Origin of the sequence: Streptomyces kaniharaensis (genome assembly GCF_009569385.1) — a bacterium.
Lineage (GTDB): Bacteria > Actinomycetota > Actinomycetes > Streptomycetales > Streptomycetaceae > Kitasatospora > Kitasatospora kaniharaensis.
In genome coordinates this window covers 1-57671 of the sequence record NZ_WBOF01000002.1, presented here as the reverse complement: position 1 = coordinate 57671, position 57671 = coordinate 1, and the positions used below count along the sequence as shown (strand labels likewise).

The following is a 57671-nucleotide window of genomic DNA, read 5'->3' as shown; positions in this document are numbered from 1 at the left end:
GCGGCGCACGACGCCCGGGTGGTCGGCCGGATCACCGAACTGCGCGCCAGCCGCTCGCAGGGCACCGCGCACACCACCACGACCACGGTCGCCCCCGAGGGCGAGGCGGCGGAGGCCGGGGAGGACGAGCAGCAGTCGGCCCCGGTGGAGTCGCCGATCGAGTGGCTGAAGATCAATGCCCGGCACCACGCGGCGCAGATTCTGCAGACCGTGAAGCTGCGGGCGTTCAACCCGCGCGCGGTCGAGTGGCAGCGCATGCACGCCGTCGCGGCGGTCTTCCACCTTCAGCACTGCCACCTCGACCCCACCGACAAGGTGAAGCACGCCGAGCTGATCTCCTGGCTCACCCGCCAGCGCCACCTCCACGGCCAGGGCCTGCTCGATGCCGCCCGCGTCTCGGAGCTGGACGCGCTCGGCATGATCTGGTCGAAGAACGCCAACGCCTGGGAACGCGGCTACGCCTACGCCGCCGCGTTCCACCGCCAGCACGGCCACCTGGCGATCCCGGCGACCGCGAAGCTCGACGACTACGCGGTCGGCGCGTGGATGCGCCGCCAGCGCAAGGCCGCAGGCCTCACCAAGGACCAGGTGGCGAAGCTCGACGGGCTGGACGAGCTGTGGCGCCTCGAGCCGGACTGGAACCGCTCCTACCGCCGCCTGCTCGCCTACCTCGCCGCTGGCGGCACCCTGGACGGCCCGGCCAACCGCACCGGCCTCGGCGACGACCCCACCTTCCGCCCCGGCACCTGGCTGCGCAAACAGGCGGGGGCCCGCACCGCTGGCAAGCTGACCGACCACCAGACCGCGCTCCTGGATGCCCTCCACCGTCACGCCGAGACCGTCTCCGGCTGACCCGCCCCGCACCCGCCATCCGCACCCTGCCGTCCCGGCCCACCACGGGCCGGGACGGCCGCCCGCACCTCGTTCCCGACTCCCGGAGGCACCGCGCGATGACCGACACCACCCGCCCCGACCCGGACCCCGCCGCCGCGCCCCGGCTGGAGCTGGCCCTGTGCAGCAGCCGCCCCGCACCCGCCGACCGGGACCTGGGCCGCCCGGTCCTCGACTCCCCGCCGGTGCGCGGCTCGATGTGGCTGCGCTGGACCCGGCACGACGGCATCCGCACCCTCCACCAGGGCGCCGACCTGGCCCGCGGCTGGACCGAGAAGGACGTCGACGGCTGGTGGCCCTGGTCGACGGCCGGATCGTCCTCAGCGCCCAGCCGGGCACCCTGCCGGAGCCCGTCGTCCACGCCGAGGCGTGGGAGGCCGGCGCGACGCTGCACGCCGCCCTCGCCCAGCACCCCCACCACCCCGAGCACACCCCGGACGAGGACGACGACCAGGAGCACGGGCTGCTCGGCGGCATCCGCAGCCGGGTCCGCCGCCGGGCGGCCGGAGTGACCCGGGAGGACCTCCAACAGGCCCTGCACCGGGCCCGTGAGGACGAGCGCGCCGCCGACCGGTACGCCGACGCCGGGACGAGACCGCCTTCGCCACCGCGGCCGATGTCCGTGCCGAGTGGCAGCGCGTGCGCGACCAAACTGTCGAGACCGGGGCCGAGCGCTACGACCCCGACCACGACCCCGCGCTGCGCCGTGAGTGCCACCGCCAGGACGTCGCCGAACGCGCCCGCGAGGCCGCCCACCAGGCCCGACAGACCACCGACACCGCCCACCGCCGCCTCGCCGGCACCGCCGCCCAGCCCCTCTACACCACCCCCGACCGCGTCGGCCTCCACGCGCTCACCGACGACGACCACCAGGCCGTCCGCGACCTCACCCGCCACCTCGTCCCGCCACGCTGCGCCAGGACATGAGCTGGCTGGAGCGCACCCGCACCGCCGCCTTCGCACTGCGCGGCACCGAGCAGGCCTCGCCCGTCCGTCTCCGGGCGCGTAGCAGCCAATTCTGACCGAGCAGCAGGCCGTGCTCCTGGACACCCAGCGCACCGTCTGACCGGGCGGGACCGACGGCGCTGACCACCACTGGGTGGCCAGCGCCGTCGCCGTGCCGGTCTTCTTCCCTCGGCGGGATCGGTTCCGGGTCGCCTGTGCCGCAGCCGGCTTCGCGGTCGCTGCCGTGTGGGTGCCGCTGATCCTCCTGACCTTCTTCGCGGTCCTGGGGTTCGGCGACTGACTCTGGTTCCTGCCCTGCCTGTTCGTGCCGGTCGCCGCGATCGCACGCTGATCGCCGCGTTCCAGCGCGCCCGTGGGTCCGAGTGTGGCCGTACGGCGGCCGTGTTCGGGTGGGCGGCAGCCGTCTCGCTCGCCGCCTGAATCCTCCTGGTCGCCTGAGCTACGCCGCTGGGAAGAGCCGTTGAACCGCCGCGACGATGCCGCGCCGCCGTGTAGCGGGCGCGCCCGTCCGGCGGTAGTGAGCTGCAGTACACGCCCGCCTGGACCTGACCGGTACGGCTCCCGATGGGCCCGAGGTGAAGTCGCCGTGCGAGCGTGACGAAGAACCGGCCCCACCGCACGGTGCGGTGGGGCCGGTTCGCGGGGCGTACCGCGTCAGCCCTTCTTGGAGATGAAGTTGTACAGGTTGGCGGCTACGTCGTCGAGGTACGGGCCGGAGGAGGTCTTCTTCGGCGCGTCCGGCCAGTAGACGAGAGAGACGTTACTGACCAGGGTGGGCTTGCCGTCCTTGACGACCGTCCATCCGCCGCCACTGGAACCGCCGGTCATGGTGCACCCGATGATGAGCATCGGCGGCTGGGCCGGGTCGATCGTCTGGCGGACCGGCTTGCCGCCCGCGCACTCCTCCATCTCCCGGCCGTCGAACGGCGGGTTGGACGGGTAGCCGTGGGCGGTGACCATCAGCTGGTCGCGAGGGGCGTTGAACCAGACGGGCACCGAGCCACCGACCGCCTCCTCCAGGGACTTCCCGGTGTCGTTCTCGGGCTTGACCCGGACGATCGCGTAGTCAGCCTGGGAGGCCTTGGTGCCCAGGTGGGGGTCGCCCTCGACCTTCCAGATCGGGGAGGTGACGTAGTTCACCGCGTCCCACACGCCGTACGGTGCGACCTGCGACACGTCCGCGTTCTTGCCGTTGCTGAAAGCGCCGCTGGTGTTGAAGCCGGGGAAGAAGGTGATGTTGCCGTAGGTCGTGCCGCCCTTGCCCTGGTGGACGCAGTGGGCGGCGGTCCACACCAGGTTGCTCTTGCCGGGGTGAGCCGGGTCGGCGACCACGGTTCCGGAGCACGAGTGCTTGTACGACTCACCGGGCTTGGGCTTCGGGTCGCCGGGGTCGGAGTAGAGGAACTTGCCGTTGACGGCCATGTTCTTGGCGTACGGGTGCGGCACGGGCTGCGCGTTGATGGTGTTGGGCACCGGGTCGTTGCCGTTGTCGCCAGGGGCCTGGGTGGGCTGCGGGGCCGGCGCCTGGGTGTTCGTCGGCTGGGGCGCCGGAGCCTGGGTGGGCTGGTTCTGGGTGGCCGTGGGCTGCGGAGCGGGCGCCTGGGTCTTGGTTGGCTGCGGGGCCGGCGCCTGGGTGTTCGTCGGCTGGGGCGCCGGAGCCTGGGTGGGCTGGTTCTGGGTGGCCGTGGGCTGCGGAGCGGGCGCCTGGGTGTTCGTCGGCTGCGGGCTCGGCGGTACGACGGGATCCGCCGGCTTGGCCTCAAGGATGTTCTCCAGGGTCCAGTAACCCTTGGTGACGGCCGGGAGGGCGTAGTCGTTGGCCCACTTCTCCCAGTCCTCGAAGCTCCACTTCTTCAGGTCGGCGAGGTTGGCGGGCAACCCGAGGTTGATGCCGTTCTTAGCCGGTCCGGTGGTCGCGGCGTCACTCGCGCTGTTGTCCGGCCCGCAGGCCGAGGTGGCGAGCAGGGTGAGGACGAGCGTGGACGCGCTGATTGCGGCCCGGAGGGTGCGCCGGGCCTTGTGAGTCGATGACATGTACTTTTTCAGTTCCCCCTGTGTGCTGCCCGGTGTCGAGAACGGCGACACCGGGTGGTGCGAGAGACAGACGGCAACGTCTGCCGGCCCCGCCGGCACCGGAAGCCCTCGGCGGGCACTGATTGCGTGCTTGTTGAGCACGGGTTCTTCCGGATGCCGCCGAGTGCGGGAAGCGGACCGCGAACCCCTGGAGCTCGCGCCCCAGGGGCTTCACCGTCCGCGCTGGTGGCTCAGTGCTGCTGGGCGGCCTTCACCTGGTCAAGCTGCTTCTTGACCAGAGCCTGGTCCGGCTGCGGCACGGATGCCTTCGCCAGGTTGCTGATGCCGATCACGACGTCGCCGCTCCGGACGAAGACGTAGGAGTACTCGGCCGACTCCTCGCCGGTGAAGGCCACCTTGAAGGTCAGGGTCGCGTCGCCGAGCGTCGAGTAGCTCAGCTTCGACACGGACATCGTGATCTTCTCGTTGCCGTTCCCGGGGACGGAGCCGGGGATGCTGGAGCACGACCCGAGCGCGGCCGCGGCGGACGAGAAGGCCTTGTCACCCTGGCCGGCACCGAACTGGTCGAGGTGGATCACGACCCCGGCGCCCGAACCGGTCTTGTAGAAGCCCTCCACGCCCGCGGTCGGCTTCGTCGCGGCGTTCATCCCGTCCATCAGGTCGAGCACGGGCTGACAGGCGGCGTTGTCCGCGACCGTCTTGCTGTCACCGCCGGCCGGGCCGGTTTTCGCGTCGGTGGCGCCCGGCACGTCGGCCTTGGAGAGCAGGGCCTTGGTGAGCTCATCGGCCGACAGGCTCTTCGCCGGACCCGGCTTGCCCGTCGGAGCAGCCGTAGCGGTCGGTGCGGCCGTGCCGGTCGGTGCCGGCTTGCCCGTCGGAGCGGCCGTGGCGGTCGGTGCGGCCGTGGCGGTCCCGGTGTCGCTCGGCTCGGGGTTGTTGGGGCCGCACTGGGCGGCCATGGACCCGAGGAGAGCGATCGGCAGAATAGCCGTCACGAGGAAGCGCTTGTGCGAAGCACGCATGGAGAAGTGTCCCCCTTGAGTTGGATCATGGTACAACTGCCGTGCCGGAGCCCGGTCATGATGCTCGCCGAGGCCCCCGCCGCAGTGATCAGCAGCGGTCCCTGCATGAGCCTGCAAGCCTGCAGGAGGGATTCGGGCCGTTCCACGGGGGCGGATGCCGCCCGTGTGGGTGGGCCACCGCGCTGCGGCGCCACAAACTACCGCAAATCTCCAGCTGATGAGTACAGATGATCATCCGACAGTCGGAAGTCATCTCATGCGGAGAGTCTGTGGACTCATAGCGGACTCACCTGGGGGTTGCGGCGATGCTCGCGAAGGCACGGCGCAGCCGCGCCCCACGCGGTCGGCGCGGGGCGGGCTGCGCTGCTGGTGCGATGCGATCAGTAACGCCACCAGACGTTCTCGTTGCTGACCGAGGCGCAGGGGTAGAGACGGGCCTCGTTGCCCCGCTGGTCACCGCCCCACATGTTCACGCAGTTCACCGACGCGGACTTCGGCTGGAGCTGCCAGCCGATGCCCTTGTAGACGAAGTTGAACACGCGGTCGCTGCCGGTGCCGCAGTCGTAGAGGCGGATGTAGTTGCCGGTGACGTCTCCGCCCTCGTAGTTGTTGAGGCAGTACTTGCCCTTCTCGAGGATGCTCTGGATCTGGAAGTGCGTGCTGTCCACGGGGATGATGTTCCAGCGTTGGGCATCGGTGTCGTTGCACCACCACTGCTGGACGATCTGCTGGCCGTACGCATCGGCGTTGGGGACGTCGAGGCAGTAGCCGTTGCTGAAGTGGATGGCGACACCGTAGGCGGGGATGGTGTAGAGGTTCCCGGCGGCCTGGGCGGGAGTCGCGGTGAAGCTGAGGGCGCTGGCCAGCGCTGCCGTTCCGGCGGCTGCGGCGATCTTGCGACGGATGGACATGGGTGTTTTCCCCCTGGTGAGTGCGACGTACGGGTCATCGCGCGTAGATCGGCGGGCAAGAGCGCCTGACGCGATGCCAGGGGGAGCATGTCCGAGGCACCTATCACGGCCCTGTCACGGGCCGAAGATCGACGTTCTCCTCGGGCCCGCCGTAGCAGCCGTGGAGACGCACCTCGGCACCCTGGCAGGGGGCCGCCATTGAGGCAGTTCGCCGAGTCCATGCGCGGCTGGAGCTGGAGCGGCCTTCGACGGAGGCGCCGTCGTCAGCCCGAGATGTACCGATGGAGCGTTCCGTCAGGTGCCGACGGGGCCGTCGGGGAGGCGGTCGGTGAGGTAGGCCGTCAGGTCCGGGGTGTCCGGGGTGAGGAGGTGGCGGACCCAGGCGCGGCGTTCGTGTTCCATGGTCGGCAGTTCCCAGACGCAGCCGGCGTACGGGGTGGTGTTGACGGTCCAGTGGGTGAGGTCGTCGTCCGGGCAGCCGAGGTAGGGTTCGCCGGCCGCGGCAGTACGGGCGTGGACGACGTTGCCCCAGACCCAGGTGTACACGCAGAGGTAGAGGGCGCCCATGCCCTCGTGGAGCACCAACCAGCCGGCGGGCGGCATCTCGTCGTCGGGGTCGGGCAGCATCGTCGCGGCGGTGGCGTAGGCCGCATCGACGAGCGGGGCGGCCAGTGGACGGTCGGCGTCACGGGTGACGTGGTAGGGCTTGAGCTGCCAGGCGCCGATCCCGACGGGCGGCAGTGCCCGGACGTGCTTGTGGTGGAATGCCATGCAGGGAACGTACGAGGGACCGACTGACATCCTGTGTCAGTCGTTGGGGGAACGGGGGCGCTTGCCGTGCGGGCGAGCCGACTGCTGTCGACCGTGCTGCTGTTGCAGAGCCGCGGCCTGATGACCGCGGCCGCGCTGGCCGAGGAGCTGGAGGTGTCCGTCAGGACGGTCTACCGGGACATCGAGGCGCTCTCCGCCTCGGGAGTGCCGGTCTACGGCGAGGGCGGACGAGAAGGCGGCTACCGTCTCCTGGACGGCTACCGCACCCGGCTGACCGGCCTGACCCCGTGCGAGGCCGAGACGCTCTTCCTGCTGGCGCTGCCCGGCCCCGCCGCGGACCTCGGACTGGCCTCCTACGCCGCGTCCGCCCAGCTCAAGATCGCCGCCGCGCTGCCCGCCGCGGTGGGCGACCACGCGGCACGCATCGGCGCCCGATTCCTGATCGCCGACGACTCCTGGCACCCCGCGGCTGCGGACACCGGGCAACTCCCGCTTCTAGCCCAGGCGGTGAAGGACGAGCAGGCGGTCGAAGTCCGCCTCCGTGCACCCGGAGCCGACGCGGACGAGATCCGGTCGCTGTCCCCGTACGGGATGGTCCTCGACGCGGGCGCCTGGCACCTCGTGGCGGCCCCGATCCCGGGCGACGAACCCGGCGTCCTGCCGGCGTCCTGGATCCACGCGGCCGCACCGAGCCTGCACGACTTCCGGCCCCCGACCGCCTTCGACCTGCGCGCCTTCTGGACCGCACGGTCGAGCGCGCCACGGCCGCCTCACCGGTCAGCGTGACCCCGGTCGCCTGCGGCTTGGCGAGGTAGTCGTAGGCGAGTTCCGTGCGGCGTACCGTCGCCCTGGACTCGGGCAGTGCCCCGCCTGGTCCGGGCGCAGGAGCAGGACGGCCGGAGACGATCTTTGCCGGGTGATAGGGCCGTGACAGGCGCTCTTGCGACGCTTGTCCACAGTGCGGCGAGGGGGAATCGTGCAGAAACCCCGGCCTGTCGGTCACACCTGATGGTTGGCCAGCGAACGGACGAGCCGCGCCAACGGAACGTCACATCGGGGGATGAGAAAAATCATGCCGTCTACCACTCGCAGCAGCAGCCGTCGCGGCGCGCGGGCCGCGCTCGGGGTGCCCGTGCTCGCGCTGAGCGTGCTCGCCACGACCTCGGCCTGCGGGCCGGACAACAGCCCGGGCGACACGGTGGCCACGAAGAACGCCGCGAACGCGGGTTTGCCCGCGAACCTCGCGGACCTGAAGAAGTGGAGCTTCGAGGACTGGGAGAAGTGGGCCTCGGACCACGCCCTCCCGGCCGTGGCCAAGGGCTACTGGACGTTGGAGAAGATCGTCAACGCCAACCGCAGCCACTGCCGGCACCAGCGCCGAAGCCGACCGGCCGGCCCACCCAGGCGCCGACCGCGCAGCCGACCCAGGCGCCGACCGTGCAGCCGACCTACGGTGATGACGGCAACGATCCGGAGCCCGCGACCGTCAACGCGCGGGCGGTGCCGCACCCGTACGCGAAGAACATGGCCGTGCACGGCAAGCTCGTCTTCGACGCGCCCGGCACGGCGAGCAAGGGCCCGGACGACCCGACCCGCCACTTCTCGTGTTCGGGAACCGTGGTCGCCGACCCGGCGCACCCCGGCAAGAGCAACCTCGCCTGGACGGCGGGCCACTGCGTCCACGGAGGCAAGGGCAGCACGGCCAACATGAACATCATCTTCATCCCCGGGTTCAACACCAGCGGCGCGGTGAGCGGCCGCAAGGGGGCGGATGGCTCGCAGTGGGCTCCGTACGGTCTGTGGGACGGCGCGGACTACGTCACCTCGCCGCAGTGGAAGGCCGAAGGCGCGGAATTCGAGGCGGAGGCGGCGCAGTACGACTTCGGGATCGTGCGGGTCAAGCCGCAGAACGACACCGGCAAGTCGCTGGAGGAGACGGTCGGTGGAGCGGTTCCGGTCTGGTTCAACGCCCCGCGCGAGCAACTGGACATCACCGAGTACGGCTATCCCAGCGCACCGCCGTTCGACGGTGCGGAACTGGAGCGTTGCGAGAGCGGCAAGCCCGCCCGCCGGTCCTACGACCGCACGCGCCCGCCGATGCTCACCCTTGGCTGCACCATGACGCAGGGGTCGAGCGGCGGCGGCTGGCTGGTCATGAAGGACGGCAAGCCCGCCCTGGTCAGCAACGTCTCTATCGGGCAGCACGACAGGGAGCCCCGGTGGCAGGCCGGGCTGTACCTGGAGGGCGAAGCCGAAGGTCTCTACAACTTCATCGCCAAGAAGGGCTGACCGGTCCAAAGCCATGGGAAGCAGACCGTGACGCCCCAGCCGGGACCGTCGTCCGTCCGAAGCCGATATTGGAGCAGTTGATGTCCCGTTCGTTCCTCTTCCTCCTCGGCAGCGCTCGCGCCGGAGGCAACACCGAGTCGCTCGCGCGGGCGGCTGCCGAGCAACTGCCGGCCGGCACCGGGCAGCGGTGGTTGCACCTGGCCGGCCTGGATCTGCCGGACTTCGTCGACGGGCGCCACGCGCCGGGTCAGCCGGAGGCGTCGGGCGGTGAGAGCCAGTTGCTCGAGGCGACCCTCGCCGCGACGGACATCGTGATCGCGTCTCCGTTGTACTGGTACTCGGTGTCGTCGTACGCCAAGCGCTACCTCGACTACTGGTCGAAGTGGCTGCGCACACCGGACCCGGAGTTCAGGGCCAAGATGGCCGGGCGCACGCTGTGGGGCGTGACGGCGATGGGACACACCGAGGAGGTGGTGGCCCGACCGCTGGAACTCACCCTCCGGCAGACGGCCGCGTACATGGGCATGCGGTTCGGCGGGGTCCTGCTCGGCAGCGCCACCAGGCCGGGGCAGGTACTGGAGGACGAGCAGGCCATGACCTGGGCCAAGACGTTCTTCCAGCGGGACGCGCCCCTCGCCCGTTTCCCGCACGAGGAGGGGTGAGCGACTGGCCGTCACACCGTCCGCCCGGCCGGCACCGATAGCGTGCCTGCGCCGGCGGACGGATGTCAGCCGTGGGCGCGGTCCGTGATGAGGCGCAGGCGGTGGAGCTCGGCGAGGCCTTCGTCGGCCTGGGCGGTCAGTGCGCGCAGGTCGTGCTCGCGGGCGAGGTCGGCGGCCCGCTGGAAGCAGACCGCCGCGTCGTCCCACTCCTCGAAGTGGAGGTGGGTACGGCCGGTGACCACCAGGCAGTCCGCGAGGGTGTCGTAATTCCTGATCCGCTCGTGGATCTCCCGGGCCTCGTCCAGCGCGGCGAGGGCCTCCTCCCGCCGCCCCAGGCCGCGCAGCGTGTCGCCGAGATTGGCCAGGGTGACCGCGGTGTTGTAGAGGTTGCCGTGGTCGCGCCAAATATCAAGACCACGCCGAAAAAGGGGCTCGGCCGCTGCGAAGTCCGCCATGATCAGGTAGGAATGGGCTGTGGTGACCACCATGAACCCGTCTTCCGCGATCGCGGGGTCGTGTTCGAGTGCCTTCTGCAGGTAGGCGAGGCCTGCCGCACCGTCCCGCGCGTCGTTATGAGCGACGGCGAGATTCGTCAGGACTTCGACGAGGATGTCCGTCCGCTGGGCCTTCTCGGCCGCTTCGAGGGCGGCCCGCAGCGCCACGACCGCCTCCCGGGTGCGGTGGGCCATGCCGTGGGTGATGCCGATCCGTAGGAGCATCCGGGCCTGGCCGACCAGGTCACCGTGCTCGCGGGCCGCTCTCAGGCCCAGCTCCCTGAGGTCGTCGGTCTGGCCGGTCCAGAAGCACCGGGTGTCGTACCCGGACACGGCGACGGTGATCCGCCAGGCGAGGTCGGGCCGGGAGGACGCGGCCGCCTGGCGCACCGCCGCCTTGATGCCGGCCAGCTCCCGGGTGCACCACCACGTGGCCTCCTGCGCATCGGCGAACACGGGCAAGGGCGCGACCGGCACGTCCTCCAGAACCGTGGCGAGGGTGTAGCCGGACTGGATGGCCGCTTTGCTCCTCTCCACCGCCCCGAGGTACCAGATCATGAGTCTGACCTGTGCCGCGTCGCGGTCCTCGGGCGTCTCCTCCTGCTCGGCGCGTTCGGCCGCATACTCGCTCAGCAGGTCGTGGAAGCGGTAGCGCCACGGTTCCGGGCTCTGGAGCAGGTGGAAGTCGACGAGCAGCTCCAGCAGGTCGGCCGTGTCCACCATGGGGCGCTGCGCCAGGGCGGAGGCCTGCTCGACGCCGAACACCTGGCCCGGCCACAGGCCCAGCAGCCGGAACAGCCGGGCCGCTTCGCGCTCCGTCGGGTCGCCGCTGTCGCGCAGCGCCAGGTAGCTGGAGGCGAAGGTGTCCCGCACGCTCAGACGGCCCGCCGCCAGTGACCGCAGCCGCCGGCCGTCATCACTCAGGTGCTGCGTCAGGGTGTCCAGGGACCAGGCCGGACGGGCCGCCAGCCGAGCGGCGACGATCCGCAGCGCCAGCGGGAGCCCGCCGCACGCGGCCAGCACCCGCAGGGCACCGTCCGGGTCGGCGCACACTCGGTCGGCGCCGCACACCGTCGAAAGCAATCGACGCTGCTCCTCGACGTCCAGCGGATCCAGCCGGAGCTGGACGGCGCCCGGCAGGTCGGTGAGCGTGCTACGACTGGTGGCCAGCACGGCGCTGCGCCCGTCCCCGGGCAGCAGCGGCAGCAGGTGATCGCTGTCGCGGGCGTTGTCGAGCAGCAGCAGGACCCGGCGGGTGGCGAGGGCGGCGCGCAGTTGGGCGGCCCGGTCGTCGGTGTGCTCGGCGGGCAGGCACCCCTGCTGTTCGGCGCCGAGGTCGGCGAGCAGGCGGGCCAGGACCTCGTGGGCCTCGCGCGGCTCGCCGGTGCCGAAGCCGCGCAGGTCGACGTAGAGCTGCCCGTCCGGGAACAGGTCCTTGGCCTGGTGCGCGGCCCGGACGGCGAGTGCGGTCTTGCCGACGCCGCCCATGCCGGAGACGGTCAGCACGGACGGGCCGCTTCCGGCGGCGGCTACGGCGAGATGATCGCGAAGCTGCCTCAGTTCCTCCTCGCGCCCGGTGAAGTCCGCTGTATCGGCGGGGAGTTGCCCGAGACGGGCGGAGGGTTCCGGGACGGCCGGGGTCGGCGATGTGAGCGGCGCCAGCTCGGGAGCCGGCTCCTGAGCACGCAGGATCTCCTGATGGATCTGCTGGGCGGCGCGTCCCGGTTCGACGCCGAGCTCGTCGCGCAGGGTCCGGTGGAGCCGCTGGTAGGCGGCGAGGGCCTGAGCGCGGCGGCCGGCGCGGTGAAGGGCGAGCATCAGCTGCTGGTGGAAGGTCTCGCGCAGCGGGTGCTCGTCGACGAGCCGGGTGAGCTCGGTGACGAGCCCGGTCGACCGACCGAGCTTCAGGTCCGCGTCGAGACGCCACTCAAGGGCCTGCAGGCGTGCTTCCTGCCACCGTTCGCGCGCCGGGCCGGCATCGGCCAGCTCGGGCAGCTCGGCCAGCGGGACGCCCCGCCACAACGCCAGGGCGGCGGACGTCTCCCGGTGGACGGACTCCCAGTCGTCGTCGAGCACGGCGCCCCGGGCCGCATCGAGGTGCTGCTCGAAGAGCAGGCTGTCGAGTTCCCCATCGGCGATCCTCAGCCGGTAGCCGAGCGGTGTGGCCGCGATCCGGTCGGGATCGTCGGCGGTGGACAGGGCCCGGCGCAGGCGCGCCACCAGGTTGTGCACCGCCGCCGCCCCGGACCCGGGCAGTTCCTCTCCCCACAGGGCGTCCTGGAGCCGATCGGTGCTGACCGCCTGGTTCGGGTGAAGGAGCAGGACGGCAAGGAGCGAGCGCAGCCGCCCGCCGCGGACGGTGCGCTCCCCGGCACCGTCCTCGACTCTCAGCTCGCCGATCACGTAGAACTTCACCCTGCCTCCCCCCGTCGGCCGGAATAAACATCTGGCTGTAAATGATCTTCGCCAGATGATAGGGCCGTGACAGGCGCTCCTGCGACGCTTGTCCACAGTGCGGCGAGGGGGAATCGTGCAGAAACCTCCGCCTGTCGGTCACACCTGATGGTTGGCCAGCGAACGGACGAGCCGCGCCAACGGAACGTCACATCGGGGGATGAGAAAGATCACGCGTCTACCACTCGCAGCAGCAGCCGTCGCGGCGCGCGGGCCGCGCTCGGGGCGTCCGTGCTCGCGCTGAGCGTGCTCGCCACCACCTCGGCCTGCGGGCCGGACAACTGTGAGTTCTCGGTCTGATGGCGTAGGTGCTGCGCGCCTTGGCGTGCTGTCCCGTTGATTGAGTGAGAACTGGATGGCGTGCTGGGCCTGTTTCTGGGCTGCTGGTGTCACGCCTGGGTGCAGGATGCTTTTGGCGATCGATGTGATGACCTGTGGTGCCGGAGGTAGAGCGAGAATCACGGAACCATCGCGAGAATCCTTATGGATTCCCGTGTGTTTCCGCAGGTCGGGGCTTTGCAGTCGAGGCGCGTTGGTAGGGTCGGTCGGCCGCTGTCGGAGGCTGCGGCCGAGTCCCGGGCCGTGCCGGCGCCCGTCACGTCACTGGAGCACCTGGCGAAGGACGGCCCGACGGGCTCCGTCTGGTGGCGTTACGGCCGCGACGCCCTCCACCCGCCGTCCGACGCCCTCGACAACTCCGAGGACCGCTCCCACCACGAGTGGCGTCAGGACGAGTGCCGTGCGGAGGAGGAGCGCCGGTCCCGCGTCAGGCGTCCCGGTTTTCCGCGCCTTGCTCTTTCAGAAGGAGGATCTCGCCGCACACGATGTAGGTGTTCAGCGCGCACAGGTTCGCGGCGCGCAGCGCCATGGAGGCGTGAACGCCCTTGTTCGTCAGCGTGCTGACGGCGGTGTAGCGGTCGTGCAGGCCGGCTGCGAGAGCGACTGTCATCTCCGCTACCCTCCCGCTCTCGTTCGTCCGCTTGATGAACTCGAAGAGCCTGTTGCGGTAGGCGGGCTGGTCGAGTTTGTGCCCGTCGGCGCTGGGCTCCTTCTGCGGGGGCAGCACGTGGTCGACCACAGCTTCCAGGATGCGCCGGCAGGTGGTGACCGCCTGTGCCAGTTCCTCGCTGCCCGGCCTCTTAGGGTCACCGGCGGCGGCCTCGTTCAGGCGCCGGTAGACCGCGGTGAACTGCTCGACCAGCGCGGGCACGCCCTCGGACAGCAGCTTGTCGACCTTCGCCTTGTAGGCACCGAAGATGGACTCATTGATCGACGTGTAGCCGAAGCGCCGTTCCCACTCGCATAGATAGGCGAAGGTGCGGTGACGGGTCCGATCTTCGACCTCTCGCATCTTCAGCGAGGTTGCGAACTCCTTCGGGTCCAGTTCGTTCGCGAGGAGAGGCGACCGTTCCCTCCAGAACTCGATCGCGTCCAGTGAGTGGGCGAGGAACAGCGACTTGTCGGGGTCGAGCGGACCCTTTGGGTCGCCCGACTGAAGTCGGTCGCGGATGTATTCGTCGAAGGGTGCAGATCTGATGAGGGTGCTGTTGATCAGGCCGCGAGTGTGAGGTGGTCGCGGTAGCGGGCTTGGTGGTTGCGGGCGAACTCCTGCTTCTCGTGCCAGGTCCAGTAGGTGTCGAAGTCGCCGTTGGCGCGTAGAGCGCGGAGCTTGAGCACGGCTTCGGCGCCGGCGAGTCCCCAGCGGGCGCCGGTGATGTCGAGTCGGTCTTTGACCAGGTGGCGGCAGGCGCCCTCGATGATGCCCGTCGCGATGGGCCAGCCGTGTTCCAGCGCGGTGTCGTAGCGCAGGTACTGGGCCTTGTTGCGCAGGTAGCCGATGGCGTCGTCGATGCCCTTGCGGCGGTTCTTCTTCAGCCGGGCGGCGCGAGCGGCCTTCTCGAGGGAGGTTGCGACCTGTTCGGCGCCGCCGCCGAGGATGGTGCGGGCGTGGCGGGCGACGAAGGCTTCGGCGGCCTGGTCGCCGGCCTGGTGCAGGCACCAGGCCGCGTCCCAGAGGTACTCGAGCACGTGGATGAGGTCGATGACGATGTGCACCCGCGCGCCTCGGCGTTCGGCCTCCGCGGTGATGAGGTCGAGTTGGTGGCGGGCGCCGTCCACGAGCACGACCCAGGGCCGGCGGTTGGTGGGGTCGCGGTGCTCGGCCTGGTCGAACGCGGCGGCCACGACCTGGGCGGCGGGGTCGTCGACGGAGCCGGTCAGCCACTTGGACCTGGCCTTGGGCCCGGGACGGCGTTCGCGCCCCTCGCCCTGGCCGCCGTCGTCGCTGTCGCCGTCCTCACGGGGGTCGGGGTCGGTGATGATGTCGTCGACGCCGCGCTTGGTGGGCTCGGCGTCGTAGACCGCTGCGAGGGTGGCCATGCGCTTGCGGCCGTGCTTCTCGCCGGCGGCGAGTCGGGACTTCATCTTGTTGCCGCCCTTGACCTGCGCGGCCTTCGCGGTAGCCTCGCGCAGTGCTTCCGGCCTTATCACCACGCCCTTGCCGTCGACCGAGACCACCAGAGTGGTCGTGTCGGTGCACGGGGTCGGCACCAGGGCGTCGTAGAAGTCGTCGATGTCACAGGCGGCGCCGACCGCGAGTTCCTGAACCTGCCGGGGCCCGATCCCGGCGCCGGTGACGGCGTTGATCCGCTCGGTGGCCTCGGCGAACGAGCCGCGGGATGCCTCGATCGCGGCGAGCTTGGCCAGTCCGTGGCTGTGCATCCCCGCGGGCAGGTTCAGCACCGCGTCGGCCGGGTGCAGATCGGCCACCCCGCTGCCGCGGTAGGCGATCCGGGTCACCGTCACCTTCCCAAACACCGTAGCCAGGATCCGGGAGCGGCCCCGCTCGATCCTGGTGCGTTCGACCCCGCTGGCGTCCACCACCTCGGGCAGTCGTTGCTCGGTCAGCTCCCGCAGCCGGACATGGTCCTGGAACAGCTGCCGGGTCACTTCACGCATCCGCGAGCTCAGCAGGTCCTCCAGTTGCGAGTGCGTCAAGGCGGCTGTCTCGGCGGACCCGAGCTCGTCGGTGACCTGGTCGAACAGGTGGCGGGAGGCGGTGAACGCGGTCTCGGCGGCGGCCAGAGCCGCCTGGTCGCTCACCGGGCACCCGACCGCGACGCCAGCGCGAACAGCCCCGAGGCGGCCTCGACGAGGATGCCGCGCTCGACCAGCCGCTTCAGCTTCGAGCGCATGCCCTCAACGTGGTTGGCTTCCGTCCCCAGCCCCACCGCGGTGCACACCTCCTTGCACCGCAACGGGCCCGGCGCCTCGGCGAACGCGACCAGGACCCGCCGGTAGGCCGGCGAGGTCACCGTCGCGTCCCCGGCCGCCTCCGCCGCGAGCAGCACCGGCACGAGTTCCGTCAACGGCACCACCGCGGACTCGACGTCCCCGATCGGCTCCGAAGCAGCCGCACCCGGGCCATCGGCCAGCACCTCGTCCACGGTCTCCCGCGTGATCCGCAGCCGCGACAGCTCGGCCTCCACCTGCGACAACTCCTCGGACAGCTCAGCGATCCGCTCGCGCAGCCCCGCGGCCCGACTCCGGGCCCGATCCTCCCTGGCTTCCAACACGGCCAACAACGACGGCATGACCCCCACCCCTCGCTCGGCACCCGCGCACCACAGCGGGCTCATCACCACCGACGCTAGGAACCCCAACCACCCCACCGCCCACCGAACCCCAGCAAATCACCCCAACGAGGCACCCCTACAAGATCTGCACCCTTCGTCGAATGCGGCCTCCGACTCACCCTCGGCCACCCCCCACGATGACGGATCGGGCATCAGCCGACGCAGAGTGGCGCCGTTGGCCGCAGGATCTCCCCCGGCCGGCCGCAGTTCGTGCCCGAGGCGGGCAGCGGCCCGAGAGTCCCCGACGAGCCCGGCTATTCGGACCGCGCGGCGGACGGAGACCTGGAGGGGACGGTCGTCGAACTCGTCGAGCGCCGTGCGGACAAGGGCGAGGATGTCGTCTGTGGAGGCCATCCGCCGAATGTAGCCCGCACACCGGACGAAGAGCAGAGAGCTCTGGGTGTTGTACTTCTGCCACCGACCGGGGAGTAGCTACCCCGTTCGGCGCTTGAAGCGGTCCGCCCTGACTCTGAACGCGATTGGCGCCTGACAGGTTGCCCTGGATTCGAAGTGTCGGGCGGTTCCGTGAGCGCGGGCCTCGAGTGCCTGGCTTGAAGAGAGCCTGTCCGACTCAACCCAGATCTGCCGACACCACGAGGCCCGCGCTCCCACCGTAGCCGGTTTCTGGGAAAGGCAGTGGAGTTGGAAGCAGGACATGGTGTCGGCGGGATAGACCCGCACAAGCACAGCGCCACCTTGGCGGTGGTCGACAGCCACGGCCACCTGGTCGACGTGGTCTCCGTCCCGGTGACCCCGGCGGGGATCGGCGAGCTCCTGGAGTTCCTCACCGACACGGAGCTGGTCATCGACCGGATCGGGGTCGAAGGATCCGCCGCGCTGGGGCAGCCCGTGGCCGTGGCGCTGTCCGCAGCCGGATACGACGTCCGTGAGGTGCAACCGAACCGCACGGCCGAACGCCGAAGGCGCCGGCGTCGCGCGAAGACCGACATCGAGGATGCCGAGGCGATCGCACGCGAGACCCTGGCCGATCCTCAACTGCCGCCCGCTGGCAAGCACGCGGCCCCTGAGGCGGCCTGGGAGGAGCTCACCGCGGTCCATGACTGGCGGGACTCGCTGATCCTGCAGCGCGTGCGCCAGCTGACCGAGGCAGAAGCGGTCCTGGTCTCGCTGCCGCTGAGCATCCGGTCGCAACTGCCCTCGACCAGCCGCGTACTGCCACAGCTCGAGATGCTGGAGACCTTTGCGGGCCAGTGGGACGGACTCAGCACGGTCGACCGGGTCCGACTGGACCGGCTGCAGGCGGCCCTGGACGACATCCGCCTGCTGACCGGCCGGATCAAGATCCTCGACAAGAGGATCCCGCCGCTGCTGGAACAGCTCGGCTGCACACTCACGGAGATCTGCGGCATCGGCCCGGTGACCGCCATGGACCTGCTCGTCGAGGTCGGCGACCCCTGCCGGTTCACCACCGAGGCCCAGTTCGCCCGCTGGTGCGGGTCGGCTCCCATCGCCTTGTCTTCCGGCGAAGGCCATGGGCCGGCCCGTCGCCATCGGCTCGATGTCGGTGGCAACCGCAACGTGAACTCGATCCTGCACATCGTGCACGTCACCCAGGTCAGATGCCACGAGCCAGCCCGTACTTACGTCGCGAGGAAGATCGCCGAGAACAAGACGAAACGCGAGGCTCGCCGGGCCCACAAGCGACAACTCGCCAACGTCATCATCCGTCACATGTGGAAGGACGAGGCCCTCCGGAAGACCTCGGGAACCGCCTTCCCAGCAGCCGCTTGACAAGAGAGCTTCGAGAGCGTCAACGCCCGCATCCGTAAGGCCGTCCGCGCCCGCGGCCACTTCCCCAACGAGCAGGCCGCGTTGAAGTGCGTCTACATGGCCGTCATGGCGCTGGACCCCACCGGGGCCGGCCGCAAGCGCTGGACCACCCGCTGGAAGGCCGCACTGAACGCCTTCGAGATCGCCTTCGACGGCCGACTCTCCATCGGCCGCCGGTAGTACAAATCAACCTGAGTTACACCGTTGGCTGGGCTCTGTCCCGTAATCGGTGGTAACCAAGGGTGACCGGCATCGTTGGCGTGGTGTGCGAGATGTCAACGAGCTTGTGAGCGTGGTGTTTTCGGGGCTCTCGGCGCTGGTCATCGAGGGTGTGGCGGACGAGGGCGACCTGATCCGGGTGACGGCGCGGACCCGGGATGAGCCGGTGCCGTGCCCCGTGTGCGGGACGCCAACAGGGCAGGTACACGGTTTCCACGGGCGAAGGGTCGCGGACGTGCCGGTGGACGGACGGCGGGTCGTTGTCTCGGTGAGGTTGCGGCGCCTGGTGTGCCCGGTGCTCGACTGCCGGCGGCAGACGTTCCGCGAGCAGGTTCCCGGCGTCGTGGAGCGGTATCAGCGCCGCACCAACCGTCTGGCCGACCAGCTCGGCTCTGTGGTCAAGGAGTTAGCGGGCCGGGCGGGCGCCCGCCTGTCACGCGTGCTGGCCTGCTGGATCTCCCGCTCGACCGCCCTGCGCGTGCTCATGCGCAGGGCACTGCCGCCGCCGCGCGTCCCGCGCGTGCTCGGCGTCGACGACTTCGCCCTCAAGCGCCGACACCGCTACGCGACCGTGATCATCGACGCCGAGACCGGCGAACGGATCGACGTCCTGCCCGATCGCAGCGGCGAGACCCTGGCGGCGTGGCTGCGCGAGCATCCCGGGGCCGAGTACGTCTGCAGGGACGGCTCCGGCTCCTACGGCGAGGCGATCCGCCAGGCCCTGCCCGAAGCGGTCCAGGTCAGTGACAGGTGGCATCTGTGGAGCAACCTGTGCGGCAAGGTCCTGGCCGAGGTCCGCTCCCACGCCGCCTGCTGGGCCACCGCCGTGAACCCCGTCCGGCCCGGGGGCGTGCGCGAGCAGACCACCCGCGAGCGCTGGCAGCGGGTCCACGATCTGCTCGACAAGGGCGTCGGCCTGCTCGAATGCGCCCGCCGCCTCGATGTCGCCCTGAACACCGTCAAGCGGTACGCCCGCATGATGGAGCCCACCGGCGACCGCCGTGCACCCCGCTACAAGCCCACGCTCGTCGACCCCTACCGCGACCACCTGCGTACTCGCCGCGTGGAAGACCCGGCCGTCCCAGTCCTCCAGCTCTTCAGGGAGATCAAGGAGCTGGGCTACACCGGGAGCCTCAACCTGCTCTACCGCTACATCACCCAGGGCCGGGCCGAGGGCGACAAGCCCGTCACCACCCCACAGCGCTTCGCCCGCCTCCTTCTCACCCGCCCCGAGAACCTGCGCGACAAGGACGCCGCACTGCTGCGGGAACTCACCAAGGCCTGCCCCGAGATGACCGAACTCTCCTGTCTGGCAGGTGAGTTCGCAAAGCTTCTGACCCCGGCAAAGGGCAACGACGCCAAGCTCACCGACTGGATCACGGCAGTTCACACCGTCGACCTGCCCCACCTGCATTCCTTCGCGAACGGCCTCGAACTCGACCGTGCCGCCGTCGATGCCGGACTCACCACCCCGTACCACAACGGCCGCACCGAGGGCGTCAACACGCGAACCAAGCGGATCATGAGGCAGATGCACGGCCGAGCCGGGTTCACCCTCCTCCGTCACCGCATCCTCCTCCAGTGATCACTACACAGCGCTACCACCGATTACGGGACAGAGCCGTTGGCTGGACACACCCTCCTGACAGCGTCGGCTGTCCACAGCCTGCCGGAGATGTCCGGGGGCCTGCAGCCCTGCGCGATCCGGACACTGCAGATCAAGAGTGAGGCATATTCACGGCCGCTGTCGGGCTGTGAGCTGGAACACAGTTGAGGTTGACCTTGGGTCAGGGTGGAGGCTGGTCGCAACGGCCCGACGCCGAGCGGGCAGAGCAGACCTGAAGGAGCAACACCATGTCCGTCATCCTTTCCGGCCGGGGCCAGGACCGTCCGGAGCTGCAGAAGGTGATCGAGGAGATCGTCGAGTCCGGTGTTCTCGGGGTGCAGCTGCGGGTGAACGACGAGCGGGGCGAATGGGCCGGCAGCGGCGGGGCGCGTGAGCTGGGCCGAAGCGCGAAGCCGCTGACCGATGGGCACTTCCGCATCGGCAGCAGCACCAAGAACTTCATCGCGACCACGGTGCTCATGCTGGCGGCCGAGGGCAGGATCGGCCTGGACATCCCTGCCGGTGACTACCTGCCCGAGTTCGGGCTGGACCGACGGATCACCGTGCGGATGCTGCTGCAGCACACCAGTGGGATCTTCAGCCACACCGGCGAGCTCTACGAGGACGGGACGGTCGCGTTCGGGGTCCCCTGGCGGGGCAAGGCGTGGGTGGACAAACGGTTCCACACCTATCTACCCGAGGAGCTGGTGCGGCTGTCGCTGTCCAAGGCGGCGCGGTTCGAGCCGGGATCGGGCTGGAGCTACTCCAACACCAACTACGTGCTGGCCCGGCTGGTGATCGAGAGCATCACCGAACGGTCGTTCGCCGACGAGCTGCAGCGGCTGATCCTGGGGCCGCTGGGGATGACCGGCACCGTGGCGCCGGGCGCCTCGCCGGAGGTCCCCGAGCCCCACAACCACGGCTACTACCGCTATGAGGACGCCGGGCAGGAGAAGACGGTCGATGTCACCCGCCACAACCCCACCTGGGTCGCGGCCGGCGGTGACATGATCTCGACCACCAAGGACCTGCACACCTACTTCTCCGCACTGATGGGCGGCAAGCTGCTGCCGGCCGAACTGCTGACCGAGATGCGCACTCCGGAGGCGACGATCGGCTACGGCCTGGGGGTGTTCGCGCAGGACCTGGGGCCGGGCGCCGGCACCGTCTTCCACCACAACGGCGCCACCATTGGCTCGGCTGCGCTGATGTACAGCACCCCCGACGGCAGTACCACCATGACCGCCGGGCTGACCTACGTGGACGACGCCGACATGTCCATAGCAGCGGCATTCCAGACCGCCCAACAGCGGCTCGTCGGCGACGTGTTCGGCAGCGGGCGGGCCGATCCGGCGCGGCCGACGCGCTGAACGCCCGGGCCCCGTACGCTTCGCGGACCGGCCCCTTCCGATCGTGCGTCAGACAGAACGCGCCCGGGGCGGCGCCGGGCCGGGACGGGCTCGGCGTCGCTCCTTCCCCTGCTCGGCCACGCTGTGTGTCGTGGTCGAGCCCGAGTACGAGGCAGGCTGAGCCGGATGACGAGCGGGGTCACGATCGGGCAGGCGGCGGCGTTCGTCGGCGTCACGGTGAAGACGGTGCGGCACTACCACCAGCACGGGCTGGTCGACGAGCCGCAGCGCGACACCTCCGGCTACCGGCGGTACGGATCGGAGGAACTGCTGCGGCTGGTACAGGTCCGGACGCTGGCCGCCGCCGGGGTGCCGCTGGCCGAGATCGGGCTGCTACTCGACGCCGATGCCGGCCAGTTCGCCGACGCCCTCGCCGACGTCGCACGGCAGCTCACCGAACGGATCGCGGAGCTGTCCGCGCGCCTCGACATGCTGCACCGGCTCGCCGAAGGCGACCGGGCCCTGTTGCCCGAGCGCGCCTGCGCGGTCCTCAACCGGATGCCCGGCCTCGGCTTCGGTCCCGACTACGTGGCCGCGCAGCGCGAAGCCCTGGTGCTGGCCAGGGTGCTGGTGCCGGAGGGCTTCGAGGGCTTCCTGGCCCAGCTCGAACACCAGCTGGACGACCCCGAGTACATCGAGCTGGTCAAGCGCGGCCAGGAGGCCGAGTCCTGGGAACCGGACGACCCGAGGATCGCAGAGCTCGCAAACGCCATGGCCGACCGCTACCTCGCCAACCCCGCACTGCTGGGGAGCCCCGCCAGCCAACGGGCCTGGAACAAGGCCGCCACCCAGTACCGGCTGATCAACAACCACCGCGGAGACCAGGCCTCGGTCTCAGCCCGCCTGACCGCACTCACCGAGGCCAGACTCCGCTCCGCAGGCGTACCTATCCCACGCCGATGACGGAGCGCTTGTGGCAAGTCGGTGCCGCTGACACGGATTCCCTTCCTCTATCTGCTGCGCCGGGTCGCCACCGCTGAACCGGTCCAGCACCTTGGTGAGCCGCCAGGCCCCGTGCCCGCTGAACGGCACCAGCGAAGCGCCGACCACCACCCTGGAGGTCGGCGCTCCCTGCGTCAGGCACAGAAGCTCGGCATGAGCAGTGAGCCTCGGAGCTGTGGAACCCGGGCCCACCTGGCGAAACAACCGGGCTATGGCCAGTCGGCCGCCAGCCTGCAGAGATCGAGACGAGCCGCCGGCTAAAAACCGACGAACCGTCAGAAAACTAATGTTGCGTCAATTAAACCCTTTTAATTACCTTTGCTGTGTGATCTCCGGCACATCGATGTAAATATCCCTTTATCTGCTCACTGGTGGTCAGGTATACCTACTGCCGTTTCATTTGCCTTTCTTTGAACGTCTGGTGGGTTTCCGAGTGCTGCGCCGTCCCCTGGCAATCCTGCTGGCCATGACCATGGTCGTCCTCGGAACAGCCGAAGGGTCGGCCGCCGCCGAGACCCTGCTGCGCCGGGCCGGCGCCACCACGCCCGCCGACCCCGGCCCGCGCCCCAAGCAGCCCCAGGGCAGTGCCGAGGGCCGTGGCCACGACGCCACCACCGCCGCGACCAGCGCGAACGACAGCTCAGGCCACCCTGGCGCGGCTCCCGTGCCGGGCGAGCTGCCCGAGGACAAGTCCTCGGCCGCGCCCGCTCAGGCCGTCGTGCCGCCCCAGACCACCAAGCTGCCCGCCACCGAGGCCAAGCCTGCGGAGAAGCCTGTAGCCCTTCCCGGTAGCAAGGTCGATCCTGCCAAGAGCTTCGACCCGGCTAAGAGCAAGGAACTCCCCGAAAAGCGCACGGCGCAGCAACGGACGTTCCAGAACGCCGACGGGACCTTCACTACCCGCAGCTACCCCGAGCCGGTCAACTTCCGCCGCGCCGACGGTTCGTGGGCCGCCATCGACACGACCTTGATACCCGCCGGCACGGCCACCGCCGGCCGCGCCGCCCCGGTCCAGACCGGGTGGACCACGACCTCCACCGAGCAGCAGTTCACGCTCGGCCTGACCGCTGACGCCGACCCGCTGGTCCAGCTCCAGCTCGCCGACGGCATCTTCGTCGGTTACAGCCTGCAGGGCGCCGCCCCCGTCCAGGGCACGGCGCAGGGCAGCACCATCACCTACGCCGAGGCCCGGCCCAAGGCCGACCTGACGATCCTGGCCGGCAACTCCTCCTTCAAGGAGAATCTGGTCCTCAAGGACGCCACCGCGCCCACCGAGTGGGTCTTCCCGCTGCGTCTGCAGGGCGTGACCGCGTCCCTGGACGCCGACGGCTCCGTGCACTTCACGGACGCCGCAGGCGTCCTGCGCGGGCGCATGCCCGCGGGCTGGATGCAGGACTCCGCCTTCGCGCCCCACACCGAGGAAGGCGTGATCTCCGGCGGCGTCTCCTACGAGCTCGTTCAGCTGCCGGCCGGCGGCCAGGCCCTCAAGATGAAGCTGGACGAGGCCTGGCTGCACGCGCCCGAGCGCGTCTACCCGGTCAAGGTCGACCCGTCGCTCTCCTCCGTCCGGGCCCTGGAGACCACCTACGCGTACTCCGGCTACGAGCAGGACTTCTCCGGTGACACCGTCCTCAAGGTCGGCACCAACAACGGCGGAAAGAACCAGGCCACGTCGTTCATCAAGTTCACCGGCATCGAGGACTCCCTCAGCAACGCGACCATCCTCGGCGCCCGCCTGAGCCTGTACAACGGCTGGTCCTACAGCTGCACCCCGCGCACCGTCACCATCCACCAGGTCACCTCCTGGTGGTCTCCGGGTTCCGTGCGCGCTTCGTCCGCGCCCGCCACCGGCCCCGCCCTGGCCGCGCCCTCCTTCGCCCACGGCTGGCGGCCCAGCGCATCCAGTGCCTGGGCCTGCCCGGAAGCCTGGGAGTCGATCGACCTGGGCGCCGACGGCCGTAACCTGGTCAACTCCTGGACCCACCACTGGACCGCGAACTACGGTCTGGCCATCAAGTCCGACGTCTGGGACAACTACTCCTGGAAGCAGTTCGGCAGCGCCAACATGTCCGGCGGCCAGCCGTCCCTGGACGTCACCTGGTCCCGCTACGGTGCCGACTACGAACTCTGGGGCCTCCAGCAGCCGGTGACCGCCACCCAGGAGGGCATCGTCCGCCTGCGCGTGTGGAACCGCGGCATGGACACCTGGACCCCCACCAACAACTACAAGATGTCGTACCTGCTGTACGACCAGTGGAACAACAACATCACCGACTACGGCAGCAACATCGCCTGGACGTCGATGCCGTACGACGTTCCCCCAGGCGGCAGCGCCGTGGTCGACGCGCACATCCGCGCCCTCCCGCAGGGCGCCTACACCGTCTCGTTCACCATGGACCAGTACCAGGTGAGCAACTTCTGGGTCGACGCCTACGTACCGCCGATCAGCATCCAGATCTCCTCGATCAACATTCCCCCGCACATCACCCGTCTCGCCCCGCCCTCCGGAGCGGTCGTCTACCAGCTCCAGCCCACGCTCACCGCGGAGGGCGTCGACCCCGACCGCGCGCCCTACCCCGACCTCGACTACAAGTTCCAGGTCTGCCGGGTCGTCGGCGGCGACGCCCACGTGGACTGCAAGCAGACCGACTACCTCAAGCGCCAGTCCCGCTTCGTCATCCCACCCGGCTGGCTGACCTGGAACGAGCAGTACGCCTGGTACGCCAAGGCGGGCGACGGCGCCGGATCCAGCGACTGGACCGCCGCCTCCTACATCCGCACCGTCCTGCCCCAGCCGAACCAGTACACCACCGCCGCCGATTCAGGCCGCAGCGTCAACACCGCGGCCGGCAACTACACCACCGCCGCCACCGACGCCGCACTGCCCGTCGTCGGCCCCGCCCTGTCGGTGACGCGCAGCTACAACTCCCTCGACCCGCGCACCGACGGCGCGTTCGGCGCCGGCTGGAGCACCGCGTGGGACATGCGCATCCAGGTCGAGACCAGCAGCTGGCTCTCCCTGCCCGGCAACGTGCTGGTCACCGCCGCCAACGGTTCGCGCGCCCGCTTCGGCTGGGACCCGGGCAAGAACACCTACGTGCCCGGCAGCGGCATGGCCGCCGACCTGCGCAAGGTCGACAGCGGCGGCTGGACGCTCACCGACCGCTCCGGCACGATCCACACCTTCGGCGCCGACGGTCACCTCACCCGCATCACCGACACCGCCGGCCACACCCAGGACCTCGTCTACGCCTCCGGCCACCTCGCCCAGGTCAAGGACAGCGCCTCCGGCCGCTACCTGAACCTCGGCTGGACCGGCAACCACGTCACCACCGTGACCGCCGCCGGCTCCACCGGCAGCTGGTCGTACCAGTACAACGGAGACCAGCTCACCAAGGTCTGCCCGCCCGGCGCCGACCCGGCCGCCGCCACCGGCTGCACCGCCTACGAGTACGGCGCCGGCTCGCGCTACCGCACCGCCGTACGCGATGCAGGCCCGGCCGGCTACTGGCGCCTGGGCCAGGCCGACGGCACCGCCGTCGCCAATGACGCCCAGGTCAGCGACCGCTCCCCGGCGGACGCCAAGGACGTCACCTGGGGCGCGAGCGGCGCGCTCACCGCCAGCGGCAACCAGGCAGTCACCTTCAACGGCCGCTCCACCTCCTACGTCGAACTGCCCAACCGGGCCATCAGCTCCTCCGCCAACCGCAGCGTGGAACTGTGGTTCCGCACCAGCTCCGCCGGCGTCATCCTGACCCTGCAGAACCGCGCCATGGGGGAGAACCCGTACAACGTCGTGCCGGCCCTCTACGTCGGCTCGGACGGCAAGCTCCGCGGCCTGTTCTACGGCGTCACCGGCGGCCCGATCACCACCCCGGGCACCGTCACCGACAACACCTGGCACCACGTGGTGCTCGCGGGAGCGCGGAACACCACCGCCCTCTTCCTCGACGGCTCCCTCGTGGGCACCGCCGCAGGCGACATCGACTACCTCAACATGGACCGCGCCTACCTCGGCGGCGGCTACACCGGCACCCTGCCCGGCGGCAACGGCGGCTGGTCCTGGTTCAACGGCCAGATCGACGAGGCCGCGGTCTACGACTACCCGCTCACCGAGCAGACCGTCGCCGAGCACTACGCCCTGCGCACCGGCAGCGTCCAGCTCACCAAGACCACCCTGCCCAGCGGCCGCACCAGCGCCCAGGTCGCCTACGACGCCACCACCGAACGCGTCACCAAGGTCACCGACGCCGCCGGCAGCGACTGGAAGATCTCCGAACCGACCTTCAGCGGCGGCTCCTTCCTCTACACCAACGCCGTCAAGGCCTCCGACCCGGCCGGCTACTGGCGGCTCGGCGAACGCGACGGCGCCACCGCCGCCAGCGAGGTCGGCACCGGCCTGTCCGGCACCTACGGCGACGGCGTCACCAAGAAGGCCCCCGGTGTCTTCGCCCCCACCGACGACACCGCCGCCCGCCTCGACGGCTCCGCCAAGGCCCAGATCGAGATCCCGCAGGACGTCCTGCACGCCAAGACCGACGTCGCCGTCGAGCTCTGGTTCAACACCACCACCCCGGGCGTGCTGATCGGCGACCAGAGCCGCACGATCGACGACCCCAACGGCGTCGGCGGCAGCTGGACCCCGGTCATGTACGTCGGCTCCGACGGCAAGTTGAGAGGCCGCTTCTACGGCACCGCGACGGACAGCGCGGCCTCGGCGAACCCCGTCACCGACGGCACCTGGCACCACGCCGTGCTCTCGGTCCAGGCAACCGCCCAGACCCTCTACCTCGACGGCCAGGTCGTCGGCGTCCAGACCGGCACCGTCGACTACCAGCAGAACAGCCACACCTACATCGGCGCCGGCTTCGCCCGGTTCTGGCCCGCCGCGCCTGGAGACATCAGCCACTTCACCGGCTCCATCGACGAAGTCACGCTCTACCAGCACCCGCTGAGTGCCGGCGACGTCGTCGCCCACTACCGCGCCCGCAGCGCCCAGGTCGCCGGCCAGGGCGTCGGCTACCGCGGCTCGGTGGTCGCCGACTCGCCCGCCGGGTTCTGGCGCCTCGACGAGAGCGCCGGCACCACCGCCGCCAGCGAGGTCGCGGCCATCAAGGGCAACGGCACCTACGCACCGGCCGTCAAGCCCGGTACCACCGGCGTGTTCGGCCCCGGCGACGGACGCGCCGCCGAGTTCAACGGCACCGCCTCCTCCTACATCGACCTGCCCACCCCGATCCTGCAGACCAGGACCGAACTCGCCGCCGAGCTGTGGTTCCGCACCGCCGGCCCCGGCGTCCTGCTGAGCACCCAGAGCGAACCGATGGGCGCCAACCCGTACAACACCGTCCCGGTGCTCTACGTCGGCTCCGACGGCAAGCTGCGCGGCTGGTTCTACGGCATCACCGGCGGCTCGATCACCTCCGCCGGCGCCGTCACCGACGGCTCCTGGCACCATGCCGCGATCAGCGCCGCCCAGGGCACCCAGTCGCTCTATCTGGACGGCACCCTCGTCGGCACCGCCTCCGGCACCCCCAACCACCTCAACATGAACCGCACCTACCTGGGCGGCGGCTACGTCGGCAACGCGCCTGGCGGCAACGGCGGCTGGTCCTGGCTGACCGGCCAGATCGACGAAGTCGCCTTCTACCAGCACCCGCTGGCCGCCGACCGCATCGCCGCCCACTACCAGGCGCGCTCCGCCTCCTCGGCCACCGAACTGGCTTCCCGCGTCACCCTCACCGACCCGGCCGGCAACACCACCACCGACATCCACGACGTCACCCGCGGCAACCGCCTCATCTCCCGTACCGACGAGGCCGGCAACACCACCAGCTACACCTACGACATCGGCGGTTTCGTCCACACCGTCACCGACCCCAACGGACACTCAACTGTCAGCGGCCAGGACGCCCGCGGCAACACCGTCTCCCTGACCACCTGCCGCGACGTCAACTCCTGCTGGACGTCCTACACCAGCTACTACTACAACGCCGCCAACCCGAACGACCCGCGCAACGACAAGCCCTCCGAGACCCGCGACGCCCGCTCCGCCGGGCCCGGCGACAACACCTACCGCACCACCGTCGCCTACAACGCCCTCGGCCTGCCCGAGTCGACCACCCGCCCGGACGGCCGCACCACCCACACCAGCTACACCACCGGCACCGAACCGGCCGCCGACGGCGGCACCACCCCGCCCGGGCTGCTCGCCAGCGAGACCACCGCGGGCGGCGCGGTCACCAGCTACACCTACTACGCGTCCGGCGACCCGGCCCGCACCACCCTGCCCAGCGGCATGACCCTCACCTACGGCTACAACACCGCCGGCCGCAAGACCTGGGCCACCGAGACCTCCGACGCCCAACCCGCCGGCGTCACCACCACCTACGAGTACGACGAACTCGGCCACCTCGTCGCCCAGACCGGGCCCAAGGTCACCGACGCAGTCTTCGGCACCGAGCACCAGACGAAGACCACCGTCGCCTTCGACGCCGACGGCCGCCCCACCAGCACCACCACCGCCGACATCCTCGGAACCGACGGCTCCCGCGCCGCCACCACCACCTACGACAGCGCCGGCCGCCCGGACAGCGACACCGACCCGGTGGGCAACACCACCCGCTACGGCTACGACGCGCTCAGCCGCCGCGCCTCCGTCACCGACGCGCTCGGCCAGGTCACCCGCTACACCTACACCCCGCGCAGCCAGCCGGCGACCAGCGTCATCGAAGGCTGGAACGGCGACGGCAAGGGCACCCGCGACCTGACCACCGAGTCCCGCGCCTACGACCCCGCCGGCCGCCTGGCCTCCGTCACCGACCCGATGGGCGCCGTCACCAGCTACACCTACTTCGACGACGGCCTGCCCGCCACCACCAAGGCCGAGGCCGTCACCCAGGCCGACGGCAGCACCCGGTCGATCGTCCTGGAGGCCAACGAGTACGACGGCGCCGGCTACCTGATCAAGCAGACCACCGGCGGCGGACGCACCACCGCCGTCCACACCGTCGACCCCTCGGGCCGCGTCACCCAGACCGTCCTCGACCCCGGCGGCCTGGCCCGCACCACCACCCTCGGCTACGACGCCGACGACCGCGTCACCGCCACCACCCTCAAGGTGAGCGACACCGAGAACAGCGTCCAGACCAACACCTACGACCCCGCAGGACGCCTGACCCGCGCCCAGCTCGGCTCCACCACCGGCGGCCCCACCGCCGTCAGCACCTTCACCTACGACCAGCGCGGCCTGCTCACCAGCAGCACCACCCCTAACGGCAACGCCACCGGCGCCGACCCCGCCGCCTACACCACCACCTACCAGTACGACACCCTCGGACGCCGCACCAGCACCGTCGCCCCGCAGGTCGCCGCCGAGAGCGGTGGAGCAGCCGCCACCTCGATCCGGCCGGCCGTCACCACCGGCTACAACGCCTTCGGCGAGGTCGTCGAGGAGCAGGACCCGCTGGGCAACACCACCAGCCGCTGGGTCGACGCCCTCGGCCGGACCACCCAGGTCAGCCTGCCCACCTACTACCGGCCGGGCTCCACCTTCCCGTTCGGCTCGATCACCAAGTTCGAGTACGACAAGCTCTCACGGGTCACGGCGAGCACCGACGGCCTGAGCCGCAAGACCACCTTCACCTACGACCGCCTCGGCCACCAGATCCAGCGCGTCGACCCCAACACCAAGGGCGGCTTCGGGACCCAGACCCCCGTGTACGACACCCCGCCCACCTGGAACGCCACCTGGACCCCCACCGGCCTCCAACTGTCCGCCACCAACCCGGTCGGCGCCCGCACCGAGGCCACCTACGACCAACTCGGCCGCACCCTCACCGCCACCATCGTCGAACGCCAGCCCACCCCGCAGAACCTGACCACCAAGTTCACCTGGGACGACGCCGGAAACCGCACCGCCCTCACCACCCCCGCCGGCAACACCAGCACCGCCACCTACAACCCCGCCGGCCAGGTCCTCACCAGCACCGACCCGCTCGGCCGCACCAGCAAGGCCGAATACGACGGCCTCGGCCGCACCGTGCGCGCCACCGCCCCCCTCGGCGAATCCGTCCGCACCCACTACGACACCCTCGGCAACCCCGCCGCCACCGACAACCTCGACCCCTCCGGCACGGTGCTGCGCACCGCCACCGCCACCTTCGACCTGGAAGGACGGGTCCTCAGCAGCACCAGCCCCGCCACCGGCGCCGTCACCAGTACCGCCTACGACGCGCTGGGCCGCGTCGTGAAGCTGACCGAGCCGGTCGCCGCAGGCCAGGCGATCACCACTACCTTCGGCTACGACGCCGGCGGCAACCGCACCCGCCTGACCGACGGCAAGGGCAACACCACGGTCTACACCTTCAACACGTGGGGCCTGCCGGAATCCACGATCGAGCCGGCTACCACGGCCCACCCGGCCGCCGCCGACCGCACCTGGACCACCACCTACGACATGGGCGGCCAGGCGGTGAAGCTGTCCGAACCGGGCGGGATCACCCGTACCCGCACCTTCGACCCGGCCGGCCGCCTGGTCCACGAGAGCGGCACCGGTGCCGAGGCGGGCACCTCCGACCGGGATCTGGCCTACGACCCGGCCGGGCACCTGATCCGGAACAACTCCTCGGCCCTGAACGCCCAGAACTACACGTACAACGACCGCGGCCTGCTGATCTCCGCCGGCACCGACCTGACCACCGCCACCCAGACCTGGGAGTACGACGCCGACGGGCGCGTCACCAAGCGCTGGGACAAGGACACCGACCTGACCACCCTCGGCTACAAGGCCGACGGCCAGCTCGACTGGGCCAACAACCCCAAGCTGAAGACCCAGAACTGGTACGGCTACGACGGCGACGGCCGCCTGAACAGCCAGCGGTACGTCGCCGCCGACCCGGCCGACGCCACCAAGCTCAAGGCCATGTCCGAACAGCGCCTCAGCTACGACGGACTCGGCCGCCTGAGCGGCGACCAACTCCTGAGCGGCGCCAACCTCAACACCCCGCTCACCGGCACCGCCTACGAGTACGACCTCGACAACCGCCTGACCCGCAAGACCGTCAGCGGCAGTGCCACCGACCCGGTCAAGGACAACCGCTACGGCTACGACCAGGCCGGACGCCTCACCTCCTGGAGCATTGACGGCACCACCACCGCCTACGAGTGGGACGCGGCCGGCAACCGCACCAGGAACGGCACCGCCACCGCCACCTACGACGAACGCAACCGCCTCCTCACGGACGGCACCAGCACCTACCGCTACACCGCCCGCGGCACCCTCGCCGCCGTCACCACCGCAGCCAAGGAGGACGCCCTCGCCTACGACGCCTTCGGCCGCCTGATCACCGAAGGCACCACCACCTACACCTACGACGGCCTCGACCGCGTCACCACGCGCAACGCCGCCCGCTTCAGCTACGACGGCGGCTCCAACAACCCGACCAGCGACGGCACCTGGACCTACGCCCGCGACACCGCCGGCAACCTGCTCGGCGCCGCCAACGCCACCACCAGCGTGCGCGTGCGCACCGACCAGCACACCGACGCCACCGCCACCCTCGACACCAACGGCACCACCGTCACCGGCACCACCACCTACGACCCCTTCGGCAAGCCCACCGCCACCAGCGGCACCAGCACCAGCCTGGGCTACCAGAGCGGTTGGACCGACCCCGACACCGGCGATGTCAACATGCATGCCCGCTGGTACCGTCCCGGCACCGGCGGCTTCACCAGTCGCGACTCCTACCTCCTGAACCCCAGCCCCTCCGCCCAGGCCAACCGCTACACCTACGCCAACGCCAACCCCCTGGGCGGCACCGACCCCTCGGGGCACATGGACGTCAGCGGCTGCGGCTGCGCCAGCGGGCCAGCAATCGTCGCGGGGCCCGGCGGCAGCAGCCAGGTGTCCATGGGCAACGCCGGCGGCGGCATCGAGTTCGGCGACGGTCTGTTCGAAGGCCGGATCACCATCAAGGTGAAGCCCGGGTCCGGAGGCAACTCGGCAGCCAGGCCCGCCGCGCCGGCCCAGCAGGCCGAGCCGGAGGTCGGTGAGGGCTCGGGCTACAGCGCACCGAGCAGGCCGTACAACCCCTACACGCCCGGCTTCTCCTACGCCGGCGCACCCGCGACGGGCTTCAGCTCCTACCGCTACGGCTCCGTGCCGGGCAACTACGCCGGCAACGACATCTACGAGGAGAAGCGGGAGGCCCGGGAACACTGGAGGTCCAGCTCGCCGACCTCCTCGCCGCAGAGCCCGACCGGTACGCCCGCCGAGGATCCTGAAGACACCCCGGACCGGGACTACGACCCCCAGCCGTCGCGCCCGACCTGCAACACCTGCCACCGCCCCACCACACACCCCCGCCCGCCCACGCCCAGGGCCGAGCCGCCCAAGCCCCTGTGGGACAAGACCCGGGCCGCCGTCGAGCGCCCCGCCCCCCAACTCGACTGGGCCCCCCGCGACCCCCACGACACCCTCAATGCCATCGCCGCCTCCTACAGCAGCGCCAACCTGCTCGCCATGGTGGCCCTCACCCCGAACGTCCTCCCCAGCACCGTGGCCGCCCCCGGCCCCCAACCAGGCCAGAGCACGGAGCCGGAGGAGGAGGGCGGCCCAACCTGTCTGAACCGGCGCCCCATCGATGCGGAGGACAATGGTCCGGACGGATGGACCTACTACTCGCAGGTCAAGAGGGGAGGGCAAGCCCTTGGCGCCACCGCATGCATGTACGGAGAGACCTCGGGCGGCACCCGAGCCGACCCCAACAGCCCTGGGATGGACGAGGCCAAAAGAAGGGCCAAGCTGCTTTACCCCGGTCAGGACACGAAAAACTTGGTCAACAGCTGCCACTTGATTCCAGACGCACTGGGGGGAAGGGGGGTCCAGGCGAACCTTTCACCCTGCTGGACCACCCCCGTCAATGTCGGCAAAATGACGAAAATCCAGACCATGGTGAAAAACCAACTCAAAGAGAACATCGTGCAGATGTCGGTGGTCCCGGACTATATGTATCAGGGCAGTATGATTCCATTTAGGTATCGCTTTAAGATTCACGTATGGAACTCGAAGGGAGTTCTTATTGACTATGAGGAGCCGGAAGTCTATAACGCTAAGGATGGCTACAACCTTGAAACTGACTTTTAGTGAATCCACTAGGTGATGTAGCGTGCGCGATGATGTGAGGGAACTTGCCGGCCTGGCAGGGTGGGTGCCCCAGGGGGCGTATCGCATGCCCTGGAGTGCGGCGCTGCGGGCGATTGGCATTGGGCTCCCCTCGGACTACCGGGAGTTCATCGACGTCTTCGGGGCGGGGGAGATCCGGGGCGACCTTGGCATCCTTGACCCGTTGCCGCGGCCCGGAGGAGTAAACGTGGCCGACGGGATCTCCCGTATGGTACGGAGGACTACGGAGGACATTGGGCTTGAGTTCCGGGCCATGAGGGAGGAATCGTTCGACTTGTGCCCGTATCAGGTATACCCGGAGGCCGGCGGGTTGCTGATGTGGGCGGGAAATTACAATGGCGATATCTGTTTCTGGCTGACGGAAGGGGCGGATCCGGACCGATGGCCCGTTATTGTCTGGCACAGAGGAAGGTTTCCGGACGGCTGGAGTCGGTACGACATGGGGATGGTCGAGTTCCTTCTCCTGGTTGTTGCTGGCGAGACCCCTGAACTTGCTGACCTCGCATTTCAGGAGTCTGCGGCACCGATCTGGGTCCCAGAGATGTTCGGACCGGATCAGTGATGCAGGCGCTCCCGGAGGTCAGTCGAATCATTGATCGAATATCGGAGCCGAGGGGTCTCGCTCGTGCCAGTGGCGCGAGACCTTAGTCGAGCGAAATATGAGTATGAAACTCGATCGCCTGGCACGGATCCTCGGAGAGCCTTCGGTTTGGACGGCGGCTACACCGTGGGACCGTTCCCTGGCGGAGGTCGGCTTCGCCTTACCGTCGGACTACCGGGAGTTCGTGGACCGGTACGGGTGCGTGCGGATTAACCTCGATCTTTCGTGACGGTCCGTCGGTTCATCCGGCGGGCCGTTTCGGCTTTCTGGCGGTGGCGAGGATGCCTGTGGCCCGGCTGTCGCGTCGGGTGGGCGCCGGGTTCCACGTCTCCGGGGAGGGTCAGTTGCTGGCTGGGATAGGGCATCGACGCTGGTCAGCCCGGGTTCGGCAGGGCTTGTAGCCGTTCGAAGGCGCTGGTGATCACATCGGTCCAGGGCCAGTGTCGAGCGAGGCGGAGCACGCGGCGGCGGCTGGTGGTGACGAGTTGGGCGGCGGCGGAGAACAGCCGTAGCCGCAGGCGTTTGGGTTCCCACCGGCGGGCGGGCCCAGTGAGGGCGAGCATGGGCATCCAGGCGAGCAGGTCGAGCGCGAGCTGGATGATCTCGAGCCAGACCTGGTTCTGCGCGGCCGCTTGGAGGGGGAGGTTGCGCAGGCCGGTGTCGCGGGCGGCGCGGATGCGGTCCTCGGCGCGGGCGCGCTGGCGGTGCCGCAGCTCCAGGTGGGCGATCGGGACGTGGGCGGTGTTGGTGGCGAAGCAGGTCAGCCGCATTCCGTCGGCGTCGGTGAAGCGCAACTGGGCTCCGGGGTGCGGCCGTTCCTTGCGGACGATCAGCCGCATGCCCTTCGGCCAGCCAGTGAGGACGTCCCCGGCGAGTTCGGCCACCCAGGCGCCGTCCCGGATCTCGCCGTCCGGCCCGATCGCGGGCGTCCAGGCCGAGGCCGGCACGAGCAGGACGGTCTGGTGGATGGCGTCGGTGATGGTCATCCCCACCGAGTAGGAAAGCCACCTTCCGCGTGCAGTGATCCAGTTGAGGAACTTGTGGGTGCCGCCGCCGGAGTCGGCGCGGATCAGGGTGTGGCGTCCACGCCGGTACTTCTTCGGCAGCTGGCCCAGGGCCATTCGGGCGGCCTCGATGTGGTCGGCGGCGGTGTTGCTGCCCGCGTTCCCGCGCCTGAGCAGGCCGGCGACAGGTTCCCCGGACCCGTCTCGGCCGTGGTCGACGAACGCGAACAGCGGGTGATGGCCGAACGTCTTCTTCCAGGTCTTGGCGGCGTGCTCCTTCTCGGAATGCGCCATGACCAGCACGCCGTCGATGTCCACGATCACCTCGCCGCCCGCGTCCGGGGCCGCCTCGCGGGCCAACCGCCAGACCCGCTCGCGGACTTCGGCCCGAGCACGGCGGATTGCCGTCAGTGCCTTGGGTCCAGCCGCCGCCAGGGTGTCGACCAGGCGGGAAACAGTCGGATCCGATGCCACCGGCCCGAACACGGCGGGCTCGGCCCGCAGCATCGCGACGTCCGCCAGGCAGTCCCCGCCCAATGCCACTGTCAGCGCGAGATCCAACAGGATCTTGCCGGGGTCATGAACCGCCCTGGGCTTGCGCCACGGCGCGAGCGCCGCAGACAGCGCATCAGCCAGCCCTGTTCTTCGGGTCGTTTCCACCAGCAGCACCCCGCCGGCCTGCGAGACAATCCCGCCACCGCCACCCGACACCCGCACACGCGGATACGACCCGATACGCTTACTCACCTGGGAAGTGCCTCCGGCTGGTGCGGGAACAAGGGCCTAGACAATCCTTATTCTCGCAGGTCAGAGGCACTTTCTGCTTTGCTGATCACCTGCCGGACAGCCCACTTCGTGAAAGCGCGAGGTTAAGGGCCACAGCCACGACAAATCGCCACGGCGCGGGTGGCCGGCGCAAGGACAACACCAGAGCGTTGTGCGGAGACAGACGGGCGCGGGGCCCGCCGTCCTGACAACGTCCCATCGATCACGCGGCCGCCCCGTAACATGAAGCGGCGTGCTGGGGCGTGCTGCGTACTGCCGATAGGAGTGGAAGGGCCGCCCTGTACGAGCGCACGCAACGCCTCGTGTGCGGGCGGCGCCCCGTCGGCGATCTCGGAGGCGAACTCACGGTCGGCGGCTGCCAAGGACGTACCAAATTCCGGCTGAGCTCGTCGAGCAGGGACCCGTCGCCGCCTCCGACGCGCCGGCGCTTCTCCTCGGGGTCGATCAGGTACAGGTGCAGGAAGGAACTCATGTCCTGACACCGGGTTGCCACTGATGGGGTCGCCGGGCCGGGGGCTGCTGACGGGGGTGAGGGGGGTGAAGTCGTGATGTCGCCGCCGTCGAAGAGGGGGTGGCCGAGCGCGCCTGTTTCGCCGATATTGCCTTGGTGACGCTCCGTCTGGTCGGTACGGTCGCGGGCATGGCGATCCCGATCGTGTTCGACATGGAGACCGGCGACCCCGACGACGTCTTCACCTTGTGTGCCCTCGCGACCCATCCTTGGGCGCACCTGGTGGCGGTGACGGTCATGCCCGGATCGTATGAGCAGGTCGGCATCGTCAAGCACCTCCTGGGGCGCCTCGGGGTGAGCGTGCCGGTCGGCGCGTACCGGCCCGGCGCCGACGTGAAGCCGGTGTCGGGCTTCCACCGCCGATGGCTTGGGAAGGTTCCGGCTCACGAACCCGACGCCGAGGCCTGGCAGCTGCTGCGGGACGACTTCGCCAGCGCGGACGCGACGCTGCTCACGGGGGCGCCGCTGAAGAATCCCGGCACGCTCCTGGAGCGGGAACCGAACGTGCGCATCGCCCGCTGGGTCGCGCAGGGCGGCTTCGCCGGCGACTGCGTCGTCGCGCCCGAACACCGTCTCCCCAAGTTCGAGGGACGCGAGACCTGCGGGACGTACAACTTTAACGGCGCTCCGGACGCCGCGTTGAAGCTGCTGGAGTCGCCCCACGTTGGTGAGCGGGTGCTGGTCTCGAAGAACGTCTGCCACGGCGTCGTCTACGACGGTGCCATGCACGCCGCCCTGTCGGCGCGGCGGCTCACACCCGGGATGGCGCTCGTGCGGGCAGGCATGGAGGTCTACCTGGCCAAGCGCCGCGCCGGCAAGGCCTTCCACGACCCGCTCGCGGCCGCCGTGGCGCTCGACGAATCCGTCTGCATGTTCCGCGAGGTCGAGGTGTACCGCGAGCGCGGCGCCTGGGGTGCGCGGCCGGCGGCCGGCACCCGGACGCGGATCTCGGTCTCGGTCGACCAGACGCGATTCCTGGACGTCCTCACGGCTACTGGGTGACGGCCGCTCGAGCCGACTGAGAACAGCGGCCCCGCGGTCGGATCGGCTGTTCCTTACCCAGCGGCTGTAAGGAAGGCGTGGAAGGCCTCGGGGGACTCCCATACCTCGACACTTGATGGTCTGGCGCCGGGTCGGGCGGACGCAGGGGCGAGCCCTTCGTTCGTGGCCAGCGCTTCGCCCTGCCGTGTCACCGTCGAAGCGTCGAAGCGTCGAAGCGCCGAAGCGCCGAAGCAGCCCTGGGCCTATAGCACAGCTGAGCGGCGGGGCGGGGTGCAGTTGCCCAATCCGGCCGTCTGATGATCGCTCGGTGACAGTCTCATTGTCTGACTGGGTGCCAGTTGACGGCAGGAGACAGGGATGCGAACCGGATTGAGCGCCCCCGGGGGCGCAGGATTTGATCATCGGGATCGTGGACGCGGTCAGGGCTGGTAGCGACAGCCAGGTCGGCATGCTGCTGCATAAATTCTCCGGCGTGGCGGATCTGACGTCACTGTTCGCGCTACGGGGGCGCACTGGCGCAGGCCGTCCAGGCGGGGCCACAGGGCAGCAGTGGGAAGAGCGACGGTCGCTGAGTATGAGCCCGCCCCGTAGCGCCGCGCCTGGCCAGCCGGACAGCCCCCTGCCGCGGCTGGCCATGACACGGACACGGGTCGCCGATCGCGGCACACCACTCAGCTGGGACGCTTCTCTCTCAGTTCGTCCAGGTCCGAGGTGGTGAGGGCGGTGAACGCGGGGATTCCTGTGCCGGCTGAGGCCGCCAACCGGCTCTTGATCTCGGCGGGGGTGCGCGGCCGCCAGCCTGGGCCGTCGCAGCAGGATGAGTGGAACGTGACTCCGGCGTTCAGCAGTGCGGTGAGTGCGCGCCAGCCTGCCGTGTCGCGGCGAGCGGGAACGGCGAGGTCATGGCCTGCGTCGATCAGCTCGCCGCGACACCGCGGGCAGCGGAGCACAGCCTGCGGCTCCGACCTCTTCTTGTAGCAGGCTCGGCAGGGCAGGCAGACGAAGTGCCGGCTCGAACTGATTCGGCGGAAGCACATCTGTGCGTCGTAGGGTCTGCTGGCTCACCTGCGGTAACAGGCTTTGTTTTGCCAACCAGTTCGGCTGTGACAAGCGGCTGAACTGCCCCGTCGGACACGCAGCTGCGTGACGTCGTCTGGGGCGCCGCCTGGTCACTTCTCGTCGGTTTGCTCGCCGCTGGAGCTTGGGGCTTTGATCAGGTAGCCGGCGCCGCGGACGCTGCGGCCCCCAGACCTACCCGGTGGTGATCACCAGGTGGGCCGGAAGCCCGACCGGACCCTCTGCGGGTAGCCGCCGCCACGCGACCCGGACCAGCGGCCCTGCACCACCCTTCCGCCGGCGCAGTAGCCAGGGGTGGTCCAGGCCAGCCCCGGTCACCGGAGACCGCGCCTGGGTCTACCCCTCGGAGCGGGGGCGACGTTCACCACCTGGGCGGGTGGCGCCGAGGTCCACCTCGCGCTGTCGAACCACGCCTACCTGGAAGTTCGCGGCTGGGTGCCGCCCGAGCAGCAGTAGAGAGTCCGGTCGTGTGACGGAGCGCTTCGGTTGGCGAGTGAGTGCTTCAGCTGGCGGGCAGGGTTCACCACGAGAGGGTCGAAGGCGGCGACCGGGTTCACGGGGATCGCAATCCTCCTCGCGCGACACTGTGACGCAGGTCATGTCAGGCGCAGAACCCGTGCGCCGCATCGGGCGTCTGGCTCATGTGAGATCACGCAGGAGAGCACTGGACGAGTTGGACGAGGAGGGCCTCGTCCGGCTGGTGGCCAGAGGTGACCGCGGGGCGTTCGACGAGTTGTACCGGCGCACGTCGCCGTGGCTGGCGGTGCGGTTGCGCCGTCGCTGCGCGGACGAGCAGATCGTCGCCGAGGTCATGCAGGAGACCTATCTGGCGGTGTGGCGCGCGGCGGGCGCGTTCGCCGGGAGCGCGGTCGGTGGGACGGCCGTCGGATGGCTGTGGACGATCGCGGCGCGCCGCCTGGTCGACGCGTTCCGGCGCCGTGCCCACCACGCCGAACCGCCGGTCGCCGCTGCCGAACGGGCGGTGGTGCCCGCGGCGGAGGAGGAGGCACTGGCCGGGACCGTCGGCGGCGAGGTCGGCGACGCCCTGCGGCAACTGGCACCGGAACTGCGGCAGGTGTTGCAGGCCATGGTGCTCGACGGGCTTTCGGTCCGGGAGACCGCCGTGCTGCTCAGACTGCCCGAAGGCACGGTCAAGACCCGCGCCCGACGGGCCCGAATCGCGATGCGGGAGGCACTGACATGAGCGGGGAACACGCGTCGATGCGGTTGCTCGACGACTACGCGCGTGGTGACGCGGCGATGGCCGCGGACACGGTATGGGCGTTGGAGGCCCATCTGGAGACGTGCGCGCCGTGCCGGAGTCACCTGGCGGCCTGTGTGGCCACCGAGGCGCCCGGCATCGCCGCGCTCCTGGACACCGTCCGGGCCGCTCTGGAACCGCAGCTGGACGCGGCCGTCCCGGCGCCCTCGCGGCGACACCGCCCGAAGTGGGCGGCGGCCTGGCTGACTCCGGCCATGGCCCCGTGGTTGGCCATGACCGTCGTCGTCACCCTGATGGCGCTGCTGCTGGACGCGGTCGCGCCGCCGACGTTCTCCGGCGACACCTCTCCCGTGTTGGCGATCGCGCCCGTGCTGCCGCTGTGCGGCGTCGCCGCATCGTGGTCGCGCGGCCTGGACCCGGCGCACGAACTGACGGCCTCGACCGCCCGGGCCGGCTTGCCCCTGCTCCTCAGGCGCACCACGGCGGTTCTCGTGGTGGTCCTGCCCGGGCTCCTGGTGGGGGGATGGCTGACCGGAACCATGACGGCCGCGCAGTGGCTGCTGCCCTCGCTGGCCTTCACCTCCACCGCACTGGCGCTGGGCAGCGTGGTCGGCGTGACCCGCGCCGCCGTCGGGCTGGCGGTCGCGTGGGGCGTCGTCGTCGTGGCACCCGCGTGGGCCACCGGCCGCGTCCCCCTTGCCCTGCGGCTGGTCCTCCAGCCCGACCAACTGCCCGTGTGGGGGCTGCTCCTCGCGCTCGGCACCGGCGCCGTGATCGCCCGCAGAAACGCGTACTCAACGCTGTGAAACCATCGTCGACCCTCGAAAGGGACCACCGCATGACGCCCACCACGAGCGCGGCCGACACCGCGCCGAAGACCTACGCCTGGGAGATCCGCGCCAGCGGCATGAGAGTACGCGTCGGACGCAAGAAGATGGCCGTCGACGGACTCGACCTCTCCCTTGGCATCGGCACCCACGGCCTCCTGGGGCCCAACGGAGCGGGAAAGACCACCCTGATCCGGACGCTGGCCACCGTGCTGCGCCCCACCGAGGGCGAACTGGAGATGCTCGGCACCTGCGTGGGCGCGATGGTCGACCACCGGGCCCTGCGCCGCAAAATCGGCTACCTGCCGCAGGAGTTCGGCTACTACAAGCGATTCACGGTGCGTGAGTTCGTCGAGTACATGGCCTGGCTGAAGGAGGTTCCCAAGGCGGACGTCCCCGCGGCCGTCCAGCGGGCCGTGGAACGGGTGGGCCTGGCGGACCGCGCCGACCACCGGATGAAGACCCTGTCCGGGGGCATGGTGCGGCGGGCCGGCATCGCCCAGGCCATCGTCAACGATCCCGCGGTGCTGCTGCTGGACGAGCCGACAGTCGGCCTGGACCCGGCGCAGCGGCTGCGCTTTCGCGAGCTGTTGCAGGAGTTGGGCCGCGACACCTGTGTGGTCGTCTCCACCCATCTGGTCGAGGACGTCGCGGCCGCCTGTTCCGACGTGGTGCTCTTCGCCGCGGGCCGCCTCGTCTTCCAGGGCACGCCGGACGACCTGGCGGCGGCGGGCGGCCCCGAGTATCCGGGCGACAGCCCCCTGGAGCGCGGCTACTCGGCCCTGCTCCAGGGCTCCGAGCAGCCGGGAGGCACCTGGTGAACGGGCGGGTGCTGCGTATCGAGCTGAAGCGCTCCCTCGCCCCGTGGCCCGGCCTCGTCGTCCTGGGAGGCAGTCTGGCGGTCTTCTGCCTGATCGACGGGATCTGGTGGCAGGGCGACGCGGGATGGACGGCCCAGTGGACTTCCATGGCCCTGTGGACCCGGTACCTGCTGGGCTTCTGGTGGCCGCTCGTGGTGGGCATGGGGGCGGTGTACGGGCTGCGCGACTCCCGCTCGCGGATGGCCGAACTGCTGACGACCACGCCGCTGCCGGCCTGGCGCCGTGCGGCGCTGCCGGCCGGCGCGACGGCACTCGTGCTGGCGTCCGGCTTCGGCCTCCTGGCCCTCGTGGGCGGAGTCCAGGTGGCCCTGGGCGCCACCGCGTACACGAGTCTCGGCTGGCTGCCGATCTCGCTGGTGGCGGCGCTGTCCCTCGTCGCGGGGGCCGTGTTAGGCATGGGCGTCGCGCGGGCCGTGCCCTCCGTGCTTACCCCGCCGGCCCTGACGGTGTTCCTCTTGCTGACGGCCCTCCTCCTGCGGCAGAGCAATGAGGGGGCACTGCCGTCGAGCAGCGCGCCGAACCGGCTCGCCTTGCTGTTCCCGGTGACCGCGGAGCCGCGGGAGGTGCTGCTGACTCTGGCCGGCTCCGTGCACTTCGGCCAGACGCTCTGGCTGCTCGGCATGCTCTCGACCGGTTTCGCACTGCTGTCGGCCGCGACCCGCCGGGCCCGACTGCTCGCGGTGGCCCCCGTCCTGGCCGGCGCGGCGCTGGCCCTGCTGATCCTTCCGGCCACTCCGCGTGACACCTACGTCGTCGACAAGGCCGCCGCCACCCTGGTCTGCGACGGACCGGTGTGCGTGACGCAGGCCAACCGCTCACACCTGCCCGAGCTCGCGCCGCGCGGCAAGGACGCGCTGCGCGTGCTGCACGACGCCTTGGGTGACAAGGCACCGAACTCGGTGCGGGAGGATACCGAGCTGCGCGCGCTCGGCGACAACCGCGAACTCTCCGGCGACGTGGTGCTGGTCGACTTCGACGACCCGCTGATCGCCCATGCGACGGGGGCGGAACTGACCCGCCTCCTGGTCGCCCAGGGCCTGGCACCGAACTGCTCACCGCGCACGCCCTGGGAGGGCGGGGGGCAGGTCGACATCCCCGTACAGAGCATCGCCGCGAGCTGGGCCCTCGGCGATCACCAGTTCGAACCGCTGCAGAGGCCGGACTCCTACGCGTACTCACAACGTACATGGGCGGACGCCGACGTCGCCTGGCAGCGGCTGATGGCGCTGTCACCGGCCGAGCAGCGCTCGCGGATCGCCGAGGTGCACACCGCCGCCCTCTCCTGCACGGGGTACAACGAGCTTTCGGTGCTGGCGGGAAAGGCGTCGCAATGAGGTGGCTGATGCTGTACGCGCGTTCACGGCAGGTGCCCACCTCGGCCGCGGCGGTCGCGCTCGTCGCGCTGGCGGCGTGGGCCTTCAACCAGGACGGCGCGGGCTCGATGGAGGGGATCGCGGTCCTGGTCCTGACCGCGAACGTGGCGGCCGCTTCTGTCGGGCTCGGCGGGCAGGATTCCGCACTGGATCGCACGGCCGCGATCCGGTGGATGCCCCGGCGGGCGGCGCACGTGCTGCTGGCCGGCGCGGTCGCCGGGGCGGCGCTGCTGGCGGTCCAGGCGGCGGGAGTGGGGCTCGCCCCCGCCGCGCTCGTCGTCCGGGACAGCGCGGGCCTGATCGGCCTGGCCGCGCTCGGGGCGGTGCTGTGCGGGGCACAGTTCGCATGGACCCTGCCGATCGGCTGGCTCGCGTTCACCCTCCTCGTCCCGGTTCCGCCCGGCATCGCGGGAGAGGTGGGCGGCTGGATGATCATTTCCCCCGCCACGACGGCGTCCGCCGCGACCGCGTGGGCCCTGCTGGCGACCGGCACCGTGCTGTACGCCGCAGCAGGACCGAGACGGTAACGGACATGCCCCGCGCTGAGCGCTTCAGTTGGCAAAGCTCGCCAACTGAAGCGCTCAGTCAGAGGTCGGCCTCTCCCCATCCATGACCTGGCCCCGGGGAGAGGCCGCCCGCCTGACCCTTCCATAGCCCCGAGCGCCTCGCCGAGTCGTCTCAGCATCCGAAGGAGAAGCACCGCCGTGGAGGCCACCACCGCCACCGCCGAGCAGGACGTGCCGGCCGGGCTGCGTGCCCAGGCCGACCTGCCGGGTCTGCTGTTCACGCTCGTTTGGGACTTCGACGACTCGGCCGACGCCGCGCTCGTCGACTGCTGTGCGGGCTCCTTTTCGGGAGTGCGGCTGGCGTGTGGTGTTCCTCGTGTGCTGTTCCTGGGTTGGTCGTCGGCCGGAGTGTGTGGCTGGAATGTGACGTGGGCCGGTCCTGTTTTGTGGGGAAGGTGTCCGGACGTGATCTGGAATGGTTCGGCAATAATCTGATCGGCGTGGGCGTCGGGTGCTGGGTCGACTGTTCGACGGCTTCGCTCGCATCTCGGACGTTCATCTGCTGGTCGACAGCACTGGCCTGTGCCCGGGCGGGGTCGCTGTCCGGGTTATCGGGCAGTTCGGTCTCTGATCTGGGGACGGGATGACGGCGAATCGTGGGCTCGTTTCGTAGCGGCCTGGCCGGGGTGACGTCCCGGCTGGACGCAATTTCTTCGCATTAAGGTGTGGGCATGGGTTTCCGAGCGACCGCACGTCCCGGTGGGCGCAGTGCTCGCGTCCAGCGGTCCGTGCACCGGGCTGTCCGTGAGCTGGAGGCGGAGGTGGGGCGGGAGGCGCTTACTGTGCCGCTGGTCGCTGCGCGTGCGGGGGTGACGCCGTCCACCGTCTATCGGCGTTGGGGGGACTTGCGGGAGTTGCTGTCCGACGTGGCGATCGAACGCTTGCGCCCGGACGCCCCGCCGGCCGATCACGGTGGTCTGCGGGCCGATCTGGAGGCGTGGGTCGCGCAGTTCGTCGAGGAGATGTCCTCGGCGGCGGGCCGTATGTACATTCGCGACGCCCTGCTGGGTGACCCCGAGCAGGGCAACGCGGTCCGCTGCTGCGACTACGCCGCCGAGCAGTTGGAGGCCGTCTGCGTGCGCGCGGCCGGGCGGGGGGAGGGGGTGCCCGGCGTGGAGAGCCTGCTGGACGTTCTCGTCGCCCCTGTGATGTACCGGATCCTGTTCCGCCCCTCGGAGTTGTCCGGGGCCTACACCGACGGCCTGGTCGCGGCGGCGCTCGGCGCCGCCGCGCCGCCCCCGCCCCCGGGCCGCTAAAAGCTAAATATTTGCGTCACGGGCCCTGAGTGCCTAGAGTGCTTAACGCAAAGCATTCGCCTTAAGGGTTCGAGGTGCTCCATGACCAGCGTGACCGCCCTGCCGTTCCGCCCTCGCCGCCTGCCCGCGTCGAGCCGCCGCAGCGCCTTCCACCTGCATGCCTCGGTCCTGGTGGCCCTGCTGGCAGCCTCCAGCGCACCGACCCCGATCTACCCGCTCTACCAGCACGCGTGGCACCTGTCGGCCACCACGCTCACCGTCGTGTTCAGCGCCTACGCGCTCGCCTTGCTGCTGGCCCTGCTGACCGCCGGCACGCTCTCGGACCGCCTCGGTCGGCGCCCGGTCCTCGCTGGGGCCCTGCTGGCCGAAGCCGCCGCGACGGCCGTCCTCGCCGCCGCCCAGGGGGCGGCGACGCTGATCGCCGCCCGGATCCTGCAGGGCCTGGCCACCGGCGTGGCCACCAGCGCCGCCGGAGCCGCTCTGCTCGACTTCGAGGACCCCGACCGCCCCGGCCGGGCGACGGCCGCCAACGCTGTCGCCCCTGCGGCCGGCATGGCCGCCGGCGTGCTGGCCGCCACGGCCCTCGCGCAGTACGCCCCCGCCCCCACCCGCACCGTCTACCTGCTGCTGCTCCTGCTCTTCGTCGCGCAGACCGCCGCCGTCCTGCGCACCCCCGAAACCGCCCGCTCCGGGACCGCCCGCTCCGGGACCGCCCGCTCCGGGACCGCCCGCTCCGGGACCGCCCGCTCCGGGACCGCCCGCTCCGGACCCGGCGTCCTGCGCTCGCTGCGCCCCGCGATCGCCGTCGCCCGCGCTTCCCGGCCGGCCCTGGCGCTCGCCGCCCCCGGCATCGCCGCCGCCTGGGCGCTGGGCGGCTTCTACTCCTCCCTCGGCCCCTCGCTCGCCCGTCTCATCGCCCCGCACACCGTCCCCGCCACCGGCGGCCTGGTCTTCTTCACCCTGACGGCCGCAGCCGGCCTCACCGGCCACGCCTGCCGGGCCCTGCCCGCCCGCGCCGTGAGTCTGACCGGCACCGTGCTCCTGCTCCCGGGGACCCTGCTGACCCTGGGCGCCCCCCACCTGCACAGCCTGGCCGCGCTGTTCGCCGGCGCCGCCGCGGCGGGCGCGGGCTTCGGCGCCGTCACCCAGGGCGCCCTGCGTCTGCTGCTGCCCCCGGCCGCCCCGGGCGAACGCGCCGGCACGCTCGCCGCCTACTACGTCCTCGCCTACCTGGCGATGAGCGTCCCCGCCGTCCTCGCCGGCCGACTGACCGACCTGTACGGCCTGCCCACCGCCCTCTCGCTCTACGCCGCGACGGTCCTGCTGCTCGCCCTGGCCGGCCTCGTCCGCGGCCTGCGGCGCCCGCCCGCCGCCTGAGCACACCCAGCCCGAGCACGCCCCCCCCGTACTGCCCGAAAGGACCCACCGTTGAGCACCGCCACCCCCCGCCCCGCCACGCCCCGCCCCGCCACGCCCCGCCCCGCCACGCCCCGCCACGCCCCGCCCCGCCACGCCCCGCCCCGCCACGCCCCGCCCCGCCACGCCCCGCCGCCTCCCGCACGAGCACGGGATGGAGCCTCGGCGACATCACCGTGCGCCGCGTCGACGAGATCGAACTGCCGCGGCAGACCGGGCCCTGGCTGCTGCCGGACGCCACCAGGCAGGTGCTCGACCAGGCGCCGTGGCTGCGCCCCGACTTCGCCGACGCCGACGTCCCCCGCCTGGCGAGCCACGGCTTCGCCGTGGAGGCCGGCGGACTACGGATCGTGGTGGACACCGGCATCGGCAACGCCAAGCCGCGCGCCAACCCGGCGTGGAACGGCCTGGACACCGACTTCCTGGAGCGCCTGACCGCCGCCGGCTTCCCGCCCGAGTCCGTGGACCTGGTGATCACCACCCACCTGCACACCGACCACGTCGGCTGGAACACCCGCCTCGACGGTGGGGGCTGGGTCCCCACTTTCCCCAACGCCCGCTACCTCACCAGCCGCACCGAATGGGACCACTGGGCCGCCGCCGACCTGGACGAGGCCCGCGCCCAGATGTTCCGCGACTCCGTCCACCCCGTCCGCGACGCCGGGCAGTACGACGCCGTGGCCGTCCCCGAACAGGGGCACGGGAACGCGGACGGGTACGAGGTCGCGCCGGGCGTCCTCCTGGTCCCCGCCCCGGGCCACACCCCGGGGCAGGTGGCCGTGGAACTGCGCGGCAGCGACCGCCGGGCGCTGATCACCGGCGACAGCATCCACCACCCCGTGCAGCTGTCCCACCCCCACGTGCACAGCTGCGTCGACACCGACCCGGCCACGGCGGTGCGCACCCGGGCCCGTCTGCTCGACGCCCTGGCGGACACCGACACGCTGCTCCTGGGCACCCACTTCCCCCAGCCGACGGCCGGCACCGTCCGCCGGGAGAACGGCCGCTACCGGCTGCTCGCCGAGCCGGGCGCCGAACTCCCGGCCACCGCGGCCTGACCGCGAGGGCCGCGGCGCCCGCAACCATCTCAAGCAAGCCATTGGCCTTTACGGTCCCCGATCGAGAACCCAACCGAGAACCCGACCGAGCAGGAGAGCATCCGTGTCCACCGTCGAACTCACCCCACCGGAGGCCGCCCGCTGGGCCGCCCGCTCCGGACTCGTCCTGCCCGCCGAGCGCCATGCCGCGGTCGCCGCGGTCGCCAACCACATCCACGCGGTCGTCTCGGTCCTGCGCGAGCTGGACTTCGCGGACGTCGCGCCCGCCGCCGCCTACCGCGCCGCACAGGAGAAGCACGATGCAGCCGTATGAGCTCTCCCTCACCGCCGCCGCGGACGCGATCCGCGCCCGGCGACTGTCCCCCGTCGAACTGGTCGACTCCGTCCTCGACCGCATCGAGAAGACCGAGCCGCGGCTCGGCGCCTACGTCACGGTCACGGCGGAACACGCCCGCCGCGCGGCCACCGAGGCCGCGCACGACGTGGCGCACGGCCGCCACCGGGGACCGCTGCACGGCGTCCCGATGGCGCTCAAGGACCTGATCGACGTCGGCGGGATGGCCACCACCGCCAGCTCCCGCGTCCGCGCCGGCCACCGCGCGGCGGCGGACAGCACGGTCGCGGCGCGCCTGAGCGCGGCCGGCGCCGTCCTGCTCGGCAAGACCCACACCCACGAGTTCGCGTTCGGCCTGACCACCCCGCAGACCCGCAACGCCTGGGACCGCGGCCGGGTCGCCGGAGGCTCCAGTGGCGGTTCCGCGGTCGCTGTCGCCGCGGGCGCGGCGACCTTCGCTCTGGGCACCGACACGGGCGGGTCGATCCGGGTGCCCGCCGCACTCAACGGGGTCGTCGGCCTGAAGCCGACCTACGGTCTGGTGCCCCGTCATGGCGTCACGTCCCTGTCCTGGTCGCTGGACCACGTCGGTCCGATCACCCGCACCGTCGAGGACGCGGCCTTGGTCCTGACCGCGCTGGCCGGACACGACCCCCGCGACCCCGCCTCACTGTCCGCGCCCGCCGCGCACTACCAGCCCGGCGACGCAACGGACCTGACGGGACTGCGCATCGGCGTGCCGCGAAACTACTACTTCGACCGGGTCGACCCGCAGGTGGAGGCCGCGGTGCGGCACGCCATCGGGCAGCTGGAGGCCCTGGGCGCCCGGCTCGTCGAGGTCGACATCCCGATGACCCGCTACGTCCAGGCCACCCAGTGGGGACTGATGGTGCCGGAGGCGGGCGCCTACCACGAGGGCAGCCTGCGCACCGTCCCCGAGCTGTACCAGGACGACGTCCGCATCCTCCTGGAGGCGAGCGAACTGATGAGCGCCGGTGACTACGTACGCGCCCAGCGCTCCCGCACGCTCATGCGCGCCGAGTGGGCGCGGATGCTGGAGGAGGTCGACGTGATCGCCGCCCCGAGCGTGCCGATGCCCGCGGTCAGGGCCGGCCAGGAGACGGTCACCTGGCCGGACGGCACGGTCGAGGGCGTCTCCGACGCCTACGTACGGCTCAGCGCCCCCGCGAACATCACCGGGGTGCCCGCCCTGACCGTCCCGGTCGGCCACGACGAGGCGGGCCTGCCGATCGGCATGCAGCTGCTCGGCCGGCCCCTCGGCGAGCCGGTACTCCTGCGGGTCGGCTACGCCCACGAGCAGACGCGGCCCGCCCCGGCCCTCGCCCCGGCGGCCTGAGCGAGGGCGCCCGGGACGGCGGCCTCCGGGGCGGCCCTCACGCCGGCGGTGCGGACTGGACCACCGTGCGGCCGCTGCTTGGACGCAGACGGCCGCTCAGTCCCCGGCCCGTTCAGGGGCTCACCGTGACGGTGGTGGTCTCGGGGTTGGCGCCGTTGTCCTGGTACACGCGGTCGCCGCTGTGGACGGCCGTGACGAGGTGCGTGCCGGCGGTGCGGAAGGAGGTGACGACGCCCGCGGCGGCGCATTTGTCGAGGCCGAGGAACAGCGGCCGCGGGCCCAGGGACGTGCCGGTGGCTGCGGTCGGCAGCGCGACGGCCAGGGCGACGGCCCGGTCGTCGTCGAACAGCATGGGCGGCAGGTGGGCGCCGGCCTCCAGGCGGTAGCCGCCGGCCGGTCCTTTGACGGTCGTGATCGGGTAGCCGAGTTCGCGCAGCCGGTCGATGTCACCGCGCACGGTGCGCGACGTGATGCTCAGACGCTCGGCGAGATCCTCGCCGGACCAGTCACGGTGCGTTTGGAGCAGCGAGAGCAGCGAGAGCAGCCGGGAGGACGTCTTGTGCAGGAGATCCATTTTCGCCGCAGTACAGGACACACCCTGTCCGCTACCTCCGCCACAGTGGCGTTCGAGCCGGTCGGGAGGCATCGCTCCTGTTCACGGCAGCCGTCACCGACGGGCTTGGACCGTCGGCGGCGTATTCGTCACATTGAGGCAAGGATCAGGGACATGTCCATCACGACCACCACCCACCTGAACTTCCGGGGCACCGCACGCGAGGCGCTGGAGTTCTACCAGTCGGTCTTCGGCGGACGCACCGTCGCGGTCACCTACAAGGACGCGGGCGCCGTGCAGGACGAGAGCGAGGCGGACTGGGTGATGTGGGGCGAGGTGACCGGCGACAACGGCTTCCACGTCATGGCCTACGACGTCCCCTCGCAGCTGCCCTGGAACCGGGGTGAGAACCCGTTCTTCGTCTCCGTCCGCGGTGACGACGCCGAGGAGATCGGCGCCCTGTGGGGCAGGCTCGCCGAGGGCTCGACCGTTGTGCGTCCGCTGGAGCCCGCGCAGTGGGCACCGCTGTACGGGATGCTCACCGACCGCTTCGGCGTCACCTGGGTCCTGGACGTCACCGCCCCGTACAACGGCTGATGCAGCCGACCTGACACGCCTGCGCCGTCCGGGCCGTCGCTGTCCCACTGGCGGTCCGGACGGCGCAGGCACCACCCACGTAGAGAAGCGGAAGGAAGCAGGTCACCGTGCAGATGCGGAAGCCGGGGCAGACCGGCATTGAAGTCAGCACCTTCTGCCCGGGCACCATGGTCTCGGGCAAGACGGGAACGCGATGACCGTCCTCGACACCCGCGCCCTCAACCGCGCCACCCTCGCCCGCCAGCACCTCCTCACCCGCAGCGACACCTCCGCGCCCGAGGCGGTGGCCCACCTGTGCGGCCTGCAGGCGCAGGAGCCCCAGGAACCCTTCGTCGGGCTGTGGTCCCGCCTGGCCGACTTCAAGCCGGAGCAACTGGACGACGCACTGACCGGCCGTACGGTGGTGCGCACCCACCTGATGCGCCGCACCGTCCACCTCGTCACCTCCGACGACGCACTCGCCTGGCGAGCCCGCCACGACACCATGCTGCGTCAGCGAGTCCTGGGAACCTACCGGCGCGAACTGGCCGGCATCGACCCGGACGAGGTCGCCGCCGCCGGCCGCGCGGCCATGGCCGACCAGCAGCCCCGTATCCATGAGCGACCTCGTACAAGCCCTCGAAGACCGCTGGCCCGGCCCACCACGCCGCGTCCTGGGCGAGCTGCTCGTCGCAGCCCTCATCCCCATGGCCCAGCTCCCACCCCGCGGCCTCTGGCGCCGGACCGAAGGCGTACGCAACCTGCCGTTGGCCACCTGGCTGGAACGGGACATCGACCCCCTGCCCACCGATGACACCGATCCCGTCGGGCGCCGCCTGCTGCGCCGCTACCTGGCCGCCTACGGGCCCGCCGCCAGCGCGGACCTGCGAGCCTGGTGCGGCCTCGCCGGTCTTCCCGCCGCGATCAAGGCCGTCCGGGAGGAACTCGTCGCCTTCCGCGACGGACGCGGCCGCGAACCGCTCGATCTGCCCGACGCACCTCGCCCCGACCCCGAAACCCCCGCCCCGGTTCCTACCGGCGTTCGACAACGCCATCCTCGGCTACCACGACCGCAGCCGCATCATCGACACCCCCCACCTCGGCCTGTCCGTCGCAGGCCACCGCACCGTCCTCGTCGACGGACGCGTCACCGCCATCTGGACCACGCGCAACCACCACCTTCGCATCAGCCCCCTCCGCCCCCTCACCGCCCCGGAACAGGAAGCCGTCCACGCCGAAGCCCAGGACCTGACCACCTTCCTGGACGAAGACATCGACCACATCCAACTCGACACCGAGAAATGACGATCAGACGGTCCCCTTCGCGAAACGTGAACGCCCGGCGCCTCCGGGGTGACCGTGGCAGTGCGGCCGCAGCCTGTACGGGATACGTCTCGGCGAGCGATACGGCCAACCAACGCGCCACAACCCCCTCCTCGCCCCTGGCCAACACAGTCCTCAAGCCCGGAAACAACAGCCACCCAACCCAACTGAGCGGGTCGGCGTTCCTGTCCAGTGAACGGCTCTGTCCCGTTACAGACCCCCACGCGGTACTGTCCGTTCCGATGCCGACGTCCAGCGGTCTAACCGCCGGCGGCGCGCCGATGGAAAAGGCAGGTGCGCTGCGACCAGGGCGTCTGTCATCCTCGGGCGCGTGCCAGCCGATCATCCTCGCCCGCCGCGCCCTTCGTCATGGCCGCTCGCCCCGGCAGATATCTGCAGAGCCCTCGGACCGCTGACGCCCGATGCCGACAACCTGTGCTTCAGCGACCGTCCGAGGGCCGACCGCACTGTGCTGCAGGTCGAGTGGATCCCGGCCCGCTCCGCACACCACGGCGGCGGTGCCTATCTGATCCCGCGGTCCAGCGTGCGAGTCAGCGCCTTCCCGCTCCCGGCCGCCGACCGTGAAGCTGCCCGCGATGCCCTGTGGCGGTACGCCCTTCCCGAGCTCGTCGGGTGGATCGAGAACGCCCGGCACTCGTCGGCGACCTGGAGGACGGCGCGGCATACCCGCTCCTGGCGCCTCGCGGGGAACGCCACCGTCAGCCGCGACGACTGGCAGCCGTACCCGCTGAGGAGAACCGCCGGGTAGTCAGGACGCGTGCGCGGGGCCCGTCCACTCGTTTCGGCGACTTCTGCATGACCCGTTGGTTCGGCGGAGGGATGCCGGGCAGGAGCGGGCGCTTACGGGTGGTACAGGGCGTGGGCGTGCGTCAGGTCGGCAGGCCCGTTCTGGCCGATGTGGAGGAAGTAGTTCACTTGCCATGCCTGTGTGTTGCGGGCCTGCCGGTTGGTCGTGGTCACCCACGGTGGGTAGACACGGAATCCTCGTTTCCCGCCGGAGCCGTTGCGGGAGACGATGTCGTGCCCGCACAGCACCTCGCGCGGGAACACGAACTGTCCGAAGCCGTTCTCGTCGTGGCTGCTGATGACGAAGAGGTCCACCCCGTCGGCGGCGTCGAAGGGCCGGATCGGCCCCTCCTGGGACCGCTGCCACACGGTGACGAACTGGCCCGCCTTCGTCGGGGTGGTCTTGGCAACGCGGAACCGGAGCGAGCGGCCGTCGAGCGTGAACCCGCAAGCCGCGTATTCGGCACTCTCCGGTTCGGGCACCGCCGGTGAGCAGGTGAAACCGCTCGGGTCGTACACCAATGCCTTCGCCGCCAACAGGTCGTCGTGGAACCCCGACCACGGCTGATTCGTCACCATGCCGTCATCCTGCCATCGCGACTGCCGGCGCCCAGACCGCCCGCAGCACCCGCTTCCCAGCGGCCTGGCCGACGAGGGGGAGAGCCCCCTGACGGCGCTCGGCCGAGAGCCGTACGAGGAGCCCGGCCTCGACCTCGCCGTCCTGGCACCACCCGCCCCGGCCCAACCGTCCACGCCGCTCACGGTTCTCAGCCAACCCGCTACACACGCCCGCGCGGACGGCTTTCCCCGCACCCCGCCCCGTGACCTGGTGCGATAACGGGCTCCACGCGCACCCGTGTTCTCACCCGGGCCCACACCCCACCACCGAGCCCAATCCCGGCCTCGCCTACACAGCGCTGCTCCCTGCCCGGGCCAGCCCCGGCCCAGCAACCCGCCAGACCCCTTCTACCGCACCGTCCCACCACCAGGCCCGAGCAACTCGGCGAGCGCGCCCGGGGACAGCCCCGCCCATGCGGCCACGTCGTCCGCCCGCACTCCGGCCTCCAACGCGGCCTCCACCGTCTCCCGCACCGCCTCCTGCAGCAGGCCGATGCTGTAATCCAAGCCCTTCAGCAGACGCTCGGCGGCCTCCGCACTGCTGCCCCGCTGCGCCCCGCGCAGCTGGATCAGCTGCTCCTCCGTGTCGCCGAGCAGGTTGGTGATCAGCACCCTCCGCTCAGGCTCAACCGCCGAGCGCCACATCGTCCCCGACCCCGGCAGCCTCGCTTCCTTCGTCAGCGCCCGCAGCTGCGCGGCCATGCCCGCAGGCTGGAGCTCCTGGCGCACCCGCCATAGACCGTCCCGGTACCCGGGCGGCACGGCCACCCCGCGACGTCGGCGGATCACCGCTCCCATCCAGGCGATCAGCGGCCCGCCGAAGTCGACCGCGGCCAGCGGCCCCAGCCACTGGCGCCCAACCCGCTCGCCCAGTCGCCGGCAGAACGCCCCGTCCGCCGGCAGCGCCCGAGGCCGCCCGGCCCCGCTGTCCCGCCAGACCAACTCGCTCATCACCGGATCCAGCAGCGCGGCGGCGACCTCCACCACCTCCGGGAAGACGGCCGCGTCCCGCGCCATCGCCCGCCACCGCCAGAAATCCCCGCCCGCGTCCCCACCCGCCAGGGCGTGCAGCCGAGCGGGGCACACCCGCTCGTCCGGCCACTCCAACGCCAGATCCCACCACCGGCACACCACCGCCCACGCCACCGAGAACACCTCCCCAGGCCCCACCCCCGCCCGCACCGCCCGCCTCGCCACCCCCGCCCACCGCCGCTGCGCCCGGGCGATCTCCGGCAGGCTGCGCAGATCCAGGTGCTCCAGCGCCTGGTCCGTGTCCGCATCCCAGCCACCGCCCGTGTCGCGTACACACCCGCTCCCACCGCTGCGCGTACCGCACCACCCGCACCGGCGCCCTGGCCCGCCGAGCCGTGACGACCGGCACCCGAACGCCACCGGCCCCACCACCGCACCACCCACCCGCCACACCGCCCCAGGGCCACTGTCAGCCGCCCGCGAGGCCAGTTTCTCGTCGGCCAGCCCCCACGCCGGCAACGCTCGCCCCAGCACGTCCTCGTCGACCCCGCACAACCCGGCCAGCACCCGCCGCATCCAGCAGCACCTCGGCGTCCGCCCGCAGCGCACCGCCCTCATGCCGAGGCCGGTGGCTGAGCCACTGCCAGTGCGTCAGCACAGCGGCGTCGTCCAGGCCGTAGCGGGCAGCGACCCGGCCAACCAACGAGAAGGTCGTCTCCCCGGCGATCGGAGAGACACGGAAGACCACGGAAGCCATGAGCCTAGCCTCGCGGAGAACAGCAGAACTTGAAGGCAGTTCCGCCTGCCCATCACCGCCGACTTGGAGGCGGCCCGGGAGGCGAACGCCGCGCTGCGCCCGTGCTGGACGTGCCGAGGCTCGATCGGTGGGAAGGCCGGCTCCTTGCTGGAGCTGCGGGAGAAGGCCGACCCGGACCGGCTGGAGTGCCCGCAGTGCGTCAGCGACCGGGAGACGGAGGAGTTGGGCCCCTTGGTGCTGCCCGCCCCGACCAAGCGCGAGCAGGTCGCAGCCCTGAAGTACAGGCCGACGATGACGAACCCGATGATGTTGAGGTCCAGGCCGCCAGCCCTGTCCCAGAACGTGCCATGCAGGTCGGGGCTTCTCGGCGATCAGCCCGAGCAGCTCCACGGTGCTGGCGCCTTGGACGTCGTCACCACCCCGGGCGGGCCCGCTCACGCTCCACCTCCTCCCGTTCCCGGTTACGCGTTCGGGAGCAGTGGTGACGGTTCGTCGGCCATGTGGAAGGAGGGGAGAAAAAGATCGCGGAATTCGACAACCCGGCCGGTCGAGGTTGTGTTGGTAATAGATGGCTACTGACGGGTCACTCCCTGATGTGCCGTCAACTACGTACGTTGAACGTGAGGAGAAAGCTCAATGCGCCATCGCATACCCACCATCGCCCTGACCGTCGCCCTGGCCGGCGGCGCCCTGCTCGCGGCCGCCCCCGCCCAGGCCGCCCCAGCCCAGCAGGGCGTGGCCACGGTCGTGGCCGACAACCCCACCGACCACCGCGCGGACATCGGCAGGATGCGCCAGCAGCTCGCGGAGCTGCGCGACAAGGCTGTGATGCTGGACCAGCTCGGAGACCACAAGGGCGCCCAGGACGCCCGTTTCCTGGCCGCCCTGCTGCAGCGCATGATCGACACCCTCATCGCCTCGGACCAGCACGGCTGATCCGGCATGGGCTCCGGTAGAACTCCGCAGGGAAAGCCCGCCCGCCGGCCCGGCGCCGGCGGGCGGGCGCCATCGAGGCTGAGCAGGGCGGCCGCCGGCGTGGGTCCGGGCGCCCCGCCGGCGCAGCAAAGGCCTCGTCCTGGCAGCGCCTCGCCCGCCTCACCCCCGAGGAGGTCCTGGACGTCATCCCGCTCTATCACCCCCTCTGGGCCGAAGCTGACCCCGGCGACATCGCCTTCGCCGACCAGCACGCGGCCCACGGCAACTTCCGCAACTGGGCCCGCCTGACCGCCCACACCCACACAGCCCTCCAACGTACCGGCCGCACCCGCGTTGACCAGGAGGTGCTCCGATGGGCCTTCAGCCGCCTCGGCCCGACCGGCTGACCAGCAACCGCCCACCGCGCACTCGGACAGCCTTAGAAATCGAACAAGGGCGCTTCAATTGAAGCGCCCTTGTTCGATTCGTTGCCCATACGGCCAGGTCCCGAAGGAGGAGAGCACCTGGGAGTACGGCCCCGGGGGACAGGTCGAGTGGACCCGCCGCCCGGGTGGCCGCAGCTGGCCCTGCCACCAGGACCGCGAGGAGCGCCTGGAACGGGAGGCCGAAGAACAGCTGGAGGCCGCCCGTACAGCCAACGCCGCGCTGCGGCCGTGCTGGACGTGCCGGGGCTCGATCGGGGGGAAGGAGGGCTCGAAGCCGGAGCTGCGGGAGAAGGCCCGGCCGGACCGGCTGGAGTGCCCCGAGTGCGTACAGGTCCGAGCCGCAAAGGGCTTGGGCCCGTTGATGCTGCCGGTCCCGACCAAGCGCGAGCTGGTGGCCGCGCTGGTGTCTGCTCCGGACGATCCGTGGTGGGAGGACCGGGTGCTGCACGCCAAGCTCTACCCGGCGAGGGGCCGTCGGGTGTGACCTGTTGGCGGGTGTGGGGTGTTTTGGCCTCGGAGGCGGGATTGTCTGGACCTTTGGTTGTGTCTGTCGGGGTGGTGGCGGGGTGGGTGTTCGGGGCGGGGTTTGGTGACTGTGTGTGGTGGTGGGTGGGGTTGGGGGTCGGGTCGGGCCGGTTGGGGGGTGGGTCTGGTGTTGTGGGTTGTTTTCGGGGGTGAATTCCGCCGGTAATTCGATTGGGTTGGTTTGGTGGATTGGCCGCTGGGTGGTGGTGTGAATTCGGGTTGGAATTGCTGGGTGGGGGTGGTGGCGGGGGTTGGTGTTCGGTTTCGTCCAGGCCGGGCCCGCCGTTCCCGGTGGCCGTGCCCGCCTCGCTGCGCCGCCGTCCCGGGCCTGCTGCGCCCCTGCTCGGCCGCCGCCGTCCAGGCCGTGCCCGCCCTTCCCGCCGTTCCCGGTGGCCGTGGCCGTGCCCGCCCCGCTTGCTGCCGCCGTCCGGGGCCGTCCGGGCCGTCCGGGTGCCTGCCGCCGCCGGTCCCGGCCCCGCCGTGCTGCCCTGCCTGCCTCGCTGCGCCGCCGTCCGGGCCGTGCCCGCCGCTGCGCCCTTCGCCAGACGGCTGGGTGGCCGTCAGGCCGCCGTGGAGGCTGTTCTGGTGGTCGTCCTGGTGGTGGGTGGGGGTGCAACGCGGGGCTGCAACGTGGTGTTGCGGTGGGGTGCAACACGGAGCCGTGTTGCGGGTCTGACCAGGTGTTATGTGGCCGGGAGCGGGGGCGGGTGGGCGTGTTGCACTTCGTGTTGCACCGGGCTGCGCCGGTTGGCCGGCCTCGGCGGCCTGCTGCCGCCTGCCCGCGTCGCCCGGTGCCGCGCCCGGCTGCTGGGCCCTGGCCGCCGTCCTGGTCGGCCGCCAGGCCGTCCCGCTGCGCCCGTCTCGGCCGTCCGGCCGCTGTGCCCGTGCCCGCCCTGGCCGCCCGGTGCCGCGCCCCGCTGCGCCCCGCCCTGGTGGCGCCCTGGCCGCCGTCCAGGTCCGGTGTTCGGTTTGGTGTCGCCACTCCGGGAATTGCCCGGGTGACGCTGGACGGGATTTCCTGGGCGGCCTGGAAGGACGGTCGTCGTGTCGTCGTGGAGGGCCGTAGGCCCCTTTCCGGTGTGCATTCGATTCCTTGCCGCTGCGCCCCGGAAGGGTTTCGGATTGCCGCCTGAAAGGGATCAGTGGGGAATTCGGATTCCCGCCGGAAGTGCGGCCGGATAGAGCCGGGATGGATGGCTGACGCGAGGTTTCCTGTTCTCGTCCCGGGCCCGTCCAGAGACCGGTAGGATAGAGCTGTTCGGAAGTCGGGGAAACGCTCCCGGGTTCGCTTCGGATTCCGGTCCGGAGTGTGCGGTTGAGGGCCCGTCAGGCACCGCCGTGCGGGGCGTCCGTGAGGGCCCGCCACCCGGGCCGGGCAGGCCCCGAGCCGGACCGGTGCCCCCAAGGTGCCTCCCGAGGGCCGCAGGCCCCGCCCCGGGGGCGCCGGATGGGCCGCCAGCCCAGCAATCAGGCGGCGGACCGGCCACCGGCCGGGACCGGGGGAGGGGCCCGGGGGTGAGGTTGTGACTGATACCCGAAGTCCGCGACACATCGTCAACGCCGAGGGCCGCAGGCCCCGGCCGGCACCCCCGCCCGATCGGAGGGATGGGCCACTACCCGAATT

Annotated in this window: 43 protein-coding genes and 4 pseudogenes (1 of these 47 running past the window's edge); 32 read left to right on the top strand and 15 right to left on the bottom strand. The window is 70.9% G+C overall.

The genetic code is table 11. The features are described from left to right. From F7Q99_RS27725 to F7Q99_RS27710, 4 genes are all read left to right on the top strand, one after another. Positions 1-852, top strand: the final stretch of a protein-coding gene (locus F7Q99_RS27725; protein ID WP_195911275.1) for a helicase associated domain-containing protein. Its footprint begins 1035 nt before the window's first position; the window shows 852 of its 1887 coding nt (coding positions 1036-1887); its start codon lies off the left edge, out of view; the stop codon is at positions 850-852. Between the two features lie 98 nt (positions 853-950). Next, a complete protein-coding gene (locus tag F7Q99_RS27720) occupies positions 951-1403 on the top strand; it encodes a hypothetical protein (protein ID WP_153466706.1) in 453 nt (150 codons plus the stop codon). A 127-nt stretch (positions 1404-1530) separates the two neighbouring features. Further along, the gene (locus F7Q99_RS27715; RefSeq protein WP_153466705.1) at positions 1531-1818 is read left to right on the top strand and encodes a hypothetical protein; all 288 of its coding nucleotides are present in this window, start codon (positions 1531-1533) and stop codon (positions 1816-1818) included. A 172-nt stretch (positions 1819-1990) separates the two neighbouring features. After that, the gene (locus F7Q99_RS27710) at positions 1991-2137 is read left to right on the top strand and encodes a hypothetical protein (RefSeq protein ID WP_153466704.1); all 147 of its coding nucleotides are present in this window, start codon (positions 1991-1993) and stop codon (positions 2135-2137) included. Positions 2138-2511: 374 nt separating this feature from the next. Here the strand turns inward: F7Q99_RS27710 and F7Q99_RS27705 are convergent, their stop codons facing one another. From F7Q99_RS27705 to F7Q99_RS27690, 4 genes are all read right to left on the bottom strand, one after another. Further along, positions 2512-3891 (bottom strand): trypsin-like serine peptidase, encoded by a 1380-nt coding sequence (locus F7Q99_RS27705; protein ID WP_153466703.1) that lies wholly within the window; start codon positions 3889-3891, stop codon positions 2512-2514. 230 nt (positions 3892-4121) lie between these two features. Continuing rightward, positions 4122-4913: a hypothetical protein gene (locus F7Q99_RS27700; RefSeq protein ID WP_153466702.1), complete on the bottom strand. Its 792-nt coding sequence runs from the start codon at positions 4911-4913 to the stop codon at positions 4122-4124. Positions 4914-5293: 380 nt separating this feature from the next. Beyond that, positions 5294-5824 (bottom strand): RICIN domain-containing protein, encoded by a 531-nt coding sequence (locus F7Q99_RS27695; RefSeq protein ID WP_153466701.1) that lies wholly within the window; start codon positions 5822-5824, stop codon positions 5294-5296. Positions 5825-6118: 294 nt separating this feature from the next. Continuing rightward, on the bottom strand, positions 6119-6595 hold the full coding sequence (locus F7Q99_RS27690) for a hypothetical protein (RefSeq protein WP_153466700.1): 477 nt from the start codon (positions 6593-6595) through the stop codon (positions 6119-6121). Between the two features lie 66 nt (positions 6596-6661). Here F7Q99_RS27690 and F7Q99_RS27685 point away from each other — a divergent pair, with 66 nt between their 5' ends. After that, a complete protein-coding gene (locus tag F7Q99_RS27685; protein WP_153466699.1) occupies positions 6662-7381 on the top strand; it encodes a helix-turn-helix transcriptional regulator in 720 nt (239 codons plus the stop codon). A gap of 213 nt (positions 7382-7594) precedes the next feature. Here the strand turns inward: F7Q99_RS27685 and F7Q99_RS27680 are convergent, their stop codons facing one another. Continuing rightward, positions 7595-7801, bottom strand: a complete 207-nt coding sequence (locus F7Q99_RS27680) for a hypothetical protein (RefSeq protein ID WP_153466698.1) — start codon at positions 7799-7801, stop codon at positions 7595-7597. A 231-nt stretch (positions 7802-8032) separates the two neighbouring features. Here F7Q99_RS27680 and F7Q99_RS27675 point away from each other — a divergent pair, with 231 nt between their 5' ends. Next, a complete protein-coding gene (locus tag F7Q99_RS27675) occupies positions 8033-8884 on the top strand; it encodes a trypsin-like serine peptidase (protein ID WP_153466697.1) in 852 nt (283 codons plus the stop codon). An 80-nt stretch (positions 8885-8964) separates the two neighbouring features. Continuing rightward, positions 8965-9546, top strand: a complete 582-nt coding sequence (locus tag F7Q99_RS27670) for a flavodoxin family protein (protein WP_153466696.1) — start codon at positions 8965-8967, stop codon at positions 9544-9546. 65 nt (positions 9547-9611) lie between these two features. Here the strand turns inward: F7Q99_RS27670 and F7Q99_RS27665 are convergent, their stop codons facing one another. The 4 genes from F7Q99_RS27665 to F7Q99_RS27650 all read right to left on the bottom strand — a co-directional run bounded on the left by F7Q99_RS27665 (position 9612) and on the right by F7Q99_RS27650 (position 16087). Further along, positions 9612-12455 carry an AfsR/SARP family transcriptional regulator gene (locus F7Q99_RS27665; protein WP_153466695.1) on the bottom strand — a complete coding sequence of 948 codons (2844 nt, stop codon included), beginning with the start codon at positions 12453-12455 and terminating at the stop codon, positions 9612-9614. An 805-nt stretch (positions 12456-13260) separates the two neighbouring features. Next, positions 13261-13845: a hypothetical protein gene (locus tag F7Q99_RS27660; RefSeq protein ID WP_153466694.1), complete on the bottom strand. Its 585-nt coding sequence runs from the start codon at positions 13843-13845 to the stop codon at positions 13261-13263. Between the two features lie 200 nt (positions 13846-14045). Then, a complete protein-coding gene (locus F7Q99_RS27655) occupies positions 14046-15596 on the bottom strand; it encodes an ISKra4 family transposase (protein ID WP_153466693.1) in 1551 nt (516 codons plus the stop codon). Continuing rightward, positions 15593-16087 (bottom strand): hypothetical protein, encoded by a 495-nt coding sequence (locus F7Q99_RS27650; protein WP_153466692.1) that lies wholly within the window; start codon positions 16085-16087, stop codon positions 15593-15595. Before F7Q99_RS27650 ends, F7Q99_RS27655 begins: the two co-directional genes overlap by 4 nt. A 684-nt stretch (positions 16088-16771) precedes the next feature. On the opposite strand from F7Q99_RS27650, the gene F7Q99_RS27645 reads away from it, so the two are divergent. From F7Q99_RS27645 to F7Q99_RS27615, 7 genes and pseudogenes are all read left to right on the top strand, one after another. Beyond that, complete coding sequence (locus tag F7Q99_RS27645; RefSeq protein ID WP_195911180.1) at positions 16772-17881, top strand: IS110 family RNA-guided transposase; 1110 nt, start codon at positions 16772-16774, stop codon at positions 17879-17881. A 6-nt stretch (positions 17882-17887) separates the two neighbouring features. Next, a pseudogene (locus F7Q99_RS27640) lies at positions 17888-18100 on the top strand (transposase); the annotation flags it as partial. Positions 18101-18185: 85 nt separating this feature from the next. Then, a complete protein-coding gene (locus tag F7Q99_RS27635; protein ID WP_456114939.1) occupies positions 18186-19724 on the top strand; it encodes an ISL3 family transposase in 1539 nt (512 codons plus the stop codon). Between the two features lie 269 nt (positions 19725-19993). Then, positions 19994-21115 (top strand): serine hydrolase domain-containing protein, encoded by a 1122-nt coding sequence (locus F7Q99_RS27630; RefSeq protein WP_153466691.1) that lies wholly within the window; start codon positions 19994-19996, stop codon positions 21113-21115. A 165-nt stretch (positions 21116-21280) separates the two neighbouring features. Next, on the top strand, positions 21281-22057 hold the full coding sequence (locus tag F7Q99_RS27625) for a MerR family transcriptional regulator (RefSeq protein ID WP_153466690.1): 777 nt from the start codon (positions 21281-21283) through the stop codon (positions 22055-22057). A 505-nt stretch (positions 22058-22562) separates the two neighbouring features. Continuing rightward, positions 22563-33245 carry a LamG-like jellyroll fold domain-containing protein gene (locus F7Q99_RS42745; protein WP_153466689.1) on the top strand — a complete coding sequence of 3561 codons (10683 nt, stop codon included), beginning with the start codon at positions 22563-22565 and terminating at the stop codon, positions 33243-33245. Between the two features lie 22 nt (positions 33246-33267). Further along, positions 33268-33846 carry an SMI1/KNR4 family protein gene (locus tag F7Q99_RS27615; protein ID WP_153466688.1) on the top strand — a complete coding sequence of 193 codons (579 nt, stop codon included), beginning with the start codon at positions 33268-33270 and terminating at the stop codon, positions 33844-33846. Between the two features lie 413 nt (positions 33847-34259). On the opposite strand, the gene F7Q99_RS27610 is transcribed toward F7Q99_RS27615, so the two are convergent. Both F7Q99_RS27610 and F7Q99_RS43870 read right to left on the bottom strand, forming a co-directional pair. Beyond that, entirely contained in the window at positions 34260-35636 is a 1377-nt protein-coding gene (locus F7Q99_RS27610) for an IS1380 family transposase (protein ID WP_326846080.1), read from the bottom strand. A 122-nt stretch (positions 35637-35758) separates the two neighbouring features. Continuing rightward, positions 35759-36157 carry a DUF7691 family protein gene (locus F7Q99_RS43870; protein ID WP_456114938.1) on the bottom strand — a complete coding sequence of 133 codons (399 nt, stop codon included), beginning with the start codon at positions 36155-36157 and terminating at the stop codon, positions 35759-35761. Positions 36158-36246: 89 nt separating this feature from the next. On the opposite strand from F7Q99_RS43870, the gene F7Q99_RS27605 reads away from it, so the two are divergent. The 12 genes from F7Q99_RS27605 to F7Q99_RS27550 all read left to right on the top strand — a co-directional run bounded on the left by F7Q99_RS27605 (position 36247) and on the right by F7Q99_RS27550 (position 48555). After that, positions 36247-37188, top strand: a complete 942-nt coding sequence (locus F7Q99_RS27605; RefSeq protein ID WP_326847271.1) for a nucleoside hydrolase — start codon at positions 36247-36249, stop codon at positions 37186-37188. Positions 37189-38965: 1777 nt separating this feature from the next. After that, positions 38966-39469 (top strand): RNA polymerase sigma factor, encoded by a 504-nt coding sequence (locus tag F7Q99_RS27600; protein ID WP_407697888.1) that lies wholly within the window; start codon positions 38966-38968, stop codon positions 39467-39469. Then, positions 39466-40293 carry a zf-HC2 domain-containing protein gene (locus F7Q99_RS27595; RefSeq protein ID WP_195911273.1) on the top strand — a complete coding sequence of 276 codons (828 nt, stop codon included), beginning with the start codon at positions 39466-39468 and terminating at the stop codon, positions 40291-40293. Before F7Q99_RS27600 ends, F7Q99_RS27595 begins: the two co-directional genes overlap by 4 nt. A gap of 32 nt (positions 40294-40325) precedes the next feature. Next, entirely contained in the window at positions 40326-41135 is an 810-nt protein-coding gene (locus F7Q99_RS27590; RefSeq protein ID WP_153466687.1) for an ABC transporter ATP-binding protein, read from the top strand. After that, a complete protein-coding gene (locus F7Q99_RS27585; RefSeq protein WP_326847269.1) occupies positions 41132-42529 on the top strand; it encodes a hypothetical protein in 1398 nt (465 codons plus the stop codon). Before F7Q99_RS27590 ends, F7Q99_RS27585 begins: the two co-directional genes overlap by 4 nt. Continuing rightward, entirely contained in the window at positions 42526-43095 is a 570-nt protein-coding gene (locus tag F7Q99_RS27580) for a hypothetical protein (RefSeq protein WP_153466685.1), read from the top strand. The genes F7Q99_RS27585 and F7Q99_RS27580 overlap by 4 nt, the downstream gene beginning before the upstream one ends. 177 nt (positions 43096-43272) lie before the next feature. After that, entirely contained in the window at positions 43273-43569 is a 297-nt protein-coding gene (locus tag F7Q99_RS27575; RefSeq protein WP_153466684.1) for a hypothetical protein, read from the top strand. 236 nt (positions 43570-43805) lie between these two features. After that, positions 43806-44390, top strand: coding sequence for a TetR/AcrR family transcriptional regulator (locus F7Q99_RS27570; protein ID WP_153466683.1), 585 nt, complete (start codon positions 43806-43808; stop codon positions 44388-44390). Positions 44391-44471: 81 nt separating this feature from the next. After that, positions 44472-45767: an MFS transporter gene (locus F7Q99_RS27565; RefSeq protein WP_153466682.1), complete on the top strand. Its 1296-nt coding sequence runs from the start codon at positions 44472-44474 to the stop codon at positions 45765-45767. Between the two features lie 209 nt (positions 45768-45976). Next, positions 45977-46864: an MBL fold metallo-hydrolase gene (locus F7Q99_RS27560; protein WP_407697887.1), complete on the top strand. Its 888-nt coding sequence runs from the start codon at positions 45977-45979 to the stop codon at positions 46862-46864. A gap of 103 nt (positions 46865-46967) precedes the next feature. After that, positions 46968-47177 (top strand): hypothetical protein, encoded by a 210-nt coding sequence (locus F7Q99_RS27555; protein ID WP_326847267.1) that lies wholly within the window; start codon positions 46968-46970, stop codon positions 47175-47177. After that, on the top strand, positions 47164-48555 hold the full coding sequence (locus tag F7Q99_RS27550) for an amidase (RefSeq protein ID WP_153466681.1): 1392 nt from the start codon (positions 47164-47166) through the stop codon (positions 48553-48555). The genes F7Q99_RS27555 and F7Q99_RS27550 overlap by 14 nt, the downstream gene beginning before the upstream one ends. Positions 48556-48835: 280 nt before the next feature. Here the strand turns inward: F7Q99_RS27550 and F7Q99_RS27545 are convergent. Then, positions 48836-49129: pseudogene (locus F7Q99_RS27545) on the bottom strand (helix-turn-helix transcriptional regulator); the annotation flags it as partial. Positions 49130-49282: 153 nt separating this feature from the next. On the opposite strand from F7Q99_RS27545, the gene F7Q99_RS27540 reads away from it, so the two are divergent. The 3 genes and pseudogenes from F7Q99_RS27540 (at position 49283) to F7Q99_RS27530 (ending at position 51776) form a co-directional block, all read left to right on the top strand. Beyond that, positions 49283-49705 (top strand): VOC family protein, encoded by a 423-nt coding sequence (locus F7Q99_RS27540; protein ID WP_153466680.1) that lies wholly within the window; start codon positions 49283-49285, stop codon positions 49703-49705. Between the two features lie 193 nt (positions 49706-49898). Then, positions 49899-50989, top strand: a pseudogene (locus tag F7Q99_RS27535) (winged helix DNA-binding domain-containing protein). A 487-nt stretch (positions 50990-51476) separates the two neighbouring features. Further along, entirely contained in the window at positions 51477-51776 is a 300-nt protein-coding gene (locus F7Q99_RS27530; protein ID WP_153466679.1) for a hypothetical protein, read from the top strand. 92 nt (positions 51777-51868) lie between these two features. Here F7Q99_RS27530 and F7Q99_RS27525 read toward each other — a convergent pair whose 3' ends face one another. Beyond that, positions 51869-52393 carry a MepB family protein gene (locus F7Q99_RS27525; RefSeq protein WP_153466678.1) on the bottom strand — a complete coding sequence of 175 codons (525 nt, stop codon included), beginning with the start codon at positions 52391-52393 and terminating at the stop codon, positions 51869-51871. Here F7Q99_RS27525 and F7Q99_RS43745 point away from each other — a divergent pair. Continuing rightward, positions 52392-52652, top strand: a complete 261-nt coding sequence (locus F7Q99_RS43745) for an NUDIX domain-containing protein (RefSeq protein ID WP_407697879.1) — start codon at positions 52392-52394, stop codon at positions 52650-52652. The genes F7Q99_RS27525 and F7Q99_RS43745 overlap by 2 nt on opposite strands. A 128-nt stretch (positions 52653-52780) precedes the next feature. On the opposite strand, the gene F7Q99_RS41600 is transcribed toward F7Q99_RS43745, so the two are convergent. Then, positions 52781-53578: a hypothetical protein gene (locus F7Q99_RS41600; RefSeq protein ID WP_230210952.1), complete on the bottom strand. Its 798-nt coding sequence runs from the start codon at positions 53576-53578 to the stop codon at positions 52781-52783. Positions 53579-54436: 858 nt separating this feature from the next. Further along, positions 54437-54554 (bottom strand): annotated as a pseudogene (locus tag F7Q99_RS41595) (HoxN/HupN/NixA family nickel/cobalt transporter); the annotation flags it as partial. 243 nt (positions 54555-54797) lie between these two features. On the opposite strand from F7Q99_RS41595, the gene F7Q99_RS27510 reads away from it, so the two are divergent. Further along, entirely contained in the window at positions 54798-55097 is a 300-nt protein-coding gene (locus F7Q99_RS27510; protein ID WP_153466676.1) for a hypothetical protein, read from the top strand. Positions 55098-55541: 444 nt separating this feature from the next. After that, on the top strand, positions 55542-56006 hold the full coding sequence (locus F7Q99_RS27500; protein ID WP_153466675.1) for a hypothetical protein: 465 nt from the start codon (positions 55542-55544) through the stop codon (positions 56004-56006). Positions 56007-57671 lie beyond the last annotated feature (1665 nt).

What these genes read in the sequence shown, in the direction of transcription:
- F7Q99_RS27720 (WP_153466706.1), top strand. Translation starts at nt 951, where the DNA reads ATGACCGACACCACCCGCCCCGACCCGGACCCCGCCGCCGCGCCCCGG.
- F7Q99_RS27705 (WP_153466703.1), bottom strand. Translation starts at nt 3,891, where the DNA reads ATGTCATCGACTCACAAGGCCCGGCGCACCCTCCGGGCCGCAATCAGC.
- F7Q99_RS27700 (WP_153466702.1), bottom strand. Translation starts at nt 4,913, where the DNA reads ATGCGTGCTTCGCACAAGCGCTTCCTCGTGACGGCTATTCTGCCGATC.
- F7Q99_RS27695 (WP_153466701.1), bottom strand. Translation starts at nt 5,824, where the DNA reads ATGTCCATCCGTCGCAAGATCGCCGCAGCCGCCGGAACGGCAGCGCTG.
- F7Q99_RS27690 (WP_153466700.1), bottom strand. Translation starts at nt 6,595, where the DNA reads ATGGCATTCCACCACAAGCACGTCCGGGCACTGCCGCCCGTCGGGATC.
- F7Q99_RS27670 (WP_153466696.1), top strand. Translation starts at nt 8,965, where the DNA reads ATGTCCCGTTCGTTCCTCTTCCTCCTCGGCAGCGCTCGCGCCGGAGGC.
- F7Q99_RS27660 (WP_153466694.1), bottom strand. Translation starts at nt 13,845, where the DNA reads ATGCGAGAGGTCGAAGATCGGACCCGTCACCGCACCTTCGCCTATCTA.
- F7Q99_RS27650 (WP_153466692.1), bottom strand. Translation starts at nt 16,087, where the DNA reads ATGCCGTCGTTGTTGGCCGTGTTGGAAGCCAGGGAGGATCGGGCCCGG.
- F7Q99_RS27630 (WP_153466691.1), top strand. Translation starts at nt 19,994, where the DNA reads ATGTCCGTCATCCTTTCCGGCCGGGGCCAGGACCGTCCGGAGCTGCAG.
- F7Q99_RS27625 (WP_153466690.1), top strand. Translation starts at nt 21,281, where the DNA reads ATGACGAGCGGGGTCACGATCGGGCAGGCGGCGGCGTTCGTCGGCGTC.
- F7Q99_RS42745 (WP_153466689.1), top strand. Translation starts at nt 22,563, where the DNA reads ATGACCATGGTCGTCCTCGGAACAGCCGAAGGGTCGGCCGCCGCCGAG.
- F7Q99_RS27595 (WP_195911273.1), top strand. Translation starts at nt 39,466, where the DNA reads ATGAGCGGGGAACACGCGTCGATGCGGTTGCTCGACGACTACGCGCGT.
- F7Q99_RS27590 (WP_153466687.1), top strand. Translation starts at nt 40,326, where the DNA reads ATGACGCCCACCACGAGCGCGGCCGACACCGCGCCGAAGACCTACGCC.
- F7Q99_RS27580 (WP_153466685.1), top strand. Translation starts at nt 42,526, where the DNA reads ATGAGGTGGCTGATGCTGTACGCGCGTTCACGGCAGGTGCCCACCTCG.
- F7Q99_RS27570 (WP_153466683.1), top strand. Translation starts at nt 43,806, where the DNA reads ATGGGTTTCCGAGCGACCGCACGTCCCGGTGGGCGCAGTGCTCGCGTC.
- F7Q99_RS27565 (WP_153466682.1), top strand. Translation starts at nt 44,472, where the DNA reads ATGACCAGCGTGACCGCCCTGCCGTTCCGCCCTCGCCGCCTGCCCGCG.
- F7Q99_RS27550 (WP_153466681.1), top strand. Translation starts at nt 47,164, where the DNA reads ATGCAGCCGTATGAGCTCTCCCTCACCGCCGCCGCGGACGCGATCCGC.
- F7Q99_RS27540 (WP_153466680.1), top strand. Translation starts at nt 49,283, where the DNA reads ATGTCCATCACGACCACCACCCACCTGAACTTCCGGGGCACCGCACGC.
- F7Q99_RS43745 (WP_407697879.1), top strand. Translation starts at nt 52,392, where the DNA reads ATGCCGTCATCCTGCCATCGCGACTGCCGGCGCCCAGACCGCCCGCAG.
- F7Q99_RS27525 (WP_153466678.1), bottom strand. Translation starts at nt 52,393, where the DNA reads ATGGTGACGAATCAGCCGTGGTCGGGGTTCCACGACGACCTGTTGGCG.
- F7Q99_RS27510 (WP_153466676.1), top strand. Translation starts at nt 54,798, where the DNA reads ATGCGCCATCGCATACCCACCATCGCCCTGACCGTCGCCCTGGCCGGC.